The following is a 41,925-nucleotide window of genomic DNA, read 5'->3' as shown; positions in this document are numbered from 1 at the left end:
GAACCAAGCATGACTGCGACGCCTTCCGAAAAAACGCCCCTGGACTTCGACGATGACCCCCGTGCCGGGCAGGTGTGCATAGAACCAAGCATGACCGCGACGCCTTCCGAAAAAACGCCCCTGGACTTCGACGATGACCCCCGTGCCGGGCAGGTGTGCATAGAACCAAGCATGACTGCAACGCCTTCCGAAAAAACGCCCCTGGACTTCGACGACGAATGGGCCTCAGCCTCCTCAGATCCGCAGACTGCAGCGCCGTCAATGTCGCGTGTCAGTCCCCAGACAATGAAGACCATCAAGTTCGTCAACCCGACGGTCGCCTCGGGTGACAGCGAGTCGATGGCGAGTGCCGGCGTGGACGACGACCTGGCCAAGAACGGTGACGGGCCTGGTCTGATGCATGCGATGACTTCCGTCATGCCCCCGGCTCCGGCCTCCAAGGCGCACGACCTTGCCGGAACATTCCGGGTGTCTGCGAACGGGCACGAGGTTGAAGAATGCGTCCCCATCAAAAACGCCCCCGGCGGCACCGTCAGCGGCTACCGCTGGGACAAGCGCGTTGACCTGGGCGGCCGCATCCTGTCGTCCGAAGTGCGCAGGCAGCCCACGGATGAGGAGTTACTCGACGGTATCCTCGACCCGAAGGTCCGAGTTGATGCGAAGGACACCTTGGTGAAGGTTCAGGTGTCATGGTCTTGGAACGGGCAGGACCGCGGCGCCGTCGTAACTGGCCCGCAGAACATCCTGGCCTTCCCGCCATCCGACTGGGTCCGCCAGGGCGCCACCGTTCCGCGTGAGTTGCTGCTGCACCCTTCCTGGCCACCCCGTCGGGCTAAGGGGCATGCGTGGTTGGCAGCGGTGAAGGACAACCGGAAGCAGGAACGCGCGTCCACTACTCGCTGGACACGCATGGGATGGGTCCCTCAAGAGGACGGGTATCCCGTCTTTGCTCTCAGCGACCAGATCGTCGAAGACGTGACGTGCGGTTCGACAGTTAAGGCAGGCATGGATAGTGGCCGCCTGCCCGTGGCTGGCCAGTACGGGGTCGGGGTGGAGAAGCTGGACTGCTCCTGGGACGATATTGATTACAAGGAACAGGTGCGAAAGGACTTCCGCGCCGTCGTGGATGCCTACATCACTTCCGGAACCTGGACGGATCAGTCTGCGGCCGTGATTGTTCTGGCCGGCGGACTCCGCCCAACGGTGCCGCTGCGCCCCAAGTCCACCCTGTTCTTCTGGGGTCCCAAAGGTACTGGAAAGTCCTACTCGGCGCAGGCCTGCATGTACTTCTGGGCACGCCGGAAGTCCTCCTGGCAGGACGGTAGCCTGCCCGGCTCAGCCAAGGACACCGAGGCGTACATAGAACACGCCATCGCCCACACACCCATCTGGGTAATTGACGACATGGCACCGTCCGCAATGAAAGACCAAGCTCTGGGGGAGGACCAGAAGATCTCCAACATCACGCGCGCGATCTTCAACAACGCAACCAAGGGCCGCATGAACGCCAACATGACCTCCCGGAAGGTCAACAGGCCGATCGCCCAGCTCATCATCACAGCCGAGAACGAGCTGACCACGTCGTCTGTGAAGGAACGCGTGATCCCGGTCTTTATTGGCAAGGGCAAGCTGCACCCGGACCGAGACAAAACAGACCGCATTGTCAACATGGCCAAACATGAGGGAACTCAAGCGCGGTTCACGGGCCACGTCATCCACTACATCCGGCACGCAGCCAAGAACCACAACGGCGGATGGGCCGGCTACGTGCAGCACCTAAACGAGGCCTACATGAATTTGAAGCGCTCCGTAAGCGACGCCTCGACTGATCCGCAGCAATCCAAGACATCCTTGGACCGTGCGTCCATTTTGGCCGCCGACATCCTGCTACCCCTGGCGATCTTGAAGGAGATGGCTGCCGATCTGGGGATGGAGGACGGGTTCGTGGAGCAGTTCAACTTGGACGGACTCTGCGATGGCGTCATTCGTCTCGTCATCGACGCTCATGCCGAAAACCAGGAATCCGCCCCTGGAGCATCTCTGGTTCGAACGTTACGGTCGCTGTTGTCTACGGGCATGGCGCATGTTGTTTCCAAGGACGACCCGACACAGCCTCCAATCGCTGGTGATGCCTCGGACTCGATAAACAACAGGCTCGGCTGGAAAACCGACGGTGGGGACGGCTCTTTGCGGCCTGCAGGTCCGACCATTGGAAAGGTGGCGGACGTAAAGGGTCATCAGGTGATTCTTTTTGATCCCGTCTCGGCCTTTACGACCGCACAGGCAGCTTTCCCTGCGCTCATCCCTTACGGTCAGAGCAGCAGTTCGGGATGGACCTCCGTCTGGGACGAGAACCTTGCATCGCAGCGGGTAAAAAGGTCGACGACATCCTCTGGTTCCCTCGGGATCACCGGCCGGCAAGGAAGTCGCAGCAGCCGTATCACGGGCGTTCCTATCGACGTTCTCACCATCATTGAATAATGAGCCAAAGAATCAGAGGCGTGAGCTGGATGACAGTTCATGACAGGGTGCTGGTTGTGCCGCGGTTGCCCTTCCGAGCCTTCGGGGCGTCCCCGAGGTCGCCCGTACCTCATCCGTTCCGCGCAAGACAGCATCTTCGTTGGCACGTTCTTTTGGCTCCCGCAGCCTTCCGCTTCCAGATCCACGTTTGGACGCTGAGTCGAAATCCTAGATTGTGGGTGAATCAGTTGCCGCTGAGGTCAAGCGGCTCCACGACGAGCCCCCGCTCGCCTCGGCTTAAGAGGACTGCGTTGGTCCGGCGGTTGTATTCATTGGCCAGAACCTCCACAGTTGTAACACTGCCGTCCGGGTGTACGAGCTCGTGAGTCAGTCGTTGGTGCCAGTGCCCGCAGAACACGTAGCCAGGCCGGAGTTGGTCCACGACGTCCTGAAGAAGCTGGCGTGTGACATTTGCCCGCTCAACTACGGCTGGCGCCAGCATGAAGTCTCCGACGATCGGCACGGCCAACGGGACGTCATGCGTCACGAGGACATCAACGGGGCCGCCGTCAAGAAGTCGCTGCGCGTCTTCCCGTGTCGGTTCCTCCGTGTCCCACCAGGACATCCCCAAGGTGCGGTGGCGTGCATCTATACTGAAGGCTCCGCCAAGGGCCCCTACTGTAAGGCCCTCCACGACTGCACGGCCACCGCGGGGAAACACGCGAATGTTCGGCCGCCAAGTAGTTAGACCATCCGACTCCGTCTTGAGCTTGAGCAGGGTTGTCCAGTTGTCATGATTGCCGCCCGAAAAGTACAGGGTCTGCCCGTGCTCCTCCAAAATGTGGTTCACGCGGTTAGCGTGCTTTGGCCGGTTCCGCCCTGGCCAGTCGAAGGCGTCATCCCCGACATGGATCAACGAGCGGACACCGGCCCGTGCGGCCGAGCGCAGGACAGTCCTCATCCAGCCGGTGTCCCCGTGAGTATCTCCGATGAAGACCCACCTAGGTTCATTCATGGCCCTCAAATCCCCTTCGAATCATCTACGCCCGGCTCCACGCTGAGACTCACACGGCTCACAAGCAGTCACAACGTTCCTAGTCACGGCGACGCCTAGGAGGAGCACGCTCGTTCGGCGTCGACCGCGGAAACCGGTCCAGGCCACAGTAGCGTCCGTCCCATACTTTTCGCTGAGGCAGGATTTGATGGGGCGAAATTCACCACATTCACCCAGGAGTACAAGTTCACCCGTTCGTCAGCGATGTGGCCTTGCAGTGATCGGTGACAGCCACTTGGTGCAATGCTCTACATCCAGCACTAGTGCTTTACGAGTGTGGCCAGTTCGACGAGTCAACAGGAATGCTTCCTTGCAGCTTGTCGTGCTCAAGAAGGCAGGTCCAACGATGCCGTCATGAGTCACAACCAGCGCTAAATCCGCTTGTACAGGAACGCCTACTCGCGCCCGGCCGGTCCCAAGAGGGCGTAATCTTCCCGCCCGGCGATGAGCTCGAAGCTAATGTCCGCCATCTGTTCATATTGGTGGCGTTATCGCTACCAATATGACGTTCTTCGACCGCTGAAGTCTCGTGGCGGACGAAGGTTTCAACCCTTTGCGCGTGCGAGCTGCTCAACCCATTTCGGGGTAACTTTGCCAAGCCTACGGTCGGTGACAAGTCTCAGCTCAGCCGCCGCGATCCAAATTGCTAGGTCTTCCGGATTGGCTGTGGTCAGGTCAAAGGGAGCGAGAGCGTCCTGTTCCTCCGGCGTCGGCGACTCATTGGGGCCAGCCGGGATGTTTACAGAAGCTCTGTAACGGGACATACCTCCATTGTCCCCTTCAAGTCGCTCAAGCCGCTAGGTGTCGATCAGCCTGCGCCCCTGACCTGATACCTTCAACTGCAGCCCATAACGGGCCATGGAATTTGGGAGAGCACGGCATGGCCCACCAGAGGGCCAGTGCACGTTTTCGGGCCGAGCGGAGTGTGCAGAAGAGGGCAGCAGGCGCGGTCGGTGTGATGGGCTTGCTGCTACCGGGTGGCCCTATGTCACCCCTTTTGCGGCCGATTTCCACCTTCGGGTGGCCCCTACCTCTTCGTAGGCCGGGCCCGCCCAGGAGTGGCCGGCCGTCTTCGGTAGGCGAGGGACAGGGCGGCGTCGAGGGCGAGGACTCCGAGCCAGAGGTATTCGGCGGCCGCGGGGCTGAAGAAAGCTACCGGGATGGAGGCGAGGAAGACCAGGGGGACGGCCAGGCTTCTCGCGCGCATGTAGGAGAAGAGACGGGCATCGATGTCACTGCCGAAGAGCTTCCGGTGCCACGCGTATTGCCATAAGGCGGTGTAGCTGAGCCCCATACCGCTGATGATGACCGCGTACACAACGACTCCCGCGGGTTGGTCTCCGTAGCGCGCGAGGACTCCTGATCCGAAGCCGGTGAGCGCGATAAATAGCAGGGCGACTAGGTTGATGCGCTGAAGGTTCGCATCGTACGCCCGGAGAAGCCTGAACAGGCGGTGGTGGGTCAGCCAGTAGGCGCCGGTCACGGCGAAGGAGAGCACGTAAGCGAAGTACTGGGCGCCTTGTTCGAGTAGGGCGTGCGGGAGTTCCTCCGGCGGTACTTCCGGGACTCTGATCTCGACCGCGAGCAGGGTCATCGCGATGGCGAAGATGGCGTCGCTAAAGAACGAGGTGCGTTCTGTGTCCGTGCCGGAGCTGACCAGGGACTTGAATTTGTCGTAGGTGGAGAGGGCCGCCATGCTTCGTCCCGCCTTGGGCTCAGGGGCGCGCCGGCGTGGTCCGCCTCGCGCCGACCGCGTCCCCGACAGTTGTCCCTGCAGGAAGTTGTCGGAGCAGGATGATGCCGTAGATGAGGAGCACGGTGTCCGAGCCGATCATGATGCCCCAGCGCAGGCCGCCGGTGACGTTGCCGATGGCGAGGGAAATGTCCGTTACAGCGTGCAGGATCATCAGGGGCCATAGGGCGATGGTCCGCATCCGCAGGGCTGCGTAGCCTACGCCGAAGGTGAAGGCACCCACGACCTGGGCCGCTGTCACCGCGACGTCCGCGCCGTAGGCGATGTTGGCTAAGTGGGACAGACCAAACAGGGCCGAGACGGTGATGGCGGCTGCCATGGGGCTCCACGGGCCGAGTGCTGACAGGGCTAGGCCCCGGAACCACAGCTCCTCAAACACCCCTGTTGCAGCTTCTCCGATCAGAATGGCGGTGAGGACGGTCGTTTCGACCGACTGCACACCGGCGAAAAACGGGAGTACGGCCAGGACTGCCGGGAGGATCAGCAACCGGCCGGACCGGACTGTCCACGTGAAGGGGAATCGCGTGAAGGCGGCAACAGCAACCGCCATGGCGGCGAGCACCAGGACACCGCCCAGCCGGCGGTACAGGCTGTCCCACCCGGTGACGGTGTCCAGGACGAATGCGGCGCCGAGGTTCACGACCGCGGCCAGCAGAACGAGAACCAGCACGCGTTGGAAAGGACTCAGCCCTGCACGAAGGTGGCCGGTGCTTATTGAAGAAGTGTCTCCCACCACGGGTACTCCTGATGTAGGGCTGGCTGGCACAGCGGTCGGCGAAACTAGCCCTCAAGCTACCCAGTGCCAGGAGGGCCCGACAGGGTCCAAAGGCCCCTTGGAAGCCTCTGGACGTAGTGCCGGCCGGTCAGTCGTTGTGGTGCCCGGCTTGGCGGCGCTCGAGGAGCCTTAGCGCACCGTAGCTCCCGGCGAGGACGGACATGGATCCCAACCAGCCTGCGGCCAGTATGGCAAGGGCCCTGCTGTCGCTGGCTTCGAAAGGTGCCAGTGATTGGCCGGCCACGACGACCTTCCCGGCTGTGTGTTTGGCGACTACGGCCATGCGCAGTCCGGGTTCGGGCTGCCAGGTCACGGTATCTGTGCCTTGGGCACGTGCTGTCTCCAGTACTCCGTCGGGGATGACGGGGACGGAACCATGCAGGGTCACGCTGGTGGATAGCGGGGTGTTGTTCTGCCCGTATTCGATGAGGAAGAGCCCGCTGTCCGGTGTCAGCTCCAGCCGGGGCGCCGTCATGATGTCCGAACCCGTTTGCTGAACTTGCGCGGAGGCGGCCGCGGCCGGTGCAATGTTGGCCTCGTGGCGACCGATCTGCTGGAGCGTGACATAGACGCTTCCGAAGACGATCGTGGTGACAAACGCTGCGGCCAGGCTCCAGATAGTTCTTCGCATGTAGGTATCTTCCGCGCAGGATCTCACGGGGTCTATGCCGGGCAAGTGGTTGGGACGGCGGCGTTTGGAGGGCATCCGGTCGTCCGGATGCTGTGGCCGCCGCCGTGTCCCCACTTGTAAGATCCCGCCCCCAACGTCGGGATCTTGTTCTCCACGCTAGGAGCTGTCCCGCAACGGCAGCCCTCGTTCGCCGCAAGGTTTGCTCAAGACGGTAGTCGCGTAACCCCTCTACGCAGGCCTGACGGGGACGGACCCACCTGCCACAGATAGGCTTGAACCATGACGTTGGGGGACGCGGCAGAGCCGCTTGTGCACATCAAAAACTTCCGGATGGATTTCGGGGACACCACGGTCATCCGTGACCTGTCCTTCGATGTCCACGCCGGGGAGACGTTCGGGTTCCTGGGCAGCAACGGGTCGGGAAAGACCACGACGCTGCGGGCGCTGCTGGGCATCTACCAGCCCACCGCCGGGACGCTGCATATCGGCGGGAAGGTCTTCCAGCCGCGGGACGGCGCACGGCTCGGATACCTTCCCGAGGAGCGGGGCCTGTACAAGAAGGAACCGGTCCTGGACGTGATGGTCTACTTCGGCCGGCTCAAGGGCCTGTCCAAGGCCGCGGCCCGCACCTGGTCAGAGCAGTACCTGGAGCGGGTCGGCATCCCGGAGAAGGCGAAGATCCGGCTAGACAAGCTCTCCGGCGGGCAGCAGCAGAAAGTTCAGCTGGGGGTGACGATCATGAACAACCCGGAGCTGCTGATCCTGGATGAGCCCACGAAGGGCTTTGACCCGGTGAACCGGCGGCTGCTGATGGACATCATCGAAGAGCACAAGCGGGCCGGGGCGACCGTCATCATGGTCACCCACCAGATGGAAGAGGTCGAACGGCTCTGTGACCGGGTGATCCTGCTCAAGGACGGCACTTCCCGCGCCTACGGCACCGTTAAGGAAGTCCAAGAGGAGTTCGGCGGCACCGTCTACCGCGTTGCCTACGACGGCGTGCTGCCCGCCTCCGACCTGTACGAGATCATCCCCGTTGGCGACGGACGGGCAGAGCTGGCACCCGGGCAGGGTGCATCGGAGGAAAAGGTCCTGCGAGAGCTCGTACAAGCCGGAGTGGCCTTGCGGTCCTTCACCCCGGCGAGGGTTTCCCTGGATGAAATCTTCATCAAGGTGTACGGCGAACAGCATGAACTGGCGGAGGCAAAGTAATGGCATTGGCACGGCACAACCTCGGCACCGTCGTCGCCTTCGAGTTCGTGAGGACCATCAAAAAGCGTGGCTTCGCGATCGCGACCCTGGCGATCCCGGTCCTCCTGATCGTCGTCTTCGCCCTCGTCTACGCCTCCAACGCCAGCTCGCATGCCAGCGCGGACGCACAGAAGAACGCCCAGTTCTCTTTCACCTACAGCGACGCCTCCGGGATCATCATGGCCCCGGGTGCCAAGGTCGCCGGCGGGACGTACACCGACAACCCCGAGGCGGCGATCGCCGCGGTCAAGGACGGCACCTCCGAGGCGTACTTCGCCTACCCGGCAGACCCGACCAAGGAGTCGGTGAAGGTCTACGGGGCCGACAAGGGGATGTTCGAGAACGGCAAGTACGAGGCGGTCGCGAAGCAGCTGCTGGCCGCGTCGGCCCAGTACCAGGTCGGCTCGCCCCAGCTGACCGCTGCCCTGACCGGGAGCGTGAAATTCGACTCCGAAACCTTCAAGGACGGCAAGGTCGCCGCCGGCATCGGGGGAGTGATCCCGCCCATGCTGTTCCTCGTGGTCTTCTACATCTCGATGATCCTGCTTTCGAACCAGATGCTGAACTCCACGCTGGAGGAGAAGGAGAACAGGGTCACCGAGATGATCCTGACGACCCTGAACCCGACGACGCTGATCACGGGCAAGATCATTTCCCTGTTCGCCGTCGGGCTCGTCCAAATCCTGGTGTTCCTGGCCCCGGTCGGGCTGGCGTATCTGTTCTTCCGCGACTCCCTGGCCCTTCCGGACATGAACCTCTCGTCCCTGGTCTTCGAACCCGGACCCATGGTCACCGGCGCCCTGCTGCTCCTGGGCGGGTTCACCGTCTTCACCGGGGTCCTGGTGGCCATCGGGGCGATCATGCCGACCGCCAAGGAAGCCGGCACCATCTTCGGGCCGCTGATGGCCATGATGTTCATCCCCTTCTACACATTCAGTCTCGTCATCTCCAACCCCGGCGCACTGATCGTGCAGGTCTTCACGTACTTCCCGCTCACCGCGCCGGTCACCGCGCTGCTCCGGAACGCCTTCGGCACCCTCAACCCGGTCGAAGCCACCATCGTCATCGTCGAGCTCCTGGTCGTCGGGGCCCTCATCATCCGCCTCGCCGTCCACCTGTTCCGATACGGGTCCATCGAATACGGCCGCAAACTCTCCATCGCCGGCGCCTTCCGCCGCAGCGACCTGGCCGCCAAATGACAGGGCCGCTTCCAGAAGTGCGCTGGCCGGCGGACCAGCCCCAGCACCCGCTCGACTACTGGCTCTCCCCGGAACTGGCACAGGTCAGCGCGCCGGAGGCCCCGTCCCGCCTGCGGGTGCTTGCCGACGCCCAAGGGACAGTGGCAGCGGGCTGGAGCGGCGCCATCGGGGTAGGCGCGTTCCTTGTCCTGGCAGGCGCCTACATCACGGTCCTGGCGGGCAGCCCAGTGTGGGTGATTGTCCTGAGCCTGGCAGGAGCCGCCTTGTCCACGCTGGGCATGATCTCGTGGAAGCAGGTGCGGCGGACACTGCCAGGCAGCAGCCGGTTGGTGACCCGTGGACCCGGTTCCGCCCGTGGCGGCATCCTCATGGTCACCGTCCTGGACGCGATCGTCGCGGCCATCTTCATCATCGGCTCGCCCTCAGCCGCGACCAACGGAAGCGCCGGTACCTTGCTGGGGGCCTACCTGCTCTTCACGGCCCTCCTGACCGTCTGCATCCTGATCCCCTCAGTGGTGTTGGGCCGGGCCAGGCAGTCGTTCCGGCAGCGGATCCAGACCGACGCCGGTCTTCGGGCAGCAGTCGAACAAGACCTGGCCACGTGGCGGGACCCGTACGGCAACGCCGGCTACGGCCCGCTGTGAAAGCACCGGCAGTGACTCCGTTTGCAGCTGGCCGCCGCTGGACGGCGACCATCGCCTGGATCCTGCTCGTCCTCGCATCGTTGGTGCTGATCGGCTACGGGATATGGCACGCCGGCTGGCACATCTGGCTGCCCCGTTCGGACGAACAGGAACAGGTCTGGATCGGCAGCCGCTACATCTTGGCCGGTTCCGCGCTGTCCATCGCTGCCGCCATCTGGTCGGGCGCGCGGGAGAACCGCCCATGGGTGACCATCTGCGTCGGACTGCCGGGGGTGCTCGTGGGCTGGGCGATGATGGATGACCCCTACGACCTGAAGCGGCATCTGGCCGCTGTCGTGTCGTTCCCGCTGGCCCTTGCCGGGGTGGCAGAAGTCATCAGGGTCCGCAGGCGCCGGCAGCGGGAATAGCGTTTGGTTCAGTCCCCGCCGGTTGCCGTACACATGAGATCCGAAACCCCATTCCTGATAGAAAGACCCCTGTGAAGCAAAGTATTTTCGCCCGCGTCGCCCAGCTCGCCAAGGCCAACCTGAACGCCCTCCTGGACTCCGCCGAAGACCCGCAGAAGATGCTGGACCAGATGGTCCGGGATTACTCGGAGAACATCCGTGAAGCCGAGGCCGCCGTTGCCACCACCATCGGCAACCTCCGGATGGCTGAGGATGACCACCGGCGCGAGGTGGAGGACGCCAACTCCTGGGGGAACAAGGCCATTGCCGCGTCGAAGAAGGCCGACGAGTTCCGCGCCGCCGGGAACCCTGACGCCGACAAGTTCGACGCCCTGGCCAGGCTCGCCCTGCAGCGGCAGATGGCTGCCGAAGCCACCGGCAAGGCACTGGAGCCGTCCCTGGCCACCCAAAACGAGGTCGTCGACAAGCTCAAGGGTGGCCTGGACCAGATGCGCGGCAAGCTAGGGGAGCTGACCGCCAAACGCAACCAGCTGGTCAACAGGGCCCGCGTCGCCGCCACCCAGTCCCAGGTGAACGACGCGCTCAAGGCCCTCGACGCTGGGGACCCGACATCGGCCATCGGCCGGTACGAGGAAAACATCCGCCGGAAGGAAGCTACCGTCCGCGGCCAGCAGGAGCTCGCCGCCTCATCCCTGGACGCCCAGTTTGCCTCCCTGGAAGACCTCGGAGAGCAGACCGAAGTGGAAGCACGTCTCGCGGCGCTCAAGTCCATGGACCGGAAGGCCATCGACTACTAGGATCGACCATTCTCGCCGTCTCGTATCCCTAGGGTTTCGAGGCGCAGAGGTTACGAGACACTTGCGTCAGATCTGAAGACGAGCCGGTGTACGTAGGGGGATCGGCTTACGTGCAGCTCTCCTGCTGTCGCGCGGGCATCAGAGCAGGTCAACGTCGCGGCGCAAATGCGGAATCTCGAAACCTACCCCCTTCTGGGACCGGCACTCGCTTCAGGACGTGTCCACGTCACCGGCTGTTCTAGAGCATGTCGGGGTTGCTGCACTGGTATTCGTTGGACAACTGTGGCGGCCCCGCCTACGTGTTCTGGAGTTTGTTCGACCGCCTGATCGTGCGCCGAACCGTCATGGACACAACCGGAAACCAGCGAACCTCCAAAAACGCTCCCTGACGGCCTACGACCACTGAACCGGATAGGACTTAACCATCCAGAGGAAATGCAGGTCGATGCAGAGGATATGCAGATTGATGCAGCCGAGCAAAGGGCGATAAGGGCGGTATTGATGTCTTTGCGGCGTGGGTGGCGGTGGGACGTTCGAGGGCGTTACGAACCTGCTCGGTCGGGCAAGGAAAGCCGTTGAGGTCATCTATTAGGGACGCCTCGAATGGGATCGCCTGCTGGAGTACGCCACGGACCATCTGGATGCTCGACAGGGCACCTTGGAGCATGGAGAAGTCGCTCGACTCGTCAACCAGAGAGAGGTTCGCCAGATTGAATTGGTAAACGCAGGTGAGAGCGTAAAGGTAATTATCGACCAGCCGATATTCCAAGGTGGTCTCGGGATGCTTTATCCACTGCCGCTGGTAGTCGAGGAGTTCCTCCTCGGCGCGAGCCCAACTATGGAACGCCGTGGCGCAGATGTGGAAGGGCAACAGATCGTTCGGCTCGACCTGCCGCGAGTCCAGGAGGCTAAGCGAACTATCGTTCGTGATCCGGTACCTATCAAGTTCCGAAGGGATTGCCGGATTAGCTATTTCAGGGGGCGCATCCGCGACGGCACTTCGCAAGCGTGAGTTGAAGTCTGTGCCCCAGGGGATCACTATTGTTCGCCAAGATCGGTCCTGGAAAAGAAAGCTCGACGTGGTCATGGCGTTAGCTTACGGGGTCGGCTCCATTCCGGGCGGCTGCGTTCGAGTCCGCCCCAGATGCTTTAATGCAGGTGACTCAGAGTGGCGGCCCGCACGACGGATTTGTCGCGCTCGACGTCGGTCTCTATCACCGAGACGATCCAGTTCCCGTCTCCTGCGACAGGATTGCGGTACCAAACCTCATAAGCCCGACGCCAAGGCCCCGGAGAGCTTCGGATGATGGGACGAGCGACCCCAAATGGTCCACCGACCGACGCCGATGTCCGTCCGGAAGCCGGTCGTTGAGCGTTCACTCGGGCACGGATTCCTGCCTTACTCCGTTGTCTGCCCCCGGATAGGTACGTTTACCCCGCACGATGAAATGCCCGATGAAGGTGCCCTAACCGCTCCGCCGCAGACCTGTCTCGAAACCCTTGAGTAACGAGACGTCTCAGAGAGTGACTACTCTCCTCACCTGCGCAGCCACAGATTTTCGGTTGAGTCCCGGACCCGCGATTCCAAGTGCAGTTCTCGTAACTATGCCTCGTAACCTTTTGCAGGAATCGGGGTGTTCATCGATAGTTACGAGACAGGCAATGGCATGTGAGGGATCTCCTCGGTACGCCAAGGACAACGCCGCCCTCCGTGCCCTCGACGCCGGCGACCCGACGGCAGCCATCGACCGGTATGCGGAGAACATCGGCCGGAAGGAAGCCACCCGTCCGCGGCGAGCAGGAATTCGCCGCCTCATTCCTGGACCCCCCGTTTGCCTCCCTCGAAGACCTGGGAGAACAGACCCAAGGGGAAGCCCGGCTCGCCGCGCTGAAGTCCATGGACCGCAAGGCCATCGACTACTAGGCAAAGGTCGGCTTCGGGAAGATCCTAGGGCTCGGCGTCGATGGTGCGGCTACGGGCCGTGATGAACTCTTCACTGCGTCGCAGGTACGCCAGGTATTCGACACAGGTCTTGGGAACTGCTGGGGTGCTGAAGTCGTCGAACGGGTGGAAGTAGCGGATCGTCTTTCCGTCCTCCTCGACGAGGTCTTGGAGCAGGAAGAAGTTTACGTACCCGGTGAAGTCCCCGAACAGGGCAAAGAAGTCCGCGTACCTGTGCAGGACATCGCCGAGGGGGTTCGGAAATTCGTCGAGATAGTGGCGACGGATGCATTCCAAGGTCAAGTCGAAGCGATCAGCGATCCTGGGATGGAAACCACGTGCACGGTTGATGGTCATCTTCCCGCCGATGCTGTTGCCAGGGAACACGAGGATGCTCCCGGTGGTGTAGCCGCGGTAAGCGGGCAGGTCATCTGCTGGGATTTCACGCCTTACCCGGGCCGCCTTGTGCCGCATTCTGGTCGTGATGGCATCGCTGGAGAGGAAGAAGACACCCGACCCTGACCTGTGTACAAGGTGTGCACCCGGCTCAGGTACCAAAGTGAAGCATCCGCCCGTGGGTAGCTCCTTGTTCCACAGCAGCTGGTGGTGCAGTCGCAGCGTTTGGCTGTACCTATCCGGATCTTTCCCGGGAGGCGTATCCGAGAAGTAGTCAAAGGACGTATCGACGCCGGTGGTCATACGTACCTCCCTTGATGGTTGGCAGCAAGTGCCGCGAGGTCCCCGATCCGCCGCTGCACTTCGTGTTCCCGGCCCTTGCGCGCCGGAAGCTGAGGCACTGGCCGCGGCCGTGCCAGCGACCCCCGGGGCGGCCTAGGAAGTGCCTGTACGGTGCGCGCTGTATTAGCGCCCTGGATGCCACTCGTGCTCATACGTCCCCCTGACGTAGTTGGGGCTGGTGCCTCTGGAATGACTCTAGAAAGGCCCGGGAACCGGACGGAAGCGGTTCCGAGAATCCTCGCAACTTCTTGTGCCGATCGTGATCGGCATCTGATGAAGCCAGTGCGGTGCCGAGCCCCTGGCGTCACACGCACATACGATGGCCGGATGACTGATGAACCCGAAAAGCCCCTTCGCTTCATGACGCCCACCCAAGTCGCCGATGAGCTGAACGTGAAGCCGAACCAGGTGCATGCCCTGATCAAGGCAGGGGAGTTGCGGGCCTTTCAGGTGGGTGGCCGCGCCATGTGGCGCATCGGCCGGCAGGACGTCGAGGACTACATCGCCGAAGCATACCGGCGCACCGCCGAACGGATCGCCGCAGGTGAGCTCCAGGATGCGAGTTCGGAGGACGAAGGAGCTTAGGATGCGTAGCGGAGGCCCACGACCGCGCCCAAATTTTAGCCATGAGAAAACGGTGGCGGCAGTTGTCTCCGGGCCTGCGTTCGGTAGCGGTTTGCGCCATTACGCTTGCCACCCACTCGGGCATGAATATGCGGTGACTTAATTCTGGGCGCGGTACTTGCATTCGCAGCGTGGGAGGCGCCCTGACCGCAAGGAAGCCGCAACGCGGGGCGAGCGGCCGCAGAGGACTTCACCTCTGGCAGCAAGCCCGCTTCATGCCTTGGCGGTGCTGGTCTCGTAGGTTCGTCTTGCGAGCCTCGTCACCCATGTATGCGGATGTTTGGGCCTGCCTTCCACCGAGGACCGCTACTGTGGCTGTTTTGCCTTTATGCGTGTCTCCATCAGGGAGGCAAGCTTCTTGACTGCTGCCTCGGCGTCTTTCTCAGGTGTTCCACTAATCACGACTGTCATGGTTATATCCGCGACGTTGAGGAAGGCCGCCGTTGCGCCGTAGCCAGTGGAAGTGGTGGTGCTTGTGCCCCAGCCCTTTGTAACGTCTAGGTTGAATCGGGTGTTGAACTCACACTCCCGGCTGATGCTGTCGTAGGCGTCCATGTACTTAGCGGCGTCGGCTGACGAAGGAAACTGGTTGAGGACTATGGTCATCTTCGAATCGCCCTCGGAGCCTTGCACTTTTATGGACCGGTTCTTGGAAGCGGCCGCAGCTCTGGATTGGTCAGTTCCCAGGAATGCGTTCCGGCAGCTTTCGGGGAGGTCCCTGGGAATGTTTCGTTCGTCCGTCACCGGCGAGACCGCGCTGTTCGGTATGACTTCGGGTTTACGAAGGGACATGCCTTTTGTGAAGGCAGAGGCAACTTCGCTCTTAGTGGGGAACAGGCCGCCCAGCTGCTCGTCGCTGAGACCCGCAAAGTTCTTGTCGGTGCTGCAACCAGACAGTGCTATCGCGCCCGCAAGAAGAAGTGCTGCCAAACCTGTAGCCCTCATTGTGCCCCCAAAGCGTTGTGCTGTGACGCGATCATATCGGCAGGGGTGTGCGCAGTCCCGAAAGATTTGCTCAAGCCCAGCACATGTAAATCGGGCATCAGGTGACGGGAAGCATTTTGAGCCTGACACGCTTGCGATTGTCCGCCGCATTGTCGCAGCCAGGGAGCACGATGAAGGAATGACGGCTCCAACGGTGGAGGCTGCGATCCATGAGTTGATGGATCTCGCCTGGAATCTTGTCCATGACCTGCTTCAGGAGCGGGGCCTGCTCGGGGACGGGTTGTTCGTCGAGGAGTTCACCGGGATCCATTCCTGGGTGGAAGGCATCACCCGCTACACCGTGCTCCACTCCCGGGAGGTCGCAGTCCTGTTCGTGGACACTCGGCCAGTGGATGCCATCGCCTTCCATCACGATTTGCTGGGCGCTGACGACCCGGCCCGCTTCTTCACCCGCCGGAGTAAAGCCGTAAGGGCTAGTGGTGGTCAGGGGGCGTAGGCCTTGAATCAGGGCCGGTGAGGACAGCTGCCGGCTTGAATCCCTTGAAGGTCAGGTAGAGCCCCAGTGACAGTTCCCAGAGGAAGATCGGTAGGGTAGCAACCGCCGACAGGACGGAAAGCTGGTCGTTGATGCCGAACATGGTTGTTATTGCCGAGATGAGCAGTAGCGGGGCGCCGATGAGGCCCATCACAGGGATGATGCGCGGTACGAGCCGGGAGCGGAACAGCAGGTAGCCCAGCAGCAGAGCATTGATGGCCGGGACCATTCCGGGTCCTATGAGGAACGTCCAGTCCCGCACGTCCACGAGTGCCCGGGCGGCGGCGGTCAGTGAGCTGTGGTCTGTTCCGGAAGTTCCTGTCTGCCTCAGGGTCACGACTGCCAGGAGGCTGACGACGCCGATTGCGATAACGGCGGCTTCGAACATACGCGAGGTGACGAAGCCCAGCGCGAGGCTCTCATTCTGCCGCCTAACCACCGGGAACAGGGCCACTGCGGTGCCCACGCAGGCTGCGGCGTTGACCAGGTCGAGCAGGCAGCCCCAGACCACGCTGGTGTCATTGCCTGTGCTGGTGACGTAGTTCGGATCGCTCAGCACCGGTCCCAGAAGGAAGACGGCAGGAATGGAGCTGGCAAAGGTAGCGAGGTAGAACAGTCCCGCCGTGAGCGCGGTTTTTCTTGCTGAATCCAACGGTCCCCCATCTGAGGTATTCAGTCATTCAAGCGAATGGCCACAGCCTAGCCGCCCGCAGTTGAGCGCAGACAGGGGCCTGTGGACGGTTGGCCTACTTGGCCGGTCCAGGCAACGGTTCCAGGATGACCTCCGCGACCAGCTCCGGCAGGTTGAAGAGGGCAAAGTGATCAGTGTCGATGTCCCGGACATCGGCGACCGCTTCCCGCGCCCAGGCTCTTTGATCTGCCCCCGTCAGGTTGTCCCGGGCACCGAGAAGCACTGTCGTGGGGATCTCGGTCCAGGCCTCGGCCGGGACCGGATCGGTGCGGGTCTTCTTCGTGGCGTACCGGCGGGGATGCTCCTTCAGACTCTCGCGGACTTCGTCGGGAAGCCGTCGGCCGGCGTCGTCCTCGTCGAGCCACCAGTCGCCGTCCAGGACGAACCGGCCGTGCTCGTCACGGAGCATATGCTCCATCGTGTCCACATAGCTGGCATCGCGTTCATCCGGCTGGGCCTTCAGCGGTGGCGAGGAAACATACACGAGCCGGGCGACGTTCGGCACGCTATGGGCGGCTAGACCTACGACGTCGGTGCCATAGGACCAGCCAACCACCACTGTCGGCGCCGGGCTTGCCGCGATTGCTTCGCGCACTTCGACTGCGTCAGCCAGCAGCCCCGCGTCCGGGAGACGGTGCGAAGGCAGGTCCGGTACCTCCACGTGGACATCCGGGTGCCTGCGTTCGAGCTCCCGCCTGACCCAGGTCCAGTCTTCCGGAACGCCCCACAGGCCGTGGACCAGAACGACGCCCTGCGGCAATGATTCTCCGTTCATGGGAAAAGACTGGTCCCCGCCACAGTTCCTTTCAAGAGCCAAGGGACCCTGATTTGGGGGACGAGGTTGCGGGTGAAACGCCCGAACGTTTCGGATGCTTACTTGCTCGGCGATGAGTGCGGATCTGCCATATTGGTGCCAACACAATTGACATCGAGAGGGACGACGATGGGCGCATGGGGTTACCTGCCGTTTGAGAACGACGACGCGCTGGACTGGCTGGAGGAACTCGAAGCCGGCGGGGCGGACGTCATCCGCCAAGCCCTGGCGAAGGCCGGGGACCGGTACGTGGAGGCGCCGGACGGGGCCATTGCCCTCGCCGCCGCCGAGGTGACCGCGGCCAGCCAAGGAAACCCGCTGGGCGACCTGCCGGAGAACGTCACCGACTGGGTAACCGCACACCGGCTTGAGATCACCGCCGAGGACGTGGAGATGGCCGTGGAAGCGGTCGACCGGGTGGCCGGGGAGAAGTCAGAGCTGGCCCAGCTGTGGGACGACGCCGACGAACCCGAATGGCGCGAATCCCTCGATGACCTTACGGAGCGGCTGCGGGCGGGGCTGCGGTAGCTGGCTTCACTAAAGCTGGGGCCAGCGCGCGCCCTCTCCCCTGGAATGTGGGAAGCCACGAAGGCGTTCTTGATAGTGACCGCTGGGAAGGTTGGAGGTGCCCCGTGACAAAGATTCACGTCATCATGGGAACAACCAGGACCGGCCGCTTCGGCGAACGGGTTGCACCATGGGTGATGCAGCGGCTTGCCGAGCATGGCCTCGACGTGGAACTGCTGGACCTTCGTGATTACCCACTGCCCTTCTTCGACCAGAAGCCACCCTCAGTCACCGGGCGCAATTACCCGACGGAGGACATGGCCCGCCTGGGTCGGAAGCTGGATGAGGCCGACGGGTTCGTCGTCCTGACCGGGGAGTACAACCACGGCTACCCTGCCGTGCTGAAGAACGCCATTGATCACACCTTCCTCGAGTGGCAGCGCAAACCGGTTGCTTTCGTGGGCTGGGGCGGCGTCGGCGGCGCCCGGGTGATCGAACAGCTGAGAATGGTGGCTGTGGAGCTGGACATGGCACCAATCCGTCAGGCTGTGCACATCCTGCCCGACGTCATTCGTCCGGCGTTCCGGTCCAATGACCCGGCTGACTTCAGCGTGTTCGAGCCCCTCGAAGGCCGTCTCACAGCCCTGGCTGAAGGGCTGGCCTGGTGGGCCACGACGCTCGCCGCCGGCCGCACCGCCGCGGACTGAAACGACCTACTTCGGCAATGATTCTCCGCCCATGGGCACAAGACTGATCCGGGCCGCGGATTGGTCCAAGACCCCAAACGGACTGGATTTTCAGAGCGGTCGAGCCGCTATGGCGGTCGGTCCGGTGGCGTGCTTATAGTTCTCTCTTGCCCATTTAAGGAGAGGACGATCATGGCCGCCGAGGACTTCTTTGTGCACCGCCACCGGGACACTTTCATTCAGGAGGACCACTTGGATATATGGCGGCCAGTCCCGCGCGGGGGAGTCGAGGCTTCAATCCAGATTGAGCAGGCTGACGGGGTCACGGCACGTGTGGAATACCGGGCCGAACACGCGCCTGCCATTGCCCGGGCCATCCTGGAGGCAGTGGGCCTTGACCCGCGGACGGTCTTCGCGGGCGATCTGCCGGAGCTGACGACACCCAACGCCGACCGGTCCTAACGGCGGCTGTTCGCACCCCGCCGCGGCCGCCCTTGCCGCCAGCCGGCGACGGTCTCGTTCAGCTGCTTCTCCCTGACCGGGGTGAGTTTCCCGGCCCGGAGGGTGATGCGCTGGGTGTGCAGCCAGACGCCCAGGGTGCGTTCTTCCTGGTCGTCGGTCTTGTTATGCCGCGGGAGCTCGTTCCCGGCAGCCAGATAGGCGGCCAGTTCGCCAAGGCGCTGCTTCCAGCGAGCCTCGTCGGCATCCCGCTTGGTGGCCTGGTCCCGCCAGCCGGGAATTGTGTCCAGGGCGTGGGCGCAGATGGGGGAGAGGTCCCCGTCCGCGGCCTCTTTCCGGCGCCTCTGCAGCCACGTGGCCAATGCCCGTTCCCGGTCGGTGCCGTCCCTGGCCGGCAGACGGCCCTCGGTTGCATAGAGTGCCAGGATGTCGTCCAGGTTCCGTTGGCCGGGGGCCGTCAAGCGCTGGCGCGGGGAGAGGGCGGCCTGGTGGGCCGTCCGGATGCCGGGATCCTGCCGGGCGGCGACCGCCAGATGGTAGCGGACGGTCGTCTCTGCGGCACCGACGACCGCGGCGATCTTCGGCCCCGGAATGCCGCTGCGGTACATCAATACCCACTCCGCGTCCGGGGCGCTGCGCCTCGCCTGGCTCATCAGCTGGTTCGCGAAGTCATTCCGGCGAGCCGCCTCGGGGGCGCTCGGCCCGTTTCAGCTCGGCGATCCGCAGCCGGAGGAACACGATGGCCAGGACCAGGGCGTACGCCGCCAAGCCAGCCACGACGACGGTGAAGATGGCGTACAGGATACCCAGGATGCCAACGGCAGGACTGAGACTAAACATTGCTACCCCCAAGTAGTCGTTGGACCCTAGGGTACGCGAGCTGGGCCCAACGTCGATGCCCCGGTTGCAGCGAAGATGGGCATCAGGGAAAAGGCGGGGGACGAAGGGCCCTGCACCTTCGGTCGCTGACCTGTCAGCCTGCTGGTATGACGTACTTCCTTGAGTACCTGACCCTGCACAGTGTCGGCCGGGCAAGCATCCACTCCCTGACCTTCCATGATGCCCTGTCCAAAGCGAAGCAGTCCCTGCAAGGACTGGAGTGCCTCAGGGCGGTGCTGCGGTACACCCAGGGTGAAGGCCCGGCATTTGGGGAGGGCGTCGTGACGGCTGCCTTCACAGCATCGGGCGGGTGGACGACCCCCGGGCCCTGGGATGGGGACCTCCGCCGGCCGTGAGGTGGGCACGGACCCGGGAGCGATCCGCCGGTTTTCCCGTCCGCTACGCGTCGAAGTGCGTCCGGACCTCCGGGTCATGGGAGATGGATGCGACCACTGAGGCGGCGACATCGCGGAGTTTAACGTTCCGGGTACTCGAGGCGATCTTCAGGATCTTCATGGCCGTGTCCTGGTTGCACCGGTTCTGGGCCATGATGGCGCCGGTGGCGAGGTCAATGGTGGTCCGTGACTCCAGGGCGGCCATGAGATGGTCCTTTGCTTCGGCGAGCTGGCTGATCCGCACGGCCAGGCGGAGGGCCTTCGAGGCGTGGTACGAGTACGTTTCGACCAGGGCGATGTCACCGGTGGTGAAGCCATGGGAACGTGTCGAGTACAGGTTCAGCCCCGCCTTCGCCTCTCCCTCCAGGATGAGCGGAACGGAGAGGGTGGACCCTACATGCGCTTCCTGCGCCGCGGCGGTGAACCGGGGCCACCTGTCCTCTCTGTTCACATCCGGCAGGTGGACCACTGCCTGCTGGCCGATGGCCGAGAGGCAGGGGCCGTCGCCGGCGACGTACTGGCTCTCGTCCAGGCGGATGGCGTGGTCGTCGCTCCGTGCCACGGTCACGGGTTTCTTCTGTTGGATGAGCGTGATGCTGCAGAACGCCGTGGCCGGGTCGGTTAGCGTGACCGCGGAGAAATGGGCGAGCTCATCGAGCATCTCCTGCACGTCCTGGGTTCTAAGCACCAGGTCCTGCAAATGGTCGACGAGGAGCTCCGGGGACGGTGGAGAGTTCTCGTCGGCCATGCCTGGGCCTCTTCCATGTCGGGCCCTGGCAGTGAGGCCCTCCTGGACACCAACGGGACGGCTGCGCAGCGCGGGCGGCTGTCCCTTGAGTATGCGCCGCCGTTGCCGCCGTGACCAGTAGGTTTCCCCGATGGTCCCCGGTGCCCCGTCAACGGCTCGTTGACACCGCTGCGGGGGTGGAGTAGCACAGCCAGTGACGGCCCTAATAGGGGCCGCCGTGGACAAAGGTGCACGCGCCACCCCGACCGGCGCGCTCTCGGGTCGGGCACAAGCCCCGGAACAGGGAACGCGGCACCTTCGAAAGGAGATGCATCATGGCTGTCGCACTCGTTGTGCACCGCGTCGCCGACTACGACGCCTGGCGCAAGGTCTATGACTCCGTCGCCGACATGCAGAAGGAAGGCGGGGTAACCCAGGAATCGGTACACCGGATGGTTGATGACCCCAACAACATCCTCGTCATCCACCATTTCAACGATGTCGAGACCGCCAAGGCGTTCTTCGGCAGAGAAGACCTCAGGGATGCCTTGCAGCGCAGCGGCGTCCAGGGCGAACCGCGCGTGGAACTGTTCGAATAGCCCCACCAGGTACGGCGCCTCGACACGCGCGGACAAATGCCCCTATTGGAAGGCCGGTGACCCTGGGGGCAACGTCACCTCACACGGGAAAGGGTGCGCCCCGTTCGCTGAGCGCACCCTTTTCGTTTCCCCTCACAACCGGATCCCCATCCGATGTGTCCATCATAAGCATGCTGATAGTTAGGTTGGCAAGCCATTGCTTATTCGTAGCGGAACCGCCATGAATGTGTAATCCGCTGCGCCTGACCCGCGTCTTCCTGAGCTAGACAATGACCCCGTCGTTGAGCTGCAGCCGCCGGGAGCGGCGGGGGAGGCCCCGCCGGCGGGTCAGAGGGCGCCCTGCACGTGACACGCCTGCGTTAGAAGACGTTCGGGAAGAATTGCCCCCAAGTCAGGGTTACATCGTGGGCGGCACAAAGGTCGCGCCAGTGGCTGTCCTGGGTCTTTCGCTCCAGGACGAGGTAGCGCTTAGGGCGGAAGCCTCGAAGCGCCATCCGGTGGCCGTAGTCCAGAACTTGACCGAGCCCATGCCGGACTTGAAAAGCTTCGTTCTCCGCGGTGTTGCTCTTCACTTCCGCGATACCGACGGTGCCATCCTCGAAGCGCCAGGCCAAATCGAAGTTGCAACTCTTGTCGAATGGAGACAGTGGCGTGAGGCCGCGCTCCAACAGGAGGTCAGCCAGCTTGTCCTGCGTGTGTGAGTGAGCTTTGAGGCCCCGTTCCATGATGTCCGGGTCACGGTACACGTCGCCGTCGCTTTTTAGGGGTTCCGAGAAAGTCCCTGACCTGTAAGGGGCGCCCACTGCGCCGCCTTCCGTTGCGTTCGCACGCGCTCGGGCTTTGGGCACGTGTGGCTCCAGTGCCGGTGCTGGGTAGTGCGAGCGAAGACCATGAAAGCCCGCTTCGTCAATGAGCTGAATGGGATGACCTGCTGCCTGCATGCGAGCCACCTGCTCTTCCCGTTCGCCGAAGTCCCCGTACTTCCACGCCGAGCTCTGGCCGCGGACCAAAACGTCCGTGGTGGACTGGTTGACCCAGCCCGACACGTTCCGTGCTCCGAGGTCACGGGCTATCTTCGCCAAGTCGGCTTTTATGTAGTCCTTGAACTTCCCGGTGAAGACAACTTCCTTGCCCCGCAGGTCGTACACCCATTCGTTCGTCATGAAGTGATCAAAGCGGTAGAGACTTGCGGAGGCAAGCAGCGAAGCCGTGCGGCGCACATGTTACGTCAGCTTCGAAGCCGTGACTGCTGTCAGTTAGTCGGGATCCTCGCAGAATTGTGCCCTGATCCTGGCATTGCGAGCACTGATGAAGTCGTTGCTCTTGGCCAGGTACTTAAGGTACTGGACCTCGTCTTGCGGGACCGCCGAGGTTCTGAAGTCTTTGAAGTCGTGGAAGTAGTCGATATTCCCGTCGGTCTTCAGAAGGTCCTGCAGCAGGAAAAAGTCGACGTAACCGTTGAAGTCGCAGAATAGGGTGAAGAATTGGTCGTATCTGCCTAGGACCTTTTCGAGGGGACTCCACTCCTGGCGGCCCTCGTAGTAGCGCTTGATGCACTCCAAGGTCAGGTCGAAACGGTCAGCGATCTTGCCGCTGAATCCTCGCGCTCCGTTGATGGTCATCTTCCCGTCAACCTTGTTACCCGGGAAAACGATAGAGCTTCCGACCGTGTATCCGGGCCACTCCGGCAGGTCCTCCGGCGGAATCTTCTCGATGATGTGCCGCGCCCGCTTCTTTAGCCTGGTGGTGATGGCGTCGCTGGCCATGAAGAAGACACCGTTCGAGGACCTGTGCACAAGGTATGCGTTTCCTTCTGGTGCCAGATCGAAACGCCCGTTTCCGCAGGGCAGATCCTTGCTCCACAGCTTCTGGTGGTAGTCCTTCAAGGTCTGGCTGTACTTGTCCGGGTCTTTCCCTCGCGAATCAGAGTTGACGTCAAAGTTCGTGTCAACGCACATCGCCTTCTTATGTTCCATCCGGTGTCCCCCTGCTCGTCTGGCTCTGCCGTTACGACGTGGCAGCCAACGTCCATGGCCGCCGAGTCGTTACAAGTACGTCTCGACGTGATCCTCGTCGTAGTCCTCGTCCCCGTTCATCATCATGATGGCTCGGCCGACGTTGATGTCTGAGTCAAATTTTGAGATGGAGCAGTCTCCGCAGACCTCGCCTTCCATCTCCTCGTCGTAGTCGATGTCTCCGTCGTACTCGTCACTCACCGCTGCGCGCGCTTCATCGACGTCGAATTCTGATCCACAGTGGGTGCATGTTGGCATGGCTGTACTTTACCGATAAACCGCCCTCTTTCAGCCATCTTGCCGGGAAGATTCAGAACCAGCGGTTCCGTCTGTCCGAACGCCCCGCGTGCAAGGCCGCAGACACAGGAGAGAACGACATCAACATGATTCTCTCGCTTTGCCGGGCCACTCGGGGTCAGTGTCGTTCCGACGGAGTCGGTTCCGGTTGGTGGCGCAGGCCTGGGTGTTGGGATGCTCTATGCCGAGAGCTTGCTCCAGGATCGCGAGGGCTTGGTCATAGTGTTTAGCTGCTGATGAATAGCGGTTGAGGTCCGCTTCCAAAGAGGCAAGATTGTTCAGCAGCGATCCAACCTCTGGATGGTCCTGACCGAGGACGCGCCGCTTAATGCTGAGTGCTCGTTTATAGTTCGACTCCGCCTCGCCTTGTCTCCCTGTCTGCAGCTGGATGCCGGCGAGGTTGTTCAGCTGTACGGCTATCTCGTAGTGGTTCGGGCCGTACAGATCGGTCCAGACTCGGAGTGCTTCGCTAATACAGGTTTCGGCGTCGACCAGTCTGCCTTGGCCGGCGAGCACAGCCCCGAGCACCGACAAGTCGGCTGCGATCCCTGCGATATTGGAGGGGGCGTTTCTGTGGCGAATCTCCAATGCTCTGCGAATGTGCGGTTCGGCTTCGTCGTAGTTGCCTTGAACATGTGCGAGCCCAGCCAGGTTGTGGAGGATGGCCGCGACTTCAGTGTCGTCGGCTCCCAAGGCGTCCGTTGTCCGTCGGAGTGCAAGGGCATAATAGCTGCACGCGTCCTGGTATCGGCCAGTGTCCTTGCAGAGGATGCCTGCCGCGTTGAGGGCAGCTGCTTTGCGGAGTGGTTCCAATTCGTCCCAGTTATCCAAGCCGAAAACTTTGTCGAAGGCCTGTCGTGCGTCAGCATGTTGCCCGGCAAGGCGCAGGCTGTCGCCATTACGGGTAAGCGTCTCAGCCAGCCACAAGTCACGGGTTGCGGATGCCGGGTGGCTTTCAAGCATGGCCACGGCTGAACCCAGAAGTTGAGCGGCCGTGGCGTGGTCAGCGACCCGTGATGCGACGTTGGCCCTTGTCAGCAGAGCGTCGACTTGGATGACGGCATCTTTCAGGTCGACATTTCGTCTGGTCATGACGGCATCGACCCGTTGGGCGAACCGGTTCGCTGCTTCGACGTCACCGTGCTTCCATGACTGAAGGGCCAGACGGCTGAGGCGTCTGGCCCTGATCCTTGCTGTCAGTCCGGACATCAGTGGCCCGCGAGGTTCTCTGTGTGGTTGAACATGAGCCCGGCAAAGCTGGGAGCGGCGGACGCTGCGGCGATGCCAAGTGCTGCCGCTGCTGCCCAGAATAGACGCCTGATAGTCTTCATGATCGGCTCCTTTTGTTGGCCCTGGTGACGCCATTCGGCTGAGCCGGTGACGCTACCGTCCGGCGAAGAGTTCGGTGTGGTTCAGCCGTGTACCGGCAATTGCAGGTGCAGCCGAAACCGCGGCTGCAGCGGCGACGCCGAGTGTTGCTGCTGCTGTCCAGAACAGGCGCTTGATGGTCTTCATGATGATTCCTTTTCTTATTCTGTTTCGTATTCTGTGGTTGGTTTGGTTTGTATTCCGGTGTTCACTGCCGGCCTTGAAAAGTTTCTGTGTGATTGATTGCGACGCCGGCGAAGCTGGGGCCGGCGGTTGCTGCGGCGAGTCCGAGTGTGGCGGCCACGACCCAGACGAGGGGGGTGATGGTCTTCATGGCCAGCGCTCCTTGAAGTAGGGCCCGACGGGGCGTCACGTGCGCTGGAAAGGCTCGGTGTGGTTGATCATCGTTCCTGCCATTGCGGGGCCGGCGGCCGCTGCGGCGATTCCGAGCGTGGCGGCTGCTACCCAGACGAGGCGCTTGATGGTCTTCATGATCAGCACTCCTTGAGGTAATGCGAATTAGCGGGTATGTAAAAACTCTGTGTGATTGAACATGACGCCGGCGAAACTGGGACCGGCAGAGGTTGCGGCAATGCCGAGTGCGGCGGCCACGGCCCAGGTGAGGCGCTTGATGGTCTTCATGATCGGTTCTCCCTTGTATTCCATTGCTTTCTTCGTGTTTAAAGAATGGCGCTGTGGCCTTAACCGGCTCTTAACCGGCCACTTGGTCCTCGTGGGGGCGGTTGTCTTTGAACTCACATCAGGAGCATGGATCACCCTTCTGTCCAGGTATAGACGTTGTCGCCCGGGCGGGAGCATGATGTGGCTGAAGGACTAGCTCGCGGTATGAAGGGCCGTGGCGGCACGTTTGTCAGGGCAGTTGGGGACCGGGCCAGACATTCTTGGGAGTACCCAGTGAACGCTCTGCGGATCGGCGTGCTTGGCCCATTGGAACTCACCGTCGACGGGGGCCCTGCACCGATTAAGGCGAGGCAACAGCGTGTGGTCCTGGGCTGCTTGGCTCTGCGGGCCAACACGGTCGTGACTTCGGACTTTTTGGTCGATGCCCTGTGGGCAGACCGTCCGCCCAGCAAACCCATCCCTCAACTGCAGGTATACATCGCCCATCTGAGACGCCTGATGGGCCCGGGAAAGGCGGCAGAGGCTGACGTCAGCCCACTGAGGACTCGGCCCGGAGGCTACGAATTGTCCGTAGCCAGCAACGAGCTGGACCTTCTCGAGTTCTTCGAGGAGGTTGAAGCCGGGGAACGAGCTGCAGAATCCGGGGACCTGAGCGGCGGCTCCGAGCACATGAGAATGGCTGTCGGTCTGTTCCGTGGACCCGTCTTGCCCGACCTGGATGGCGTCGATGCCGTGAGGGCTGACCTGGACAGGTTGGACGAAGGCCGTCTCAACGCTCAGCAGAACTACTTTGATCTTGAGCTTGCACTGGGACGCCATGACGTCATCGTCGCTGACCTGCAGACTGCTGTAACACGGGAACCATACCGCGAACGACTCTGGCAGTCCTATGTCCTGTGCCTCTACCGGTGCGGTCGCCAAGCAGATGCGCTGGCCGCGTGTCGAAGGGCGCGACGGATCCTTCTGAACGACCTCGGCATTGCACCCGGCCCCAGTTTGGAGGCGCTGGAACAGCATGTTTTGAGGCAGGATCCATCCCTGTTACCGCCCACAATGGCTGGCCAACAACATCAGGACCGATTCGACAACCTGCCTGCGGCCCCGACACCACTCGTCGGACGGCAGGACGAACTGAAATCACTGACAGGCTTACTTGATGGGGGAACGGCGCGTCTCGTAACGATTACCGGCACGGGCGGAACCGGGAAGACCCGGCTTGCCCTCGCCGCCGCCGAGGCTCTGAAATCAAGAATTCCGGACGGGGTCTGCTGGGTGGACCTGGCCCCGCTGACTGAACCAGGTCAAGTACCGGCAGCCCTCGCGTCGGAGCTTGGCATCGCCACCCTCGACGGCGAAGACCCCTTGAAGGCAGTTTCATACTTTCTGCGTCAGCGGCGCATCCTGCTGATCCTCGACAACTTCGAACACCTGGATGCGGCATGGGGCGTCCCCCAACACATTCTGACAGCCTCACGGCATCTGAAACTCTTGGTGACCAGCCGACGCCCGCTGGAGCTGCGGGCGGAGCACGAATTCCAGCTCAACCCGCTGGCGCTGCCCAAACTTGACGCGCCGCAGGCTGTCAAGGAGTTGCGGGAGGTGCCGTCCGTAAAATTCTTCCTTGACCGCGGAAGAGCCGTCAGGCGGGACTACGTCCTCGACGAGCACAACGCAGCTGTAGTGCCGCTGCTTTGCCGCAAACTGGACGGGCTTCCCCTAGCCCTGGAACTTGCAGCCGCCCGCTTGAGGAGCCGCACTGAAGACCAGTTGCTCGGTGAACTAGAGGCAAGCATCGTGGGGCTTCCACCCGCCTTGCGTGATCTTCCGGAGAGACAGCAAACGCTGGCCGCGGCGATCAGCTGGAGCTACCAGCTGCTTGATGATCACAAAGCTCAAATTTTTGAACGTCTTGGCGTCTTCGCTGCGGATCCGACGGTGGAAGCCGTGGCCGCCGTCATGGATCCGGCCGACGGCACCGTCCAAGGCTTGGAAGGCTTAGCCCGGCACAGCCTCCTGCGCCTGCGGGAAGTTGCATCAGGGACAAGCCGCGTCTCCTTACTGCAGACCATTCGGGAATACGCCCGCGACCGGCTCGCAATGAACGGGGAGGCCCCGGTTCGGCGTCTGCACGCTGAGTATTACCTCAGACTGGTGGAGGAGACGGCGCCGCTGCTGTGGGGGCCTGAACAGGTAGAGGCTCTCCGACGGTTGCAGGATGACGCACTGGAACTGCGGGCGGCGTTGTCGTGGGCCGCGGGCCCCGGGGGCTCGATCCCAATAGCACTGAGGTTTGTAGGGCATCTCTGGCACTACTGGGAGCTGACCGAAGACGTTGCCAACCCCTGCCGGATCGCCTGCGACGTCGTCGACAAAGCGTCCGGCACACCGGACGAACTGCTTGGTCCGGCGCTCAGCGGAGCGGCCACAATGTGCTGGCTCACGGGCCAAAATGCTCAGGCCACTGAATATCACCGGCGCTCACTCGACGCGTTCCGTCGCAGTGGAAATGACTCCGGGGTGGCCTGGGAGACTCTGTGTCTGGCCGTGCAGTCCGCGGAGAGGGATGACAGCGAGACTGCTTTCACCATGACAGACGAGGTGCTGACATCGCCCAACGCTTCGGCACGTTCGAAAGTCGCCGCCCTAATTGTCCAGGAGGTTCTCAGCTACTACCTGGGCGATCATGCCAAAGCATTGCCACTCAGTAGGGACTGCGTGGATCTCGCCAGGGAGCTCGGCGACAGATGGTTGCGAATGATCACGCTGGTGAACCACTCCGACTGCTTGGTGAAGGCAGGCGACGTGAATACCGCTGAGAGCGTGCTTTTCGAAGCGATTGCTCTAGCCTCCGAGCTCGGGGCTCAGGGAATCCTCCCGGGATACCTTGAATCACTAGCTGGGGTGTACGTGCAGCAAGGAAGATTTGAACCAGCCATTCGGATCCTGGCCGCCACCGAGACGCACCGGATCGATAGGGGACACCCGCTCAACGCCGATGAGCATAAACGCATTGAGCAATACAAATCTCAAGCCCGGGCCGGGGCGGGTCCAGTTCGCTTCGGATTGGCATGGAGTGAAGGTCAGTCGCTCAGCATCAGCCAAGCACTTCAACAGGTGCTCGACTCGAATGCAGGTCCGGTCGATAGATCTCCCGTTGATGACGGTTCGCGCATTGGGCCGACAATCGAAACCCAGACCGCGGCGCCCTGGGTTTAGCCTGTCATAGCCGCAAGCCGGCAAAGCCGCCCTGCACTGTCTCACGAACTCTAGTTAAGAGGGAACTGCTCCTCTGCCCCGAAATCCCGCGGTTTCTTTGTCGCAGCTGTCTCGTACAGTCTGTCTCATCGGGTCGTCTCGAAACTTCTTAAGGACTCGCAAGACAAGACAGAGCGGGGGGCAGGCATGAAACTTGGGTACGCGCGCATCAGCACCGGAGACCAGAACGCGGCCATGCAGGTCGAGGCGCTGATCGCCGCCGGCGTGGCCGAGGACAAGATCTTCGTCGACGAGATGTCGGGCGCGAAGTCGGCACGGGAGCGACCACAAATGGCGAAGCTGCTCGAGTACGCCCGGGACGGGGACGAGATATATTGCTGCCGTATCGACCGCCTGGGCAGGTCCCTGGTCGATGTCGTCAACACGGTCAACGACATCATCTCCCGGGGGATCCGGCTGAACTCCATCATGGACGGAGTCGATCCCTCGACACCCCACGGCCGGCTCCAGCTGGGCCTGTTCGCCACCCTGGCCGAGTACGAGCGCGAGCTCATCAACGAGAGGGTCCGCGCCGGGGTCATGGCGGCGAAGGCCCGCGGCGTCCAGTTCGGCAAGCCGGCGCCCAAAGCGGAAACCGTGGAGACCAAGGTCCGGCTGTGCCGGCAGCTCATGGCGGAAGGAAAGTCCTCCGTCGAGGCGGCCGAGGCCGTGAACTGGTCCAAGGCAACGATGTACCGGTACCTGAAGCAGTTTGGTGCTGAAGGCCCAGTGGCCGGCCCGGTCAAGGCCCGCCGCGGCGCATCCAAGTACGCCGGCCAGCGGCACGAGCCGGCACCCCGCAGCTGAGCGAAGCCTGTCCCGATAATCGGTCGTTCTCCACATACATGATGAGTCGGCGTGGGCGGTGGTGTCTTTTACTTTGCCTGGATGACCGCGACCTCATAGCCATTGGTGAGGAATAGAGTTAGGCCATGGCAACTCAGCGGAAGCCAGGTGATCAGACGGCGAATATGGCGCTGGCCGGTGTGCAAGGGCTTGTCAAAGATCTGGGCAGCAACGCCGTGGCTGCCCTTCTCCGGATCAGTGGGGACAAGCTCCCCCGCTGGTTGACCGGACAGGAGACACCGAACGCGGAGCACCTGACGAAGCTGTCGGATCTGCACTCTTCGATTGGCCCCTTGCACGCGGCGTTCACCCGCCCAGGCTGTGCTCTGGCGGGGCGGACATAACGCCCACCTGGATGCCCGGCCTATTGACGTCTTCCGGCTCGAAGGTGCGGTACCGGTGATCAAGGCGCTCCGCGCTCAGCAGCAGGGTGCTTTCGCGTAGGGCTGACGCGCCCGTTCGCGCTCAACGTTCTCGTTGAACGAATGCGCCTTCCTCGGCGGCAACACACCGATGCCGGTGAAAGCGGAGCCTCATCGGCGCACCTGGCCGTCAGCCTCTCCGGATCAAGTGATTCGCGACGTCCGTACTCTCTTCCCCGCCATGGAGACATCACTGGCAGGCAGGAAACATCGGTAGAAGCTGTGGTGCAGTCAAGCACGGGGAGCTCGTCCGGGGAAGACGCTGGATTCTTTCCGCGGGCGCTGGGTCTTCGCCGTCGAGGATCGACTTGATACGCAGCCTTCCGATCTGGCGACGCCTACAAGGTGCGCGCCGTCGGCCGGATGGGCTTCGGCGATGGCCAGCAGGTCACCATCGTCGCCCGCTAACCCCCCGAATACCGTTGCGGCGGGGCTGGACTACTTCCCCTCGGGAATCCCGTCGCAGGTATCGTACGGGTCGCCAACCGGTCCTTCCGCTACGTCGCCTGAGCTCGTTGACTCATCAACGATGGCCCTCAGCCGCTCCTTGGCCTCGGCGGCGGCGGCTCCACTTCCTTTGAGCCTGGCCAAGCCACGTTTGCTGGCATCCAGGGCGGGCTTCGCACCCGCACCAATCAGGACTCCTACCCCCACCAGTGCGGGGGCGGCCTTCTTCACTGCATCGAATTCGATGTGCTTGATCAATTGCTCCACCCCGCCGGCGGCCTTTGCCGCGGTGGTGATCTGCTGGTATAGGCCTAAGTTACTCATCGTTCCCCCTTCCCGGATGTGATCCGGGATCTCTCATCAATGATGTTCAGTGTAGGCGGCCAGCGGTGAACCGACCGCTCGATTACCGTATAGGCCCCGTCGATGGAAACCCGCCCGTCGTCGCCGGGCTCATCATCATGACCATGGTCCGGAACCTGAACGCCGGCGGACCCCGGCAACCCCGGTCTCCGCCTCGTCACGGACGGCCAGCTAGGGGGGGCACAACGGGGCTCATTCGGTGCGCACCGGAAGGGATGACCTGGCCGGCCCCTGGGCCTGCAGTGCCGTGTTGGGGAGGCGCTGAACCACCCGGATCTCTACACCGACCCTGAGTCTATCCGTACTCGGTCGAAGTCGTACTGGAGTTCGCGGAGGAGGGCTCGGACGTTTTCCGCCGTTCCACCCCGACGTGGTCCAACCGGGGATGCGTGCCCGGGAAACTGCCTGGCGTCGACCGGCACTTCGGACCGAAATGGGGTCAGATCACGGCCTCGGCGGGTCGGGGGCGTCCCCGACAGAGATGTCTCCAGGCTCGGATATACTTTCGAACGCAGGCGGAGGGAGAGCCACAAACGTGCCGGAGAGCATCGCAGCAATCAAGAGACGGGCCACAATGGCGGCTGCCCAGACACTGAACACCTACTGGGCGGACACGAACGGGGAGATTCCGTTGCCAGTCGACGCAACCATCATCGCCGAGAAGCTCGGCGCCGAGGTTTACGCGGCCGACCTGTCACAGGAGGGCGACGACCTCTCCGGGTTCATCTACATTCCGCCCACCGGCGCACCGCAGATCACGATCAACTCTGCCGAGCACATCCACCGCCGCCGGTTCACCTGCGCCCATGAAATCGGGCACATGCTCGACGTGCGGGGCCAAGAGTTGGGGGAGGGCGGGTTTGTTGACCGGCGGGACACTCTCTCCTCCGCTGGCACGGACCCGCGCGAGGTATTCGCCAACACCTTCGCCGCGACATTGCTCATGCCCAGCGATGAGGTCGAATGGTTGAGCGAGGAGCTTGACCTGTACGGCCTGGCCAGACGGTTCAGGGTTTCGACGGACGCGATGCAGAACCGCCTGGACACATTGGGGCTGAGGCCGGTTGTCTAACCAGTCCAATATCGTTGCCGTGCCCGATACAGAGGCGTCTAAATCAGCGCCCGCGGATACCTCTGGAGCAGACCTCGCGAAGCGGCTGAACAGCACAGTCAAAAAGAAACAGGTCGACAACGATTCCGAAGGCGGGAACGCCGACGACCTGGGAGACCTCAACGGCGTTGTCCCCGGCGCGTCAGCTATCAGGGGCATACGACACATCACGCCGTTCCTGTTCTTCTTGCAGGCATACGCCGAGGTCATGTATCCGGACATCAAGAACCCGGCGCGGAGGATAATGAAGCTGCGCGAGCGCCACCGGTTCACGATCCGCGTCTGCGGGAGTTTGGACCTCCTCCTACAGCTGGCGCTGGTCCTGGTCGTCATATCGGGTCCGGCTCTCATAATTTACAACGGCGTTAAGACCACTCTCGGACTCTAACCAACCACGGTTCCGGCCTTTGCGCCTCCGTTAACCGGAGAATTGGGACGTGCCAGTAAACTTAAAGGCGTCACACGTCCGCTAGGCGAGTCCGCCCGGGGTGTCCGTGGCACATGTCGGCCCTAATGGGCCTGTGCTCTCCTCTCTGCTGCGGGCACCCAAGCTCCTTCTTGCGTCCCGGCCGCCTGAGCGTCTGCAGCGCCCCTGTGGTCTGCCTCTGTCGTGCCGGCCTTCCAGGGAGAGTGCCGGGCCGATAGAGTGGATTGCCGTCGTCTTGGACCTACAACCTGCTGTGATCGTGGAGCGGGAGCCTTTGCCCGGGGGTGCCGTCCTTACCGAAGCCGCCGTTCTCGGGTAGGAGTCAGCGATCACTCCTGACGCGCGCAACGTCGTTTTGGAGCTCGTTGATACCGACGGGCTGGAACGGCTCGATGTCCAGGGCCGAGAATTCATCGCCGAGGAACTGATCGTCGAGGTCATCCCGCAGGCCGAAAACGAGTTCACCTGCTGGCCCTGGTTGCTGGTCCGGTGCCGGTCCCCGATCGCCCTGCAGAAAGACGGCCACGCGTACTGCACTGACCGTGAAGGCTGAGTAGCGGTCTGACGCCGGCAATGCGCGGACCGGTCGACGCGCGTCAGTCTGGGCCGCATGGAGGCCGAACTCAGCCTTCCGTCCCTGGAACGGGTCAGGGCCAGCTCGGAGATCTCGTCGCCGATCCGGCCGTAATGCGCCATCTGTTGGGCGCGGTCCAATTACGAGACAGGAGACTTGCCGGGTCTCTAGGTAGTTCTTCTACAAGCTCGGCTCGGCAAGCCTTGGCCTCTGGGACGTGGGGGCTGGGCCTGGACATCGACCCGGTGCGATCGAACATGGCCCATCATGGGCACTTCCGCGTTCCCCGGCTCCGCGGCGCTCCTGCCGCTAACGTCGAGGCCAACCGTCCGATCGGCCATATCGGGACCCGCCCAAATGCGCTCAACGGCCACCCCTCATTTCTGCAGCTCCTCATACACGAGTTCGCTCAGCATCTTGAGGAGCGCCGTCATTTTCGTCTTGTCGCCCAGGGCCTGAAGGCTCAGGTTGTAGTGGCTGTCCATGGAGTTCGACACCGCGTCGGTGACGGCCTTTTCCAGGTGTGGGCTGCTGCCAAAGTGGCTCCGGGAATTGTTCTGCGCCTGTTTCTGGAGCGTCTCGTTCTTTACCAGTTCGCGCCGTACACCTTCGACAAAGTGCGCCACCGCGTCGAGTTCCTCGCCCTCGAAGGGCAGGTTGGCCTGCTGGATGACCTCTTCCCAGGTCACCAAGACGGGATCTTTAGTCTGGCCGGTTCCCGAATGCGTCAAGGGCTTCAACGGCTCGCCTTCGCTGGAGAGCTGCAGCTGGGCCTGGCCCTTGTCCTTCAGAGCGTACTTCGCCAGCACCACGCCGGAGAGATCCAGAGACACCTTCGCGTCGTTCACACGGAGAACCGGCAGGAGGTGCTTGTAGTAGATCGAGCGCTTCTCCAGGTCCGTGTCGGCGAAGTCAACGATCTGGGAGAGGAAGTCGTAGGCGCGGACGAACGAGCCGAGGTCCTTCCGGAACAGGTCCAGCTCGCCCTGGGCGGCCTTGTCACCCTCGGCCACAGCGGCGTTGTACCGGGTGTTGAAGCGCGACTTCGCCGGCGCCACCCAGCCGGAGAGCGCGTTGTTGCCGGCCTCCAGTACATAGGACTTCACCAGCCCGTCCACCTCGGAATCAAGGTAGATCTGCGCGGCGTCGAGCTTGGCCTGAAGGTCGTGCACGACGTTCGGGTCGGAGACGTCTTCCAGTGCGGCCTCGCGGAAGTACGGCTGGAAGGAGGCGAGGATCTCGTCCGGGTTGTTTACGAAGTCCAGGACGAAGGTCTGGTCCTTGCCGACTGCGGTGCGGTTCAGCCGGGACAGGGTCTGCACGGCGGAGACACCGGAAAGCTTCTTGTCCACGTACATGGCAACAAGCAGCGGCTGGTCGAAGCCGGTCTGGAACTTGTTGGCCACCAGCATGATTTTGTATTCCTCGGTGGAGAACGCCTCGGGGAGCGTGCGCCCCTTGAGCCCGGGGTTCATGCTGAGCTCGGTAAAGGCGTCGGGTCCGGATTCGTCGTCGTTCACTTCGCCGGAGAAGGCGACCATGGTGCCCAGCCCGGAGTAGCCGGCGTGGTGGATGTACTTGTCGATCGCGAGCTTGTACCGGACGGCTTCCTTGCGGGAGCCGGTGACCACCATGGCTTTGGCCTTGCCGTCCAGGCGCCAGGCGACGTTGGCGCGGAAGTGCTCCACGATCACCTGGACCTTCTGGCTGATGTTGTACGGGTGCAGCTTCACCCAGTTCATCAGCGACTTTAGCGCCTCGGACTTCTCCACCTGGGCGTCGTCCGAGTCGTAGTCTCGGCCCTCGTGGGTGAGCCGGTAGGCCACCTTGTAGCTGGTGTAGTTCTGCAGCACGTCCAGGATGAAGCGCTCCTCGATGGCCTGCTGCATGGAGTACAGGTGGAACGGCTGTGGCAGCCCGTCCGGGCCCTTGCGGCCGAACAGCTCCAGGGTCTTGGCCTTCGGCGTGGCGGTGAAGGCGAAGTAGCTGATGTTCTTGGCATCCGCCCGCTCGGCCATCTCGGCCGCCAGGTAGCTTTCGACGTCGAACTCGCCGCCGTCGTTCACGTCCGCCAGCTCTTCCGCGGAGAGGACCTTCTTCAGCTTGTTCGCGGTGGAACCGGTCTGGGAGGAGTGCGCCTCGTCCGCGATGATGGCGAAGTTCCTGCCCTTCAGGGCCTGGGACTCGGCGATGGCCTTCAGCGCGAACGGGAAGGTCTGGATGGTGACGATGATGATCGGCGTCCGTGCCACCAGCGCGGCGGTGAGTTCGGCGGACTTGGAGCCCGCGTTGCCTCGGATGGGGACGACGACGCCGGACTTGTGTTCGATTTGGTAGATCGCGTCCTGCAGTTGGGCGTCCAGGACGGTCCGGTCGGTGACGACGATGACTGAGTCGAAGATCTTCTCGTTGTCGGCGCCGTGCAGGGAGCTGAGTTGGTGAGCGGTCCAGGCGATGGAGTTGGTCTTGCCGGACCCGGCGGAGTGCTGGACCAGGTAGCGGTGGCCGGGACCTTCGGTCCGGGCGGTCTCGATGAGGTGGTTGACCACGTCCCACTGGTGGTAGCGGGGGAACAGCAGGGACTTGCGGACTTCCCGCTCGCCGGTGACGGGGTTGGTCTTGTCGCTGATTTGCAGGTGCAGGAATTTGCCGATGATGTTCAGCCAGGAGTCGCGCTGCAGGACTTGTTCCCAGAGGTAGCTGGTGGCAGATCCTTTGGGGTTGACCGGGTTGCCGGCGTGCCCGTCATTGCCAAGGTTGAAGGGCAGGAAGTAGGTGTCCTTGCCCTTGAGTTCGGTGGTCATCTGGATTTCGTCGTTGCTGACAGCGAAGTGCACCAGTGCGCGGCGCCCGAAGGACAGCAGCGGCTCGTCCTTGTTTTTGCTGTTGCGGGGGTGCCGGTCCTTACGGTACTGCTCGACGGCGTCATTGATGTTCTGGGTGAAGTCCGTCTTGAGCTCGATGGTCGCGACCGGAAGCCCGTTGACGAACAGGACCAGGTCGATGCTCTTCATGGTGTCGAACGTGGAGTAGTGGACCTGCCGGATCACCCGGAGGCGGACCTTGCCGTAGCGCTCCAGCGTTTCCGGGTTTAGGCCCATGGCCGGCTTGAACTGGCACATCTCAAACTTCGCCGCGACCTCCTTGAATCCCGTGCGCAGCACCGAGAGCATGCCGGCTTCCTTAGCCGCCGGCTTGTCCAAAACCTTGCACAGCCGGTCCAAAAGCAGCCGCTTCGCGACCTCATCCTCCGCCGGAGAATCCGTTGGCTTCAGGACCTTCGCCAACTGCTCCGGCTGCGTGTCCGCCAGCCACGCGAAGACATCCTCCGGGACCAGAGCGCGGTTGGCGTCGTACAGCTCACCGGCCTTGCGGTGCGGCTCGTAGATCCATCCCTCGGCGGCGAGAGCCTGGCAGATCTCGTCCTCGAACGTCACTTCATTGTGCTGCGCCATACGGTTCCCCCTAGAAACTGTCGAAAAAGTCCTGGTCCAGCTTTTTCACGACCACCGTGCGGTCAACCTGGACACCGACGCCGTACTCGAACATGAGCGACGCCAGCCGCTGCCCGTCGATAAGAATCAACGTGTAATGGGCGGTGTCGCGGGCGACAGCTCGCGCCCCGATGGTGAACGTCGAGGTGGTGATGAAGATGCCCTTGGTGGCGCGGAACTGGCCCAATGCTCCGCTGAACGCCTGCACCTCGGGAGCGCCCACATTGTTGCCCTCGGAATAGCGCTTGGCCTGAAGGTAGACCCGGTCGAACCCGAGCGCATCCTGCCAGACAATTCCGTCGATGCCCTTGTCGCCGGAACGCTGAGTGGGCTTCAGGTTGTCTTCACGATCTGTTCCGTAGCCAAGCGCCCTCACGACAAAGGGAATGAGGCGTTCGAAAGCGTCGGGAGAGAGTTCGAGCAGATTGCGGTAGATCTCGTCGATGACCACCCGGTTGAGCTGGTCCGCGGACTGCTCGAGGGCCTCGGAGGGATCTGCGTCGACCACCACTTCGGAGGCCGCGGTAGCCGGTTCTACGCCGGGCAGAACCGTCTTCTTGGGAGCCTTCGACGCGTTCTGGTACGCGAGGTAGGAGTCATACTCCATCAACGTCTGGTAGGTGATTTCGGCAGCGGAGGACGCCCTGCGGAGGCCCTCGTCGCTGATCTTGTATTGCCCACGCGCCTCGCGGACAAGCAGTCCAGCCTTCATGGAATCGAAAACTGCCCAGTTAATCCGGTTGGACCAACGCGCCTCGCCCGACGACATCACCTCCGCCATGTCCTCTTCGCTCAGCCGGGTGCGCTCAGCCACAGCCGTCCTGATTTCAGCATTCCGACGAATCTGGCCGTCCGACATGGTGCGCAGAACGGGGTCGACGAATTCATGCCACTGAGGCAACGTCATACCTAAGCAACTCCTTCACGAACATCGATCTTGCCGGTTACGGCAGCGGAAATGAGGGCCGAGCGGCGTTCCTTCAGAGTGGAAATAACCGCATTTGCCTTATCCATGAGGTCATCGATAAGCCGGGTCTTTCGTCCGAGATGATCGACAATCCGGTGTTGTTCAACCATCGGTGGAACACCAAACCTGAAGTTCTTGACCGTCGTAGAGTTCGTTGATGCCAGATTGGTCGACTGTTTACCAGTGAGGTAGAAGTAGGCTCGCGCGGGATCAGCGTCCAGAGCCAGAACCAAGAACTTATTGAGTAATTGATTGCCAGTTCGCACGGCGAAGATGTGGTTCTGGTGCACGCATGGAGCTATCGGAGCTTCCCAAATGCAGCCGCGGGCCAACTTGTCTCGGTCCCCGCCTTCTGTCATAAGCACGTCACCAGCCCGCAGCATGGACGTCGTTGCCACATCTTTGGGCAAGTCGATTTCCTTGACTTCATTAAGGTCGACGTATCCGATTTGAACGTTTGCCACTCGCAGATACGGATACGTCTCAGTCTCAAGTTCAGAGAAATCCTTCCCGAGTGTAACGCCGGTCTGCATTCGAATCAGATTCTTCAGCGGTTGAACTGTCCAGTGCTCCGGAACGGGGCCCTGCCAGGGAACACCGGAGGGTTTGGTTGGGGCGGCAGGGTCGAGGCCTTTGGTGACCGCGTGGGTGATGATGGCCTGGCGCTTCTCGGCGAGCAGTTCGATGAGCCGCTCCTGCTTGGTGACCAACTCATCGATCTGGGCAGTCTCACGGTCGAGGTAAGCGACGATACTGTCCTGCTCCTCAAGCGGAGGTCTCGGAACAGGCAACTCTTTAGCGTCCGCCCAGCGGAAGTCTGTAGACCTCTCCCGAACACCTTTTGCGAGCGAGGTGATGTAACCGGTCAATGCGATGTGTCGGAGAGCACGAGCGTAAAAGTAGGAGTTAAACCCAGACTTTGGAGTGCAAACTGAATAAACCGGAGTTGATTGGCCGAACGAATCGGAAACGCCGATAGCGCCAGCAAACGCGTCCATGGCATGTATGACGAGGTCGCCGGGATGAATTGTCTGATAACCGATCTGTTTGTCACCCTCGGTGTACCCGTCGATTCGGCGGTTCGAGCGCAGCGTCACCTGCCCGTCTCTGAAGGCCGTCACGATGCCAGCTGACTTGACCGCGGGCCTTTTGTGCAGATCGAAGCCGTTCTTTAGCTTGATCGTGTCCCAGTGCGTAGGAATATCGCCCAACCAATCGATGCCGGACGTCTTATAGTCCGAATACTGTCCGACGGGCGTCACTTCTCGACCTCGGCCAGCAGTGCGGTGATCTCGGAGATGAGCCTATTCAGATCGGAATCGATTTGGTCCAGCGACCTGGGGGCGACGTACTTGTAGAAGTGCCGGCTGAAAGGGATCTCATAGCCGATCTTGGTCTTAGACTCATCGATCCAGGCGTCCGGGACGTGGGGAAGGACTTCGCGTTCGAAGTAGGCCTGAATGTCTTCGCCGAGCGGCACGTTTTCGGTGTCGCGCAGTTCCGTGTCCGCCTCGGGAGTGCCCTTTGGGCCTCTACAGACGTCGGCGGTTTCATCGCGCTCCGATAGCCCAGCGAGGACAGCTTTCAGCACCGGGGCGCCGAGCTTGAGGCCGGCCCCGGACAAGGCCGGCTTGAGGACCTTGAGGAAAGCCTCACGGTTCTTCCAGAACTTCATCTCGTCTTCGCCGAGCCGGGTGAGCGTCTTCTCAAGAAGCTGCCGATCGTCATCGGACAGTTTCTCGACCGGTTTCTGCGCCAGAACGGCGTCGGTCCTCTCCGGCGTGCAGGCAAAGTTGAGCTTAAGCGGTCGCTCCACGGTGATGGTGGAGTAGCCGAAGTCCTGGTTGTTGAAGACTTTGGAGGTCTCGCCGTCGTCCTCGAAGGCTCCGTACATCTGGACAATGCTCGCGATGTCTTTGGGGCCGAGTTCCTTCCGCTTGGAGCCAAGGCTCTTGCGCATCTTCTGGAAGAAGTCCGCGCCGTTGATGAGCTGGATCTTTCCGGCGCGTTCCGGGTGCTTCTGCTTCTTGCTGTTGGAGAGGATCCAGATGTAGGTGGCGATGCCGGTGTTGTAGAACATGTCCGTGGGCAGCGCGATGATGGCCTCCACGAAGTCGTTCTCGATCAGATACTTGCGGATCTCGGACTCGCCGGAGCCGGCGCCGCCGGTGAAAAGCGGCGAGCCGTTTAGGACGATGCCGATGCGGGAGCCGCCGTCGTGCGCCGGGCGCATCTTGCGGATCAGGTGCAGCAGGAACAGCAGCGAGCCGTCGCTGACGCGGGGCAGGCCCGGGCCGAAGCGGCCTTCAAAACCGTACTGCTCGTGCTCTTTCTGGATCTGCGGCTGGATCTTCTTCCACTCGACCCCGAAGGGCGGGTTGGAGAGCATGAAGTCGAACTGCTGGCCGATGTTCTGGTCGTTGGCGAGCGTGTCGCCGACGGAGATCTTTGAGATGTCCTGGCCCTTGATCAGCAGGTCCGATTTGCAGATTGCGTAAGATTCGTCGTTGATTTCCTGGCCGAACGCGACCAGGGAGGCGCTGGGGTTCAGTGAGTGGAGGTGTTCCTGGGCGACGGTGAGCATGCCGCCCGTCCCGGCGGTGGGGTCGTAGATGGACCGGACGATGCCCTCTTTGGTGAGGACGTCGTCGTCATAGTTCAGCAGGAGCTGGACCATGAGCTGGATGACTTCGCGCGGGGTGAAGTGCTCGCCGGCGGTTTCGTTGGAGGCTTCGGCGAAGCGGCGGATGAGTTCCTCGAACATGAGGCCCATCTCGATGTTGCTGATGGTCTCCGGGTGGAGGTCGATCGCGGCGAAGTCCCTGGTGACGTGGTAGAGCAGGTCTGAGCTGTCCAGCTTCTCGAGTGTCTTGTAGAACTCGAAGCGCTCGAAGATGTCCCGGGTGTTCTCCGAGAAGCCCTGGACGTAGTCGAAGATGTTCGCCTTGATGTTGGTGGGGTCATCCAGGAGCTTCGCGAAGTTGAACTTGGACGTGTTGAAGAAGCTGCGGCCCGAGGCCTTCTGCAGGAAGGTGTCCAGCGGGATGTTCAGATCCTTCTTGGCTTCCTGCTCGGCGAGGACGGCTTCCTTGGTGGAGTCCAGGACGCAGTCCAGGCGGCGGAGGATGGTGAACGGGAGGATCACTGAGCCGTACTGTGCCGGTTTGTAGGTGCCCCGCAGAATATTCGCGATGCTCCACACCAGGTTAGCGTTGTTGTTTCCGGCCACGTCTTGATCCTCATATCTCCGACTCCGTCGGCTGTGCACGGTGTCGGTTCACCCGTCACTCAATCCCTATGCATCATATGTGGGCGATAGCATCGAGCGGAGCACGCTGATCGGGCGCAACACGAGTCTTTCCGTCATCACGTTCGTCGGGCACTACCCGTCGATTCAATCAAGGATGGCTGCGAAGAGGGCGCGGGTGATGGGTAAGCGCTGCGCAGGTCCGTTGTGGCAATTCAGTGTCGACAACCCCGCCGCGCTTCATCTGGCAAACGCCAGCCCACGATGTCCAGAACCCGTAGTGGGCTTACGTCCGGGCCCGGCGCCAGAGCGGCCATGGCTTTCCAGTGCTATATACCGTCCTTGAGGTCATGCTTGACTTCGGGGAGCCATGCAAGCAGTCGTGGCAGGATTCTGGGGCTTGAGGTCAACTCGCGAGTCGCGGGCGGCGTGCCGGTCTGCCATTGCACTAGCGGGCCAACACCGAATGCAGATTGCCAGGAACGGGCATTCCGGATACCCGCGCCAGTTCATCAATCTGCTTTCCGAGGCGGCGGCGCATTATTCTGAGGAAGTCCCTAGCCTCTTCCTCGTCGATGGCGAGGCCATTCTTTTGCAACTTGAGATCGCCCAGAGTCTTACGAAGAAGCGACTGGATCTCGGTCGCAGGTTGATGAACGGGATCTCCTTGTAGGGAGTTCCTCAAAATACCGTTGAGAAGGCTTCTGAATTCACCTAGGGACTGGACCACCTGCGACCAGTCCTCGTCGTGAGGAGGATCGAAGAAGACCCTCCTATTGTTCATATCGGTCAGAAGTGCCCGGGCGTCAGCCGCTGCCTGTGATTGGCGTCGGACAAGGCTGAACAGGTCATAACTGCCCGTAAGAGCTTCTTGGACCAGCGCATAGTGAGTGTCCCTCCAAGACAGTATCTCTAGCGCACTAAATCCTGATGCTCCA

Annotated in this window: 46 protein-coding genes (1 of these 46 running past the window's edge); 19 read left to right on the top strand and 27 right to left on the bottom strand. The window is 62.2% G+C overall.

Annotated features, from left to right (window positions below):
* Window positions 1–90 precede the first annotated feature (90 nt).
* A complete protein-coding gene (locus J2T23_RS03140) occupies window positions 91–2,481 on the top strand; it encodes a hypothetical protein (RefSeq protein WP_307357092.1) in 2,391 nt (796 codons plus the stop codon).
* 223 nt (window positions 2,482–2,704) lie between these two features.
* Here the strand turns inward: J2T23_RS03140 and J2T23_RS03135 are convergent, their stop codons facing one another.
* The 4 genes from J2T23_RS03135 to J2T23_RS03120 all read right to left on the bottom strand — a co-directional run bounded on the left by J2T23_RS03135 (window position 2,705) and on the right by J2T23_RS03120 (window position 6,673).
* Window positions 2,705–3,475, bottom strand: a complete 771-nt coding sequence (locus J2T23_RS03135) for a metallophosphoesterase family protein (RefSeq protein ID WP_307357089.1) — start codon at window positions 3,473–3,475, stop codon at window positions 2,705–2,707.
* A 1,066-nt stretch (window positions 3,476–4,541) separates the two neighbouring features.
* Complete coding sequence (locus J2T23_RS03130; protein ID WP_307357087.1) at window positions 4,542–5,210, bottom strand: TMEM175 family protein; 669 nt, start codon at window positions 5,208–5,210, stop codon at window positions 4,542–4,544.
* Between the two features lie 19 nt (window positions 5,211–5,229).
* Window positions 5,230–5,937 (bottom strand): CPBP family intramembrane glutamic endopeptidase, encoded by a 708-nt coding sequence (locus tag J2T23_RS03125; protein ID WP_307357082.1) that lies wholly within the window; start codon window positions 5,935–5,937, stop codon window positions 5,230–5,232.
* 193 nt (window positions 5,938–6,130) lie between these two features.
* Complete coding sequence (locus J2T23_RS03120) at window positions 6,131–6,673, bottom strand: hypothetical protein (RefSeq protein ID WP_307357079.1); 543 nt, start codon at window positions 6,671–6,673, stop codon at window positions 6,131–6,133.
* A gap of 279 nt (window positions 6,674–6,952) precedes the next feature.
* Here J2T23_RS03120 and J2T23_RS03115 point away from each other — a divergent pair, with 279 nt between their 5' ends.
* The 5 genes from J2T23_RS03115 to J2T23_RS03095 all read left to right on the top strand — a co-directional run bounded on the left by J2T23_RS03115 (window position 6,953) and on the right by J2T23_RS03095 (window position 10,971).
* Window positions 6,953–7,885: an ABC transporter ATP-binding protein gene (locus tag J2T23_RS03115; protein WP_307357075.1), complete on the top strand. Its 933-nt coding sequence runs from the start codon at window positions 6,953–6,955 to the stop codon at window positions 7,883–7,885.
* Window positions 7,885–9,123, top strand: coding sequence for an ABC transporter permease (locus J2T23_RS03110; RefSeq protein ID WP_307357072.1), 1,239 nt, complete (start codon window positions 7,885–7,887; stop codon window positions 9,121–9,123). The genes J2T23_RS03115 and J2T23_RS03110 overlap by 1 nt, the downstream gene beginning before the upstream one ends.
* Entirely contained in the window at window positions 9,120–9,767 is a 648-nt protein-coding gene (locus J2T23_RS03105) for a hypothetical protein (RefSeq protein WP_307357070.1), read from the top strand. Before J2T23_RS03110 ends, J2T23_RS03105 begins: the two co-directional genes overlap by 4 nt.
* Window positions 9,768–9,778: 11 nt before the next feature.
* Window positions 9,779–10,174, top strand: coding sequence for a hypothetical protein (locus J2T23_RS03100; protein ID WP_307357067.1), 396 nt, complete (start codon window positions 9,779–9,781; stop codon window positions 10,172–10,174).
* 71 nt (window positions 10,175–10,245) lie between these two features.
* Window positions 10,246–10,971, top strand: a complete 726-nt coding sequence (locus J2T23_RS03095; RefSeq protein WP_307357064.1) for a PspA/IM30 family protein — start codon at window positions 10,246–10,248, stop codon at window positions 10,969–10,971.
* A gap of 418 nt (window positions 10,972–11,389) precedes the next feature.
* Here the strand turns inward: J2T23_RS03095 and J2T23_RS03090 are convergent, their stop codons facing one another.
* On the bottom strand, window positions 11,390–12,058 hold the full coding sequence (locus tag J2T23_RS03090) for a hypothetical protein (protein WP_307357060.1): 669 nt from the start codon (window positions 12,056–12,058) through the stop codon (window positions 11,390–11,392).
* Window positions 12,059–12,724: 666 nt separating this feature from the next.
* Here J2T23_RS03090 and J2T23_RS03085 point away from each other — a divergent pair.
* A complete protein-coding gene (locus J2T23_RS03085; protein ID WP_307357057.1) occupies window positions 12,725–12,895 on the top strand; it encodes a hypothetical protein in 171 nt (56 codons plus the stop codon).
* Window positions 12,896–12,919: 24 nt separating this feature from the next.
* On the opposite strand, the gene J2T23_RS03080 is transcribed toward J2T23_RS03085, so the two are convergent.
* Complete coding sequence (locus J2T23_RS03080) at window positions 12,920–13,612, bottom strand: DUF6994 family protein (protein WP_307357053.1); 693 nt, start codon at window positions 13,610–13,612, stop codon at window positions 12,920–12,922.
* Between the two features lie 366 nt (window positions 13,613–13,978).
* On the opposite strand from J2T23_RS03080, the gene J2T23_RS03075 reads away from it, so the two are divergent.
* Window positions 13,979–14,236 (top strand): helix-turn-helix domain-containing protein, encoded by a 258-nt coding sequence (locus tag J2T23_RS03075; protein WP_307357050.1) that lies wholly within the window; start codon window positions 13,979–13,981, stop codon window positions 14,234–14,236.
* Window positions 14,237–14,581: 345 nt separating this feature from the next.
* On the opposite strand, the gene J2T23_RS03070 is transcribed toward J2T23_RS03075, so the two are convergent.
* Window positions 14,582–15,205 carry a hypothetical protein gene (locus J2T23_RS03070; RefSeq protein ID WP_307357047.1) on the bottom strand — a complete coding sequence of 208 codons (624 nt, stop codon included), beginning with the start codon at window positions 15,203–15,205 and terminating at the stop codon, window positions 14,582–14,584.
* 193 nt (window positions 15,206–15,398) lie between these two features.
* Between J2T23_RS03070 and J2T23_RS03065 the strand changes: the two genes are divergently transcribed.
* Window positions 15,399–15,716, top strand: a complete 318-nt coding sequence (locus tag J2T23_RS03065) for a hypothetical protein (RefSeq protein ID WP_307357044.1) — start codon at window positions 15,399–15,401, stop codon at window positions 15,714–15,716.
* Here the strand turns inward: J2T23_RS03065 and J2T23_RS03060 are convergent.
* The gene (locus J2T23_RS03060; RefSeq protein ID WP_307357042.1) at window positions 15,694–16,407 is read right to left on the bottom strand and encodes a DUF4386 domain-containing protein; all 714 of its coding nucleotides are present in this window, start codon (window positions 16,405–16,407) and stop codon (window positions 15,694–15,696) included. The genes J2T23_RS03065 and J2T23_RS03060 overlap by 23 nt on opposite strands.
* Before the next feature lie 94 nt (window positions 16,408–16,501).
* A complete protein-coding gene (locus J2T23_RS03055) occupies window positions 16,502–17,221 on the bottom strand; it encodes an alpha/beta fold hydrolase (RefSeq protein WP_307357039.1) in 720 nt (239 codons plus the stop codon).
* A gap of 168 nt (window positions 17,222–17,389) precedes the next feature.
* Between J2T23_RS03055 and J2T23_RS03050 the strand changes: the two genes are divergently transcribed.
* The 3 genes from J2T23_RS03050 (at window position 17,390) to J2T23_RS03040 (ending at window position 18,915) form a co-directional block, all read left to right on the top strand.
* Complete coding sequence (locus J2T23_RS03050; RefSeq protein WP_307357036.1) at window positions 17,390–17,788, top strand: DUF4259 domain-containing protein; 399 nt, start codon at window positions 17,390–17,392, stop codon at window positions 17,786–17,788.
* Window positions 17,789–17,892: 104 nt separating this feature from the next.
* Complete coding sequence (locus J2T23_RS03045) at window positions 17,893–18,474, top strand: NADPH-dependent FMN reductase (protein ID WP_307357035.1); 582 nt, start codon at window positions 17,893–17,895, stop codon at window positions 18,472–18,474.
* Window positions 18,475–18,645: 171 nt separating this feature from the next.
* The gene (locus J2T23_RS03040; RefSeq protein WP_307357030.1) at window positions 18,646–18,915 is read left to right on the top strand and encodes a hypothetical protein; all 270 of its coding nucleotides are present in this window, start codon (window positions 18,646–18,648) and stop codon (window positions 18,913–18,915) included.
* Here J2T23_RS03040 and J2T23_RS03035 read toward each other — a convergent pair.
* Both J2T23_RS03035 and J2T23_RS03030 read right to left on the bottom strand, forming a co-directional pair.
* Window positions 18,912–19,565, bottom strand: a complete 654-nt coding sequence (locus tag J2T23_RS03035; RefSeq protein ID WP_307357027.1) for a helicase associated domain-containing protein — start codon at window positions 19,563–19,565, stop codon at window positions 18,912–18,914. The two genes, J2T23_RS03040 and J2T23_RS03035, sit on opposite strands and share 4 nt — an antisense overlap.
* Before the next feature lie 16 nt (window positions 19,566–19,581).
* On the bottom strand, window positions 19,582–19,752 hold the full coding sequence (locus J2T23_RS03030) for a hypothetical protein (RefSeq protein ID WP_307357024.1): 171 nt from the start codon (window positions 19,750–19,752) through the stop codon (window positions 19,582–19,584).
* 146 nt (window positions 19,753–19,898) lie between these two features.
* Between J2T23_RS03030 and J2T23_RS03025 the strand changes: the two genes are divergently transcribed.
* Complete coding sequence (locus J2T23_RS03025) at window positions 19,899–20,147, top strand: hypothetical protein (protein WP_307357021.1); 249 nt, start codon at window positions 19,899–19,901, stop codon at window positions 20,145–20,147.
* Between the two features lie 43 nt (window positions 20,148–20,190).
* Here J2T23_RS03025 and J2T23_RS03020 read toward each other — a convergent pair whose 3' ends face one another.
* Entirely contained in the window at window positions 20,191–20,934 is a 744-nt protein-coding gene (locus J2T23_RS03020) for a GAF and ANTAR domain-containing protein (RefSeq protein WP_307357018.1), read from the bottom strand.
* A gap of 314 nt (window positions 20,935–21,248) precedes the next feature.
* Here J2T23_RS03020 and J2T23_RS03015 point away from each other — a divergent pair, with 314 nt between their 5' ends.
* Window positions 21,249–21,512, top strand: coding sequence for a hypothetical protein (locus J2T23_RS03015; RefSeq protein WP_307357015.1), 264 nt, complete (start codon window positions 21,249–21,251; stop codon window positions 21,510–21,512).
* Window positions 21,513–21,871: 359 nt separating this feature from the next.
* Here J2T23_RS03015 and J2T23_RS03010 read toward each other — a convergent pair whose 3' ends face one another.
* The 9 genes from J2T23_RS03010 to J2T23_RS02970 all read right to left on the bottom strand — a co-directional run bounded on the left by J2T23_RS03010 (window position 21,872) and on the right by J2T23_RS02970 (window position 25,834).
* A complete protein-coding gene (locus tag J2T23_RS03010; RefSeq protein ID WP_307357012.1) occupies window positions 21,872–22,675 on the bottom strand; it encodes a BRCT domain-containing protein in 804 nt (267 codons plus the stop codon).
* A 93-nt stretch (window positions 22,676–22,768) separates the two neighbouring features.
* Window positions 22,769–23,488: a DUF6994 family protein gene (locus J2T23_RS03005; RefSeq protein WP_307357009.1), complete on the bottom strand. Its 720-nt coding sequence runs from the start codon at window positions 23,486–23,488 to the stop codon at window positions 22,769–22,771.
* A gap of 69 nt (window positions 23,489–23,557) precedes the next feature.
* Complete coding sequence (locus tag J2T23_RS03000; RefSeq protein WP_307357006.1) at window positions 23,558–23,785, bottom strand: hypothetical protein; 228 nt, start codon at window positions 23,783–23,785, stop codon at window positions 23,558–23,560.
* A gap of 120 nt (window positions 23,786–23,905) precedes the next feature.
* Window positions 23,906–25,033, bottom strand: coding sequence for a tetratricopeptide repeat protein (locus J2T23_RS02995; protein ID WP_307357004.1), 1,128 nt, complete (start codon window positions 25,031–25,033; stop codon window positions 23,906–23,908).
* Window positions 25,033–25,155, bottom strand: coding sequence for a hypothetical protein (locus tag J2T23_RS02990; protein WP_307357001.1), 123 nt, complete (start codon window positions 25,153–25,155; stop codon window positions 25,033–25,035). The genes J2T23_RS02995 and J2T23_RS02990 overlap by 1 nt, the downstream gene beginning before the upstream one ends.
* Window positions 25,156–25,207: 52 nt before the next feature.
* Window positions 25,208–25,339 (bottom strand): hypothetical protein, encoded by a 132-nt coding sequence (locus J2T23_RS02985; RefSeq protein ID WP_307356998.1) that lies wholly within the window; start codon window positions 25,337–25,339, stop codon window positions 25,208–25,210.
* 61 nt (window positions 25,340–25,400) lie between these two features.
* Complete coding sequence (locus tag J2T23_RS02980; RefSeq protein WP_307356995.1) at window positions 25,401–25,526, bottom strand: hypothetical protein; 126 nt, start codon at window positions 25,524–25,526, stop codon at window positions 25,401–25,403.
* A 35-nt stretch (window positions 25,527–25,561) separates the two neighbouring features.
* Window positions 25,562–25,684, bottom strand: a complete 123-nt coding sequence (locus J2T23_RS02975) for a hypothetical protein (protein ID WP_307356992.1) — start codon at window positions 25,682–25,684, stop codon at window positions 25,562–25,564.
* Between the two features lie 27 nt (window positions 25,685–25,711).
* Window positions 25,712–25,834, bottom strand: a complete 123-nt coding sequence (locus J2T23_RS02970) for a hypothetical protein (RefSeq protein WP_307356989.1) — start codon at window positions 25,832–25,834, stop codon at window positions 25,712–25,714.
* Window positions 25,835–26,107: 273 nt separating this feature from the next.
* Here J2T23_RS02970 and J2T23_RS02965 point away from each other — a divergent pair, with 273 nt between their 5' ends.
* Together J2T23_RS02965 and J2T23_RS02960 are read left to right on the top strand one after the other, a co-directional pair.
* Entirely contained in the window at window positions 26,108–29,050 is a 2,943-nt protein-coding gene (locus J2T23_RS02965) for an AfsR/SARP family transcriptional regulator (RefSeq protein WP_307356986.1), read from the top strand.
* 186 nt (window positions 29,051–29,236) lie between these two features.
* Window positions 29,237–29,896: a recombinase family protein gene (locus J2T23_RS02960; protein ID WP_307356983.1), complete on the top strand. Its 660-nt coding sequence runs from the start codon at window positions 29,237–29,239 to the stop codon at window positions 29,894–29,896.
* 899 nt (window positions 29,897–30,795) lie between these two features.
* Here J2T23_RS02960 and J2T23_RS02955 read toward each other — a convergent pair.
* Window positions 30,796–31,128 carry a hypothetical protein gene (locus J2T23_RS02955; protein WP_307356979.1) on the bottom strand — a complete coding sequence of 111 codons (333 nt, stop codon included), beginning with the start codon at window positions 31,126–31,128 and terminating at the stop codon, window positions 30,796–30,798.
* A gap of 670 nt (window positions 31,129–31,798) precedes the next feature.
* On the opposite strand from J2T23_RS02955, the gene J2T23_RS02950 reads away from it, so the two are divergent.
* From J2T23_RS02950 to J2T23_RS02940, 3 genes are all read left to right on the top strand, one after another.
* Window positions 31,799–32,239 carry an ImmA/IrrE family metallo-endopeptidase gene (locus tag J2T23_RS02950; RefSeq protein WP_307356976.1) on the top strand — a complete coding sequence of 147 codons (441 nt, stop codon included), beginning with the start codon at window positions 31,799–31,801 and terminating at the stop codon, window positions 32,237–32,239.
* A gap of 19 nt (window positions 32,240–32,258) precedes the next feature.
* Complete coding sequence (locus J2T23_RS02945; RefSeq protein ID WP_307356973.1) at window positions 32,259–32,666, top strand: hypothetical protein; 408 nt, start codon at window positions 32,259–32,261, stop codon at window positions 32,664–32,666.
* Between the two features lie 394 nt (window positions 32,667–33,060).
* The gene (locus J2T23_RS02940) at window positions 33,061–33,258 is read left to right on the top strand and encodes a DUF4193 family protein (RefSeq protein ID WP_307356971.1); all 198 of its coding nucleotides are present in this window, start codon (window positions 33,061–33,063) and stop codon (window positions 33,256–33,258) included.
* 398 nt (window positions 33,259–33,656) lie between these two features.
* Here J2T23_RS02940 and J2T23_RS02935 read toward each other — a convergent pair whose 3' ends face one another.
* The 5 genes from J2T23_RS02935 to J2T23_RS02915 all read right to left on the bottom strand — a co-directional run.
* Complete coding sequence (locus tag J2T23_RS02935) at window positions 33,657–36,734, bottom strand: type I restriction endonuclease subunit R (RefSeq protein WP_307356969.1); 3,078 nt, start codon at window positions 36,732–36,734, stop codon at window positions 33,657–33,659.
* A gap of 10 nt (window positions 36,735–36,744) precedes the next feature.
* Window positions 36,745–37,680 carry a restriction endonuclease gene (locus J2T23_RS02930; protein ID WP_307356967.1) on the bottom strand — a complete coding sequence of 312 codons (936 nt, stop codon included), beginning with the start codon at window positions 37,678–37,680 and terminating at the stop codon, window positions 36,745–36,747.
* Window positions 37,681–37,682: 2 nt separating this feature from the next.
* Entirely contained in the window at window positions 37,683–39,002 is a 1,320-nt protein-coding gene (locus J2T23_RS02925; protein WP_307356965.1) for a restriction endonuclease subunit S, read from the bottom strand.
* Window positions 38,999–40,969 carry a type I restriction-modification system subunit M gene (locus J2T23_RS02920; protein ID WP_307356964.1) on the bottom strand — a complete coding sequence of 657 codons (1,971 nt, stop codon included), beginning with the start codon at window positions 40,967–40,969 and terminating at the stop codon, window positions 38,999–39,001. The genes J2T23_RS02925 and J2T23_RS02920 overlap by 4 nt, the downstream gene beginning before the upstream one ends.
* A 466-nt stretch (window positions 40,970–41,435) precedes the next feature.
* A protein-coding gene (locus J2T23_RS02915) for a DUF6650 family protein (RefSeq protein ID WP_307356962.1) crosses the window boundary here: on the bottom strand, window positions 41,436–41,925 show its 3' portion. The gene runs 368 nt beyond the window's last position; the window shows 490 of its 858 coding nt (coding positions 369–858); its start codon lies off the right edge, out of view; it ends in the stop codon at window positions 41,436–41,438.

It is taken from the genome of Pseudarthrobacter niigatensis (assembly GCF_030812615.1).
Lineage (GTDB): Bacteria > Actinomycetota > Actinomycetes > Actinomycetales > Micrococcaceae > Arthrobacter > Arthrobacter niigatensis.
Note: the sequence above shows the minus strand (reverse complement) of the source record. Positions and strands in the feature narration are given on the sequence as shown.

Excerpts from the sequence above, each read along its gene's own strand:
- J2T23_RS03140 (WP_307357092.1), top strand. The coding sequence starts at position 91 with ATGACCGCGACGCCTTCCGAAAAAACGCCCCTGGACTTCGACGATGAC.
- J2T23_RS03135 (WP_307357089.1), bottom strand. The coding sequence starts at position 3,475 with ATGAATGAACCTAGGTGGGTCTTCATCGGAGATACTCACGGGGACACC.
- J2T23_RS03130 (WP_307357087.1), bottom strand. The coding sequence starts at position 5,210 with ATGGCGGCCCTCTCCACCTACGACAAATTCAAGTCCCTGGTCAGCTCC.
- J2T23_RS03120 (WP_307357079.1), bottom strand. The coding sequence starts at position 6,673 with ATGCGAAGAACTATCTGGAGCCTGGCCGCAGCGTTTGTCACCACGATC.
- J2T23_RS03115 (WP_307357075.1), top strand. The coding sequence starts at position 6,953 with ATGACGTTGGGGGACGCGGCAGAGCCGCTTGTGCACATCAAAAACTTC.
- J2T23_RS03110 (WP_307357072.1), top strand. The coding sequence starts at position 7,885 with ATGGCATTGGCACGGCACAACCTCGGCACCGTCGTCGCCTTCGAGTTC.
- J2T23_RS03105 (WP_307357070.1), top strand. The coding sequence starts at position 9,120 with ATGACAGGGCCGCTTCCAGAAGTGCGCTGGCCGGCGGACCAGCCCCAG.
- J2T23_RS03090 (WP_307357060.1), bottom strand. The coding sequence starts at position 12,058 with ATGACCACGTCGAGCTTTCTTTTCCAGGACCGATCTTGGCGAACAATA.
- J2T23_RS03085 (WP_307357057.1), top strand. The coding sequence starts at position 12,725 with ATGCGGAGAACATCGGCCGGAAGGAAGCCACCCGTCCGCGGCGAGCAG.
- J2T23_RS03080 (WP_307357053.1), bottom strand. The coding sequence starts at position 13,612 with ATGACCACCGGCGTCGATACGTCCTTTGACTACTTCTCGGATACGCCT.
- J2T23_RS03075 (WP_307357050.1), top strand. The coding sequence starts at position 13,979 with ATGACTGATGAACCCGAAAAGCCCCTTCGCTTCATGACGCCCACCCAA.
- J2T23_RS03065 (WP_307357044.1), top strand. The coding sequence starts at position 15,399 with ATGACGGCTCCAACGGTGGAGGCTGCGATCCATGAGTTGATGGATCTC.
- J2T23_RS03055 (WP_307357039.1), bottom strand. The coding sequence starts at position 17,221 with ATGAACGGAGAATCATTGCCGCAGGGCGTCGTTCTGGTCCACGGCCTG.
- J2T23_RS03050 (WP_307357036.1), top strand. The coding sequence starts at position 17,390 with ATGGGCGCATGGGGTTACCTGCCGTTTGAGAACGACGACGCGCTGGAC.
- J2T23_RS03040 (WP_307357030.1), top strand. The coding sequence starts at position 18,646 with ATGGCCGCCGAGGACTTCTTTGTGCACCGCCACCGGGACACTTTCATT.
- J2T23_RS03035 (WP_307357027.1), bottom strand. The coding sequence starts at position 19,565 with ATGAGCCAGGCGAGGCGCAGCGCCCCGGACGCGGAGTGGGTATTGATG.
- J2T23_RS03030 (WP_307357024.1), bottom strand. The coding sequence starts at position 19,752 with ATGTTTAGTCTCAGTCCTGCCGTTGGCATCCTGGGTATCCTGTACGCC.
- J2T23_RS03025 (WP_307357021.1), top strand. The coding sequence starts at position 19,899 with ATGACGTACTTCCTTGAGTACCTGACCCTGCACAGTGTCGGCCGGGCA.
- J2T23_RS03020 (WP_307357018.1), bottom strand. The coding sequence starts at position 20,934 with ATGGCCGACGAGAACTCTCCACCGTCCCCGGAGCTCCTCGTCGACCAT.
- J2T23_RS03015 (WP_307357015.1), top strand. The coding sequence starts at position 21,249 with ATGGCTGTCGCACTCGTTGTGCACCGCGTCGCCGACTACGACGCCTGG.
- J2T23_RS03010 (WP_307357012.1), bottom strand. The coding sequence starts at position 22,675 with ATGACGAACGAATGGGTGTACGACCTGCGGGGCAAGGAAGTTGTCTTC.
- J2T23_RS03005 (WP_307357009.1), bottom strand. The coding sequence starts at position 23,488 with ATGGAACATAAGAAGGCGATGTGCGTTGACACGAACTTTGACGTCAAC.
- J2T23_RS03000 (WP_307357006.1), bottom strand. The coding sequence starts at position 23,785 with ATGCCAACATGCACCCACTGTGGATCAGAATTCGACGTCGATGAAGCG.
- J2T23_RS02995 (WP_307357004.1), bottom strand. The coding sequence starts at position 25,033 with ATGTCCGGACTGACAGCAAGGATCAGGGCCAGACGCCTCAGCCGTCTG.
- J2T23_RS02990 (WP_307357001.1), bottom strand. The coding sequence starts at position 25,155 with ATGAAGACTATCAGGCGTCTATTCTGGGCAGCAGCGGCAGCACTTGGC.
- J2T23_RS02985 (WP_307356998.1), bottom strand. The coding sequence starts at position 25,339 with ATGAAGACCATCAAGCGCCTGTTCTGGACAGCAGCAGCAACACTCGGC.
- J2T23_RS02980 (WP_307356995.1), bottom strand. The coding sequence starts at position 25,526 with ATGAAGACCATCACCCCCCTCGTCTGGGTCGTGGCCGCCACACTCGGA.
- J2T23_RS02975 (WP_307356992.1), bottom strand. The coding sequence starts at position 25,684 with ATGAAGACCATCAAGCGCCTCGTCTGGGTAGCAGCCGCCACGCTCGGA.
- J2T23_RS02970 (WP_307356989.1), bottom strand. The coding sequence starts at position 25,834 with ATGAAGACCATCAAGCGCCTCACCTGGGCCGTGGCCGCCGCACTCGGC.
- J2T23_RS02960 (WP_307356983.1), top strand. The coding sequence starts at position 29,237 with ATGAAACTTGGGTACGCGCGCATCAGCACCGGAGACCAGAACGCGGCC.
- J2T23_RS02955 (WP_307356979.1), bottom strand. The coding sequence starts at position 31,128 with ATGAGTAACTTAGGCCTATACCAGCAGATCACCACCGCGGCAAAGGCC.
- J2T23_RS02935 (WP_307356969.1), bottom strand. The coding sequence starts at position 36,734 with ATGGCGCAGCACAATGAAGTGACGTTCGAGGACGAGATCTGCCAGGCT.
- J2T23_RS02930 (WP_307356967.1), bottom strand. The coding sequence starts at position 37,680 with ATGACGTTGCCTCAGTGGCATGAATTCGTCGACCCCGTTCTGCGCACC.